Annotated in this window: 55 protein-coding genes and 2 tRNA genes (2 of these 57 running past the window's edge); 21 read left to right on the top strand and 36 right to left on the bottom strand. The window is 61.3% G+C overall.

What is annotated here, in order from left to right; genetic code table 11:
• The 3 genes from WDB88_RS07155 to purM all read right to left on the bottom strand — a co-directional run.
• Positions 1–443 carry the 5' portion of a hypothetical protein gene (locus tag WDB88_RS07155; protein WP_339106994.1) on the bottom strand. 76 nt of this gene lie to the left of the window's left edge, so the window shows 443 of its 519 coding nt (coding positions 1–443); the start codon lies at positions 441–443; its stop codon lies off the left edge, out of view.
• A gap of 151 nt (positions 444–594) precedes the next feature.
• A complete protein-coding gene (gene purN / locus WDB88_RS07160; protein WP_339106995.1) occupies positions 595–1,182 on the bottom strand; it encodes a phosphoribosylglycinamide formyltransferase in 588 nt (195 codons plus the stop codon).
• Entirely contained in the window at positions 1,179–2,225 is a 1,047-nt protein-coding gene (gene purM, locus WDB88_RS07165; RefSeq protein WP_339106996.1) for a phosphoribosylformylglycinamidine cyclo-ligase, read from the bottom strand. The genes purN and purM overlap by 4 nt, the downstream gene beginning before the upstream one ends.
• Before the next feature lie 136 nt (positions 2,226–2,361).
• On the opposite strand from purM, the gene WDB88_RS07170 reads away from it, so the two are divergent.
• Both WDB88_RS07170 and WDB88_RS07175 read left to right on the top strand, forming a co-directional pair.
• Positions 2,362–2,437: transfer RNA gene (locus tag WDB88_RS07170), tRNA-Ile, on the top strand.
• A 736-nt stretch (positions 2,438–3,173) separates the two neighbouring features.
• Positions 3,174–3,521 carry a RidA family protein gene (locus WDB88_RS07175; protein WP_339106997.1) on the top strand — a complete coding sequence of 116 codons (348 nt, stop codon included), beginning with the start codon at positions 3,174–3,176 and terminating at the stop codon, positions 3,519–3,521.
• 70 nt (positions 3,522–3,591) lie between these two features.
• On the opposite strand, the gene WDB88_RS07180 is transcribed toward WDB88_RS07175, so the two are convergent.
• On the bottom strand, positions 3,592–4,020 hold the full coding sequence (locus tag WDB88_RS07180; protein ID WP_339106998.1) for a SufE family protein: 429 nt from the start codon (positions 4,018–4,020) through the stop codon (positions 3,592–3,594).
• A gap of 123 nt (positions 4,021–4,143) precedes the next feature.
• On the opposite strand from WDB88_RS07180, the gene WDB88_RS07185 reads away from it, so the two are divergent.
• Together WDB88_RS07185 and WDB88_RS07190 are read left to right on the top strand one after the other, a co-directional pair.
• On the top strand, positions 4,144–4,638 hold the full coding sequence (locus WDB88_RS07185; RefSeq protein ID WP_339106999.1) for a hypothetical protein: 495 nt from the start codon (positions 4,144–4,146) through the stop codon (positions 4,636–4,638).
• Positions 4,639–4,715: 77 nt separating this feature from the next.
• On the top strand, positions 4,716–5,321 hold the full coding sequence (locus WDB88_RS07190; protein WP_339107000.1) for a LysE family translocator: 606 nt from the start codon (positions 4,716–4,718) through the stop codon (positions 5,319–5,321).
• Between the two features lie 171 nt (positions 5,322–5,492).
• Here WDB88_RS07190 and rnd read toward each other — a convergent pair whose 3' ends face one another.
• The 3 genes from rnd to dksA form a co-directional block, all read right to left on the bottom strand.
• Entirely contained in the window at positions 5,493–6,656 is a 1,164-nt protein-coding gene (gene rnd, locus WDB88_RS07195) for a ribonuclease D (RefSeq protein ID WP_339107001.1), read from the bottom strand.
• A 145-nt stretch (positions 6,657–6,801) separates the two neighbouring features.
• Positions 6,802–7,980 carry an FAD-dependent monooxygenase gene (locus WDB88_RS07200; RefSeq protein WP_339107002.1) on the bottom strand — a complete coding sequence of 393 codons (1,179 nt, stop codon included), beginning with the start codon at positions 7,978–7,980 and terminating at the stop codon, positions 6,802–6,804.
• A gap of 159 nt (positions 7,981–8,139) precedes the next feature.
• Entirely contained in the window at positions 8,140–8,562 is a 423-nt protein-coding gene (gene dksA / locus WDB88_RS07205; protein WP_339107003.1) for an RNA polymerase-binding protein DksA, read from the bottom strand.
• Positions 8,563–8,791: 229 nt separating this feature from the next.
• On the opposite strand from dksA, the gene WDB88_RS07210 reads away from it, so the two are divergent.
• Positions 8,792–9,631 carry a MoxR family ATPase gene (locus tag WDB88_RS07210; protein ID WP_339107004.1) on the top strand — a complete coding sequence of 280 codons (840 nt, stop codon included), beginning with the start codon at positions 8,792–8,794 and terminating at the stop codon, positions 9,629–9,631.
• 68 nt (positions 9,632–9,699) lie between these two features.
• Here WDB88_RS07210 and WDB88_RS07215 read toward each other — a convergent pair whose 3' ends face one another.
• From WDB88_RS07215 to gltX, 6 genes are all read right to left on the bottom strand, one after another.
• Positions 9,700–10,866 carry a peptidoglycan DD-metalloendopeptidase family protein gene (locus WDB88_RS07215; protein WP_339109494.1) on the bottom strand — a complete coding sequence of 389 codons (1,167 nt, stop codon included), beginning with the start codon at positions 10,864–10,866 and terminating at the stop codon, positions 9,700–9,702.
• A gap of 118 nt (positions 10,867–10,984) precedes the next feature.
• Entirely contained in the window at positions 10,985–11,635 is a 651-nt protein-coding gene (locus WDB88_RS07220) for a protein-L-isoaspartate(D-aspartate) O-methyltransferase (protein WP_339107005.1), read from the bottom strand.
• On the bottom strand, positions 11,632–12,417 hold the full coding sequence (gene surE / locus WDB88_RS07225) for a 5'/3'-nucleotidase SurE (RefSeq protein WP_339107006.1): 786 nt from the start codon (positions 12,415–12,417) through the stop codon (positions 11,632–11,634). Before surE ends, WDB88_RS07220 begins: the two co-directional genes overlap by 4 nt.
• A gap of 193 nt (positions 12,418–12,610) precedes the next feature.
• Positions 12,611–13,291, bottom strand: coding sequence for an SDR family oxidoreductase (locus tag WDB88_RS07230; protein ID WP_339107007.1), 681 nt, complete (start codon positions 13,289–13,291; stop codon positions 12,611–12,613).
• A 234-nt stretch (positions 13,292–13,525) separates the two neighbouring features.
• Positions 13,526–14,815, bottom strand: coding sequence for a citrate synthase (locus WDB88_RS07235; RefSeq protein ID WP_339107008.1), 1,290 nt, complete (start codon positions 14,813–14,815; stop codon positions 13,526–13,528).
• A 74-nt stretch (positions 14,816–14,889) separates the two neighbouring features.
• Positions 14,890–16,290 carry a glutamate--tRNA ligase gene (gene gltX, locus WDB88_RS07240; RefSeq protein WP_339107009.1) on the bottom strand — a complete coding sequence of 467 codons (1,401 nt, stop codon included), beginning with the start codon at positions 16,288–16,290 and terminating at the stop codon, positions 14,890–14,892.
• A gap of 221 nt (positions 16,291–16,511) precedes the next feature.
• Here gltX and WDB88_RS07245 point away from each other — a divergent pair, with 221 nt between their 5' ends.
• Entirely contained in the window at positions 16,512–18,614 is a 2,103-nt protein-coding gene (locus WDB88_RS07245; RefSeq protein WP_339107010.1) for a ComEC/Rec2 family competence protein, read from the top strand.
• On the opposite strand, the gene lexA is transcribed toward WDB88_RS07245, so the two are convergent.
• The 6 genes from lexA to WDB88_RS07275 form a co-directional block, all read right to left on the bottom strand.
• A complete protein-coding gene (gene lexA / locus WDB88_RS07250; RefSeq protein WP_339107011.1) occupies positions 18,608–19,309 on the bottom strand; it encodes a transcriptional repressor LexA in 702 nt (233 codons plus the stop codon). The two genes, WDB88_RS07245 and lexA, sit on opposite strands and share 7 nt — an antisense overlap.
• Positions 19,310–19,408: 99 nt before the next feature.
• The gene (gene glp, locus WDB88_RS07255; protein ID WP_339107012.1) at positions 19,409–20,599 is read right to left on the bottom strand and encodes a gephyrin-like molybdotransferase Glp; all 1,191 of its coding nucleotides are present in this window, start codon (positions 20,597–20,599) and stop codon (positions 19,409–19,411) included.
• A complete protein-coding gene (gene moaC, locus WDB88_RS07260; RefSeq protein ID WP_339107013.1) occupies positions 20,596–21,072 on the bottom strand; it encodes a cyclic pyranopterin monophosphate synthase MoaC in 477 nt (158 codons plus the stop codon). The genes glp and moaC overlap by 4 nt, the downstream gene beginning before the upstream one ends.
• Positions 21,069–21,863 carry an indole-3-glycerol phosphate synthase TrpC gene (gene trpC / locus WDB88_RS07265; protein ID WP_339107014.1) on the bottom strand — a complete coding sequence of 265 codons (795 nt, stop codon included), beginning with the start codon at positions 21,861–21,863 and terminating at the stop codon, positions 21,069–21,071. The genes moaC and trpC overlap by 4 nt, the downstream gene beginning before the upstream one ends.
• Complete coding sequence (gene trpD / locus WDB88_RS07270) at positions 21,860–22,882, bottom strand: anthranilate phosphoribosyltransferase (RefSeq protein WP_339107015.1); 1,023 nt, start codon at positions 22,880–22,882, stop codon at positions 21,860–21,862. Before trpD ends, trpC begins: the two co-directional genes overlap by 4 nt.
• Positions 22,879–23,484, bottom strand: a complete 606-nt coding sequence (locus WDB88_RS07275; protein WP_339107016.1) for an aminodeoxychorismate/anthranilate synthase component II — start codon at positions 23,482–23,484, stop codon at positions 22,879–22,881. The genes trpD and WDB88_RS07275 overlap by 4 nt, the downstream gene beginning before the upstream one ends.
• Before the next feature lie 101 nt (positions 23,485–23,585).
• Between WDB88_RS07275 and WDB88_RS07280 the strand changes: the two genes are divergently transcribed.
• The gene (locus WDB88_RS07280; RefSeq protein WP_339107017.1) at positions 23,586–25,235 is read left to right on the top strand and encodes a divergent polysaccharide deacetylase family protein; all 1,650 of its coding nucleotides are present in this window, start codon (positions 23,586–23,588) and stop codon (positions 25,233–25,235) included.
• 6 nt (positions 25,236–25,241) lie between these two features.
• On the opposite strand, the gene WDB88_RS07285 is transcribed toward WDB88_RS07280, so the two are convergent.
• The 4 genes from WDB88_RS07285 to WDB88_RS07300 form a co-directional block, all read right to left on the bottom strand.
• A complete protein-coding gene (locus WDB88_RS07285; RefSeq protein WP_339107018.1) occupies positions 25,242–25,724 on the bottom strand; it encodes a hypothetical protein in 483 nt (160 codons plus the stop codon).
• Positions 25,725–25,884: 160 nt separating this feature from the next.
• The gene (gene trpE, locus WDB88_RS07290) at positions 25,885–27,390 is read right to left on the bottom strand and encodes an anthranilate synthase component I (protein ID WP_339107019.1); all 1,506 of its coding nucleotides are present in this window, start codon (positions 27,388–27,390) and stop codon (positions 25,885–25,887) included.
• 39 nt (positions 27,391–27,429) lie between these two features.
• Entirely contained in the window at positions 27,430–29,286 is a 1,857-nt protein-coding gene (locus tag WDB88_RS07295) for a SurA N-terminal domain-containing protein (RefSeq protein WP_339107020.1), read from the bottom strand.
• A gap of 111 nt (positions 29,287–29,397) precedes the next feature.
• Positions 29,398–30,579: an aminotransferase gene (locus WDB88_RS07300; RefSeq protein WP_339107021.1), complete on the bottom strand. Its 1,182-nt coding sequence runs from the start codon at positions 30,577–30,579 to the stop codon at positions 29,398–29,400.
• 236 nt (positions 30,580–30,815) lie between these two features.
• Here WDB88_RS07300 and WDB88_RS07305 point away from each other — a divergent pair, with 236 nt between their 5' ends.
• Entirely contained in the window at positions 30,816–31,265 is a 450-nt protein-coding gene (locus tag WDB88_RS07305; RefSeq protein ID WP_339107022.1) for a hypothetical protein, read from the top strand.
• A gap of 23 nt (positions 31,266–31,288) precedes the next feature.
• Here the strand turns inward: WDB88_RS07305 and gpt are convergent, their stop codons facing one another.
• The 3 genes from gpt to fabI are packed head-to-tail and all read right to left on the bottom strand — an operon-like array spanning position 31,289 to position 33,254.
• Positions 31,289–31,798, bottom strand: coding sequence for a xanthine phosphoribosyltransferase (gene gpt / locus WDB88_RS07310; protein WP_339107023.1), 510 nt, complete (start codon positions 31,796–31,798; stop codon positions 31,289–31,291).
• A 15-nt stretch (positions 31,799–31,813) separates the two neighbouring features.
• Entirely contained in the window at positions 31,814–32,428 is a 615-nt protein-coding gene (locus tag WDB88_RS07315; protein WP_339107024.1) for a LysE family translocator, read from the bottom strand.
• 4 nt (positions 32,429–32,432) lie between these two features.
• Complete coding sequence (fabI, locus tag WDB88_RS07320) at positions 32,433–33,254, bottom strand: enoyl-ACP reductase FabI (protein ID WP_339107025.1); 822 nt, start codon at positions 33,252–33,254, stop codon at positions 32,433–32,435.
• Positions 33,255–33,431: 177 nt separating this feature from the next.
• Between fabI and pdxH the strand changes: the two genes are divergently transcribed.
• The 4 genes from pdxH (at position 33,432) to WDB88_RS07340 (ending at position 35,429) form a co-directional block, all read left to right on the top strand.
• The gene (gene pdxH, locus WDB88_RS07325; RefSeq protein ID WP_339107026.1) at positions 33,432–34,055 is read left to right on the top strand and encodes a pyridoxamine 5'-phosphate oxidase; all 624 of its coding nucleotides are present in this window, start codon (positions 33,432–33,434) and stop codon (positions 34,053–34,055) included.
• A gap of 142 nt (positions 34,056–34,197) precedes the next feature.
• On the top strand, positions 34,198–34,728 hold the full coding sequence (locus WDB88_RS07330) for a cold shock domain-containing protein (RefSeq protein ID WP_339107027.1): 531 nt from the start codon (positions 34,198–34,200) through the stop codon (positions 34,726–34,728).
• Positions 34,704–35,240 carry a DUF192 domain-containing protein gene (locus tag WDB88_RS07335; protein WP_339107028.1) on the top strand — a complete coding sequence of 179 codons (537 nt, stop codon included), beginning with the start codon at positions 34,704–34,706 and terminating at the stop codon, positions 35,238–35,240. Before WDB88_RS07330 ends, WDB88_RS07335 begins: the two co-directional genes overlap by 25 nt.
• 112 nt (positions 35,241–35,352) lie before the next feature.
• A tRNA-Pro gene (locus WDB88_RS07340) sits at positions 35,353–35,429 on the top strand.
• 221 nt (positions 35,430–35,650) lie between these two features.
• Here the strand turns inward: WDB88_RS07340 and WDB88_RS07345 are convergent.
• A complete protein-coding gene (locus tag WDB88_RS07345) occupies positions 35,651–36,046 on the bottom strand; it encodes an XRE family transcriptional regulator (protein ID WP_339107029.1) in 396 nt (131 codons plus the stop codon).
• Between the two features lie 234 nt (positions 36,047–36,280).
• On the opposite strand from WDB88_RS07345, the gene WDB88_RS07350 reads away from it, so the two are divergent.
• Both WDB88_RS07350 and WDB88_RS07355 read left to right on the top strand, forming a co-directional pair.
• Positions 36,281–37,009, top strand: a complete 729-nt coding sequence (locus tag WDB88_RS07350; protein WP_339107030.1) for a hypothetical protein — start codon at positions 36,281–36,283, stop codon at positions 37,007–37,009.
• Between the two features lie 2 nt (positions 37,010–37,011).
• The gene (locus WDB88_RS07355; RefSeq protein WP_339107031.1) at positions 37,012–37,629 is read left to right on the top strand and encodes a hypothetical protein; all 618 of its coding nucleotides are present in this window, start codon (positions 37,012–37,014) and stop codon (positions 37,627–37,629) included.
• Between the two features lie 87 nt (positions 37,630–37,716).
• Here the strand turns inward: WDB88_RS07355 and WDB88_RS07360 are convergent, their stop codons facing one another.
• Positions 37,717–37,851 carry a hypothetical protein gene (locus WDB88_RS07360; protein WP_339107032.1) on the bottom strand — a complete coding sequence of 45 codons (135 nt, stop codon included), beginning with the start codon at positions 37,849–37,851 and terminating at the stop codon, positions 37,717–37,719.
• Positions 37,852–38,232: 381 nt separating this feature from the next.
• On the opposite strand from WDB88_RS07360, the gene WDB88_RS07365 reads away from it, so the two are divergent.
• From WDB88_RS07365 to WDB88_RS07380, 4 genes are all read left to right on the top strand, one after another.
• The gene (locus WDB88_RS07365) at positions 38,233–38,649 is read left to right on the top strand and encodes a hypothetical protein (RefSeq protein WP_339107033.1); all 417 of its coding nucleotides are present in this window, start codon (positions 38,233–38,235) and stop codon (positions 38,647–38,649) included.
• A gap of 460 nt (positions 38,650–39,109) precedes the next feature.
• Positions 39,110–39,526, top strand: coding sequence for a T6SS immunity protein Tdi1 domain-containing protein (locus WDB88_RS07370; protein WP_339107034.1), 417 nt, complete (start codon positions 39,110–39,112; stop codon positions 39,524–39,526).
• Between the two features lie 818 nt (positions 39,527–40,344).
• Positions 40,345–43,974: a vitamin B12-dependent ribonucleotide reductase gene (locus WDB88_RS07375; protein ID WP_339107035.1), complete on the top strand. Its 3,630-nt coding sequence runs from the start codon at positions 40,345–40,347 to the stop codon at positions 43,972–43,974.
• 63 nt (positions 43,975–44,037) lie between these two features.
• Positions 44,038–44,289, top strand: a complete 252-nt coding sequence (locus tag WDB88_RS07380; RefSeq protein WP_339107036.1) for a hypothetical protein — start codon at positions 44,038–44,040, stop codon at positions 44,287–44,289.
• 204 nt (positions 44,290–44,493) lie between these two features.
• Here the strand turns inward: WDB88_RS07380 and WDB88_RS07385 are convergent, their stop codons facing one another.
• The 3 genes from WDB88_RS07385 to WDB88_RS07395 form a co-directional block, all read right to left on the bottom strand.
• Complete coding sequence (locus tag WDB88_RS07385; protein ID WP_339107037.1) at positions 44,494–45,771, bottom strand: histidine kinase dimerization/phospho-acceptor domain-containing protein; 1,278 nt, start codon at positions 45,769–45,771, stop codon at positions 44,494–44,496.
• Positions 45,768–46,436, bottom strand: coding sequence for a response regulator transcription factor (locus WDB88_RS07390; protein WP_339107038.1), 669 nt, complete (start codon positions 46,434–46,436; stop codon positions 45,768–45,770). Before WDB88_RS07390 ends, WDB88_RS07385 begins: the two co-directional genes overlap by 4 nt.
• A gap of 100 nt (positions 46,437–46,536) precedes the next feature.
• A complete protein-coding gene (locus tag WDB88_RS07395; RefSeq protein WP_339107039.1) occupies positions 46,537–47,520 on the bottom strand; it encodes an aldo/keto reductase in 984 nt (327 codons plus the stop codon).
• A 106-nt stretch (positions 47,521–47,626) separates the two neighbouring features.
• Between WDB88_RS07395 and WDB88_RS07400 the strand changes: the two genes are divergently transcribed.
• On the top strand, positions 47,627–48,529 hold the full coding sequence (locus tag WDB88_RS07400) for a LysR family transcriptional regulator (protein ID WP_339107040.1): 903 nt from the start codon (positions 47,627–47,629) through the stop codon (positions 48,527–48,529).
• A 141-nt stretch (positions 48,530–48,670) separates the two neighbouring features.
• Positions 48,671–49,639, top strand: coding sequence for an aldo/keto reductase (locus WDB88_RS07405; RefSeq protein WP_339107041.1), 969 nt, complete (start codon positions 48,671–48,673; stop codon positions 49,637–49,639).
• A 37-nt stretch (positions 49,640–49,676) separates the two neighbouring features.
• Here the strand turns inward: WDB88_RS07405 and WDB88_RS07410 are convergent, their stop codons facing one another.
• Both WDB88_RS07410 and WDB88_RS07415 read right to left on the bottom strand, forming a co-directional pair.
• A complete protein-coding gene (locus tag WDB88_RS07410; RefSeq protein ID WP_339107042.1) occupies positions 49,677–50,573 on the bottom strand; it encodes a LysR family transcriptional regulator in 897 nt (298 codons plus the stop codon).
• A gap of 75 nt (positions 50,574–50,648) precedes the next feature.
• Positions 50,649–51,623, bottom strand: coding sequence for a class 1 fructose-bisphosphatase (locus WDB88_RS07415; RefSeq protein ID WP_339107043.1), 975 nt, complete (start codon positions 51,621–51,623; stop codon positions 50,649–50,651).
• A 178-nt stretch (positions 51,624–51,801) separates the two neighbouring features.
• Here WDB88_RS07415 and WDB88_RS07420 point away from each other — a divergent pair, with 178 nt between their 5' ends.
• Positions 51,802–52,770: a bile acid:sodium symporter family protein gene (locus WDB88_RS07420; protein WP_339107044.1), complete on the top strand. Its 969-nt coding sequence runs from the start codon at positions 51,802–51,804 to the stop codon at positions 52,768–52,770.
• Positions 52,771–52,822: 52 nt separating this feature from the next.
• On the opposite strand, the gene rocF is transcribed toward WDB88_RS07420, so the two are convergent.
• The 3 genes from rocF to WDB88_RS07435 form a co-directional block, all read right to left on the bottom strand.
• Positions 52,823–53,761: an arginase gene (gene rocF, locus WDB88_RS07425; RefSeq protein WP_339107045.1), complete on the bottom strand. Its 939-nt coding sequence runs from the start codon at positions 53,759–53,761 to the stop codon at positions 52,823–52,825.
• A gap of 211 nt (positions 53,762–53,972) precedes the next feature.
• Positions 53,973–54,656 carry a hypothetical protein gene (locus WDB88_RS07430; protein ID WP_339107046.1) on the bottom strand — a complete coding sequence of 228 codons (684 nt, stop codon included), beginning with the start codon at positions 54,654–54,656 and terminating at the stop codon, positions 53,973–53,975.
• Positions 54,657–54,801: 145 nt separating this feature from the next.
• Positions 54,802–55,756 carry the 3' end of a chemotaxis protein CheB gene (locus WDB88_RS07435; protein WP_339107047.1) on the bottom strand. 2,252 nt of this gene lie beyond the right edge of the window, so 955 of the gene's 3,207 nt are visible here — the last part of the coding sequence; its start codon lies beyond the right edge, outside the window — the gene reads right to left on this strand; the stop codon is at positions 54,802–54,804.

Consider the following 55,756-nt stretch of genomic DNA (forward strand, 5'->3'; position numbering starts at 1 on the left):
CCGCGCCACACACCAAACCTGAGGAAATAGAGCGATAGCAGGACAGAGCTGAACAGGATCGCGACATCCGCCACAAGCAGACAGACGCCAAAGCCGGTTACCGGAGGGGCCCAGAATGGACCAAGCTCTTTAGCCCCCACGATGATCGGAATCCCAAGACCATTGAGGACCGTCCCAGCACTCAAACCACCAAAGTGAAGCCAACGGTTTCGCCTATGCGATACCGGCATCGCACGGCCACGCCAAGCTGCCGACCGCGCCATGATCGTGGCCGAGGTCAGAAACACCGCAGACATAACCGCAAGGGCTGCCATTACGCTGAAACGCGGGATTTCTGGATCATCAACGGTGAGAAACGCAAGCATGAGCAGGGCCGAAATTACCCCGAGCCCCATCATCACCGTTGTCAGCAGCGAGCGAAGCGCCCGCCAGATGCCGGACACGGGGCCTGAAATGGGGCCTGATGCGGGCTGCGTCCTATGTCGTTGTACGCCCCGTCTGATATCGAAGGGAATGGCACGCTTTCTGGGAAAATCTGTCTTAAATGTCATAGCAAGATCTTATAAAGAAACCCGACCAGAGGCCGGGTTTCGATTAAAGTTCCAGAAGGCTGCGGTCACCTGCGACATAACGCTTGAGCACCGCAGGATATAGCTTGTGCTCCTGCACCAGCACCCGCGCGGCCAGTGTCTCGGCGGTATCGCCTGCGATCACCGGCACACGGGCCTGTCCCAAAATCGGGCCGTCATCTAGAACTGGCGTTACCTCGTGCACGGTGCAACCGGCTTCGGTATCGCCCGCCTCGATCGCGCGCTGATGGGTATGCAGCCCCGGATATTTCGGCAAAAGCGAGGGGTGGATATTCAGCATCCGCCCCGCAAAATGCTCGACAAACTCGGGCGTCAGCACGCGCATGAAGCCTGCAAGACACAGGATATCGGGCTTGGACGCCAGAATAGGCTTGAGAAGCTCGGCCTCAAAGGCAGCCCTGTCCCGCCCGAAGGGACGGTGATCAATGGCCGCTGTCGGCACGCCCATAGCCGCCGCCTTCAGCAGACCGCCCGCTTGCGCATCATTGGATGCCACAAGCACCGGCTCGGCAAAGCCTTCGGCCTGCATGGCCTCGACAAGGCGGACCATATTGGACCCGCCCCCCGAAATCAGGATCGCGACGCGTTTCACAGAAGCTTGCCCTTATAGGCAACCCCCTTGCCAGAGGTGATCGTGCCGATCTGCGTCACGGTCTCGCCCTCGGCGCACAGCAGTTCGGTCAGCGCCTCTGCGCGGTCTTTGGCCACCACGACGATCATGCCGATGCCCGAGTTGAAGGTCTTCAGCAGCTCGGGTTCGTCCATCTTGGCGGTCTCGGCCAGCCAGCGGAACACGCCCGGAAGCTTCCAAGCGTCCAGATCGATCTCGGCCCCCAGCCCCTCGGGCAGAACGCGCGGCAGGTTTTCGGTCAGGCCACCGCCGGTGATATGGGCCAGCGCATGCACGCCACCTGCGCGGAAGGCCTTGAGACATTGCGTCACATAAAGGCGAGTCGGCGCCAGCAGAGCCGCGCCCAGCGAGCCCTCACCCCAAGGACAATCGGCATCCCAGCCAAGGCCGGACATCTCGACGACCTTCCGCACGAAGGAATAGCCGTTGGAATGCACCCCATTCGAGCCAAGACCCAGCAGGATATCGCCTTCCTCAACGCCCTCGGGCAGCAGGGTGCCACGCTCCATCGCGCCCACGGCAAAGCCCGCAAGGTCGAAATCACCCTTGTGATACATGCCCGGCATCTCGGCGGTCTCACCGCCGATCAGCGCACAACCCGATTGCGCGCAGCCCTCGGCAATGCCGTTGATGATGCGGGTCGCAGGGTCCAGCTCAAGTTTGCCGGTTGCGAAATAATCCAAGAAGAACAAAGGCTCGGCGCCTTGGCACACGAGGTCGTTCACGCACATGGCCACAAGGTCGATGCCGATCGTATCGACATTGCCGGTGTCAATCGCGATGCGCAGCTTGGTGCCCACGCCATCGGTCGCGGCCACCAGCACCGGATCGTTATAGCCTGCAGCCTTCAGGTCGAACAAAGCGCCAAAGCCGCCCAAGCCCGAGACGGTGCCCGAACGCGCGGTCCGCTTTGCCGCCGGTTTGATGCGTTCGACCAGTTCGTTGCCCGCATCGATATCGACGCCAGCATCGGCATAGGTCAGACCGTTCGTTTTTTCGCTCATGGGCCCCCGCGCTCCTTGGGAAATTTCTTTGCCCTGCCATTAGCGCATGCAAGCCCGCGCGGCAATCACAGCCTGCATGATCGGACCAAGATTTCTTGACCCCGCCCGCGACTGTGATAATGAATGCCGCAATGGTGGGCCTGTAGCTCAACGGTTAGAGCAGGGCGCTCATAACGCCTTGGTTGGGGGTTCAAATCCCTCCGGGCCTACCAGCTTGACTATCTTTGGATCATAAGAATGCGGATTTGGAGCGATAAGCGACCAAACTGTAGACACTATGGGCAACCCAACCGCGTGAAGTGTCGCGATCGACGCAATGTCTCAAGATATCGATACTTGGTCCCTGTCCCGAACGCAAATGAGCGCGGAGAGTGACCCTTGCTGGCCGCAACGCGTCTCACAGGGCGCTAGATGAACAGCTTCGGCTGAAGCTGCGCCGCTATACGACTGATGCTGTGCTGTCTCGGAGGTTTGCGTTTTGCCGGCGTTCAGGGCGGATGCCTTGGGTGAGAGGGGGGCAAAGCGCCGGTTACCAACCCGCGCTTGTCTCTTGATACGTGCGATGCGCTTTCGAGGGGGAGAGATGCCGGAAGGCACAGCCGGATTGACCGGATCTGGGATCGAGGTGCTCCGCTGTGCCAGCATTGACAGGGCCAGATGCTATCGGTTGCGGTTCTTCCGGATATGGAAGGGCTTCACAGCGTCTGGCAAAAGAGCCGCTTTGGTCCGTCTGTGCCGCCTCTGGCGCGGGTCTCGGGGTTTGTCCATAGGCTGTGCGCAAGGCGGCTGATCTATGGAAACGGCCGTACCGCTGCGGATTGGCGGCTTGGACAGGGTGTCCTCTTCTTACAGCGACAGGGCGCGGGGCGCTGGCGTTATTGCCGCTGGAAATGGCGGGGGGAACAGGCTATCGGCCTGTCTTGTCACAACAGTGGAAGGGACAGATCAATGACGATCAAACGTATCGAATGTGGTGCGCGTATGAGCGCCGCCGTCGTCCATAATGGCACCGTCTATCTGGCCGGTCAGGTGGGGACGCCCGGTAAATCGGTTGCGGATCAGACCCGCGACGCGCTGGCCGAGGTCGACCGTCTGCTGGCCGAAGCCGGTTCGGACAAGGAGCATATCCTGAGCGCGCAGATCTGGCTGGCCGATATGGCCGATTTTGCCGAAATGAATGCCGTATGGGATGCATGGGTCGCGGCAGGCCACGCCCCCGCTCGGGCGACTGGCGAATCGAAACTGGCCGCGCCGGACTATCTGGTCGAGGTGATCGTGGTGGCTGCCGTAAAATAAGCGCGGCATCCAAGACCCAGGGCCCGGATCCTTGGTCCGGGCCAGGGCGGGGATGGTTGGAGGTGGTGTTTCAGGCGGTCGCGGCCTCTGCTGCCAGAAGCCGGATCCGCTCGACCATCGCGCGCAGCCCGTTCGAGCGCTGGGCGGAGAGGTGGTCATTCAGCCCCAGACGGGCCAGTTCGGCCTCGGCATTGGTGGCGGTGACCTCGGACACGGTCAGGCCGGAATAGAGCGCGTGCAGAATGGCGATCAGCCCCTGAACGATCATCGCATCCGACTCACCTTGGAAATTGAAACGGGCCTCGGGGCCGGTGCCCTCGATCCGCGGCAGCAGCCAGACCTGACTGGCGCAGCCCTCGACCTTGGTTGCAGGCACTTTCACGGCATCGTCAAGATGGGGCATCTCCTTGCCCAACTCGATCACATGGCGATAGCGGTCTTCCCAATCGTCCAGAAATTCGAATGTATCGGCGATTTCTTCAAAAGCTTCGCTGGCCATCTTCCCACTCCGCAGCCTGTTTCTTGGCTTCTACCTAGACCCAGTCCGCGCAAGGGTCCAGTGTCGCCTTTTCAAAGCCCGCGCGATAGGCTAGGGAAAAGAAGATCAAGTGCCGGAGAGACCATGAGAAAACCGTTCCTTGCTTCGCTTGCCATCGTGCTGGCCCTTTCCGCCTGTGGCAGCATCCGCGAAAGCCGTATGAATCCGTGGAACTGGTTCGGTTCTTCGACCGAAAAGACGTCCACGCCGAGCCTTGCGCCGAAAGGCGGATATGCGGCGGCGCTGGCCGATAACCGCAGCGTTATCGCGCAGATCACATCGCTGGAAATCCGCAAGACCTCGGCAGGGGCAATCGTCGAGGTGACGGGCCTGCCGCCGACACAAGGCTGGTGGGATGTCGCGCTGATTGCGGAAAATGACGGGCGTCCGGTCAATGGCGAGATCCATTATACGATGGTCGGCTATCCGCCTTCCGCCGAGAGCGCCGAGGCCCACCGTGCCGGCACGGTCGGGTCGCGCCAGATCACCGCTGCGGCCTATATCGACAATTTCAAACTGGCCGATGTGCGTCGGGTGACCGTCACCGGTGCCTCGAATTCGCGCAGCGCAAGCCGCTAGGGTCCGGAGGCGGGCCGTTAAGGCTTGCCAGTTCCTGACGGATGGATAGCCTCCTGTGGATCGCAGGAGGTTTTTTCATGTCGCATCTTCTCTTGGCCTATATCGCCTATTTTCTGGCGGTCGCCAGCCCCGGCCCGAGCACATTGGCGATCATGGGGGCCGCGATGGGGTCGGGGCGGCGGACGGCGCTGGCCCTTGCTGCGGGGGTGGTCAGCGGCAGTCTGGTCTGGGCCGGTCTTACGGCGCTCGGGGTGGGGGCGCTGTTGATGGGGGCTGCCCGGCTTCTTTGGGGGCTGAAGATTCTGGGCGGGCTGTATCTGCTGTATCTGGCATGGAAAACCCTGCGGGCGGCGGCCGGGCAGGGCGCGGTTGCCAGTCTCCGCCCGCAGAGCTCTGGGCAGGCCTACCGGCGCGGGCTTCTCCTGCATCTGACCAATCCAAAGGCGATCCTCGGCTGGGCTGCAATCTTTACGCTTGGAGTGCCGGAAGGGGCGGGGGCAGGCGATATGGCCTTGCTGTTTGCGGGCTGCGCGGGGCTGGGGGTCTGCGTGAATTTCGGTTATGCGCTGGGGTTTTCCGCAAGCCTCGTGGTCGCGCGCTATCAACGGGCCAGGCGTTGGATCGAAGGCGCGATGGCGGCCGTGTTCGCCGCTGCGGGGCTACGGCTGCTGTTCTTGCGTTAAGCTGGCGCACAAGTCCCCGTCGTCGTGTGTCCGGATGGGGGAACGCTTGCTGCCGCAAGATCAGAGGGGCAGCCTTTGTCACTATTGCACAAAGCTGCGCCAAATGGAAACGGGGCGCCGCCGGACAGCGCGCCCCGTATGTGGTCCTGTAATGGTGCCCTGAGGCCGGTCTTACAGCGTGACCAGCTTCACATCGCCATTTTCAGCCGAAAGCGCGATTTTGCCTTGGGCAAGACGCAAGGCATCTTCGCCGAAAACCTCGCGCCGCCATCCCGAAAGCGCGGGCACATCGCGCTTGCCTGCGGCGATATGGTCCAGATCGGAGGACGAGGCGATCAGCTTCGGCGCCACCCCCGTCTGGTTCGATTTCGCCTTCAACAGCACCCGCAAGAGATCGGCCAGAGCGGAATCCACTTGCAGATGGTCGTTGTCGCTCTGCACCTTGGGCATCTTGTCGGCAGGAACGGCAAGTCCTTCTTTGACCGCGGTGATGATCCCTTCGGCAATCTCGCCCTTGCGGGCCTCGCGCAACAGGAGCCGCGATTTTCCCAGATCATCAAGGCTCACGGGCTTGGTCGAGGCCAGTTCCAGCAGCGCGTCATCCTTGAAGATCCGCGAGCGCGGGATATTGCGGTTTTGCGCAAACCCTTCGCGGAAACGCGCCAGCTCGCGCACGACCGACAGGAACTTGCCCGAATGGGTGCGGGTCTTCACGCGCAGCCACGCATCCTCGGGCCGGGTGATATAGGTTTCGGGGTTGAGCAGAATGCCCACCTCTTCTTCAACCCAAGGCGCACGACCGGATTTCTTGAGCTGCTTGGCCAGAAACTCGTAGATCACCCGCAGATGGGTCACATCGGCGATGGCGTAATTCTGCTGTGCCGCACTCAGCGGACGGCGCGACCAGTCGGTGAAGCGCGAAGTCTTGTCGAGAGACTGCTTGGCGATCTTGCGCACCAGCGTCTCGTAGCCCACCTGTTCGCCAAAGCCGCAGACCATCGCGGCCACCTGCGTGTCAAAGAGCGGGTCGGGGAAGACCTTGGCATCGGTAAAGAAGATTTCCAGATCCTGCCGCGCGGCATGGAACACCTTCACCGTCGCCTTGTGGCGGAAAAGGTCGTAAAGCGGCTCGAGCGAGATACCCTTGGCCAGCGGGTCGATCAGCGCCGCGCGCCCCTCGACCCCGTCATGGTTGGGCAGCGCCATCTGGACAAGGCAGAGCTTCGACCAATAGGTGCGTTCGCGCAGAAACTCGGTATCCAGCGTGACATAGGGTTCCGCCTTTGCGGCTTCGCAGATCTCTGCAAGCGCTTCGGTGGTCGTGATGATATCCATAGCAGGCCTTGTCTGATTGTGCGGGCTCATCCCGCTGGGTCTGGTTGCACGGGACGTTTCCCGCAGTCACAGTGTCTTTAGACCCGCCTAGGGGCTTTGGGAAGAGCTGGCAGGACCAAGCCGTGCTGTTCGCGGCATGCGGGGCTCAGTTTGCCCGCAAAACCTGCGTTGGATCGTATTCATAGATCCAGTCATATTTGCCAATCAGAAGATCCGGCGCGAATTTCGAGACCGCGCGAATCCCCAGATGGCCGATCACGCGGCTGATCCCCGACAGGTGGTAATTGCGCGCATTCTTGTTGGCGGCCTCGACAATGGCGCGGCAACGCTCGATCCGTGCGGTCTGATAGGCGGCAAAAGCCACCTCGTCCTCGTTATGCAGGGCAAGGGCCTGTGCCAGAATCCATGCATCCTCCAGCCCCATATTCGCGCCCTGTGCAAGAAAGGGGAGGGTGGGATGCGCCGCGTCACCCAGTATCGCACAGCCCGGACCAAACCAGCGCGCGGCGACAGGGTGGCGGAACAGGCCCCAAAGATAAGGCTCTTCGACCTGTTCAAGCCAGCCCCGCACCTCGGGGCAGAAGTCCTCGAAGGCCACCCGTAATGTCATGGCGTCATCGCGGATATGCCAGCTTTCCTCGGCCCAGCGTCTACGTTCTTCCACGGCAACGATATTGCGCATGCCGTTTGACAGCGGATAGCTGACCAGATGTTTTTTCGCCCCCATGAAGACGCGGGCGATGGGCGTGGTGTCGCCCGTCATCGGCACCATCGCTCGCCAGGCCACCTGATTGGTGAAAAAGGGTTTCGCCTCGCCATTCAGGGCCATGCGCAGTTTCGAGTGCAGCCCGTCCGCACCAAGAACGGTGCCGGGGCGGGCCATATGCCCGTCGGCGAAATGCAGCGTCGGCCCGTCGGGGGAAATCTCGACGCGTTCGATTTTCTCGCCCAGCCGGATCTCGACCCCTGCATCAATGGCGCCTTGGGCCAGTACATCGACCAGATCGGGGCGGCGGAGGAAATGGTAGGGGGCTTCGGGGCGGCGGGCAGCCATATCAAGCCGTGTCACGCGCTGGCCGGTTTCGCCGTTGAACAGCTCGACCGCCTGCAGGCGGGGGCTTGTCCTGCACAGGCCTGCGCCTAGCCCCAGTGCCTCGATCACCCGCATGCCATTGGGCGAGATCTGCAAGCCCGCGCCGACCTCTGCCAGTTCGGGGGCCTGTTCAAGCACCGTGACCCGCGCGCCATGCATCGCCAAGGCGCGTGCAAGCGCCAAACCCGAGATGCCCGCCCCAAGGATGGTGAACTCTCTGCCGACCAGCATGTGAACCTCGCCCTCATATAAGCAACCACCGGCACGGATGATCCATGCCGGGGTGCGGATACTCAGACAACATTAACCAGATACCCGCAATGCAGAAAAGCCATTGGCAGATGCAAGCAGGCCGAAAAGACAAAAAAACGCAGGCAAAGCCCACGCCCGTCAGTCGTCGCGATGAACCCGCTCACGGCGCTCATGGCGCTCTTGGGCTTCCAGCGTCATCGTTGCGATGGGGCGGGCATCAAGACGTTTCAGCGAGATCGGCTCGCCGGTCTTTTCACAATAGCCGAACTCGCCTTCATCAATGCGGCGCAGTGCGGCATCAATCTTGACAACCAGTTTGCGCTGGCGGTCACGGGTGCGCAGTTCCAGTGCGCGATCGGTTTCTTCCGACGCACGGTCTGCCACATCGGGCACGGATCTTGCGGAATCTGCCAGACCTTCGAGGGTCTCTGCGGATTGTGCGAGAAGCTCGTGTTTCCAATTCATCAGCTTGCGACGGAAATATTCCAGTTGACGATCGTTCATGAACGGCTCGTCTTCAGCCGGGCGATAATCATCCGGAAGAAAGATCTCGGGTTTCATGACTGGCCTTTCTATGGTGCCTGACCCTTTGTTAGTTCGGGAAACATGCCCCTGAGCGTGGCACGATTCCTTGCCGCCCGAATACCTGACCAAAGACTGTTTGTCACGTCTCTGCGTATCTGCCTGCTTATTTTAAAAGCGATGCTTATTTTTTGTGCAAAAAGTCTTTTTCTTGCGGCCAAAACGGCGGCAGAATAGGGTGGTCAAGGCCGCCATCAGGGAAATAATCATGCAATTCCAATCCACCGAAAGCTATATCGCGCCTGCGGATCTGACCGTGGCCGTCAATGCGGCCGTGGCGCTGGAGCGCCCGCTGCTGGTCAAGGGCGAACCCGGCACCGGCAAAACGGAGCTTGCGCGTCAGGTGGCACAGGCGCTGGGGATGGATATGATCGAATGGGGGATCAAATCCAGCACGCGCGCGCAGCAGGGGCTTTACGAATATGATGCCGTGTCGCGGCTGCGCGATAGCCAGCTTGGCGATCCGAAAGTCAGCGAGATCGGCCATTACATCCGTCATGGCAAGATCTGGCAGGCCTTTGCGGCCCCCGAGCGGGTGGTGCTGCTGATTGACGAGATCGACAAGGCCGATATCGAGTTCCCCAATGATCTGTTGCAGGAACTCGACCGGATGGAATTCCATGTCTACGAGACGGGCGAGACCATTCGCGCACGCCATCGCCCCGTGGTCATCATCACCTCGAATAACGAGAAAGAGCTGCCCGACGCCTTCCTGCGGCGCTGTTTCTTCCATTATATCCGCTTCCCCGACCCCGAGACGCTGGCCAAGATTGTCGAGGTGCATTTCCCGCAGATCAAACCCAAGCTGCTGGCCGAGGCGCTGACGCGGTTTTACGAGATCCGCGAGACGCCGGGTTTGAAGAAGAAACCCTCGACCTCGGAAGTGCTGGACTGGATCAAGCTTCTGTTGATCGAGGATCTTGCCCCCGAATATCTGAAAGCGGACGGGGGCAGCCTGTTGCCGAAGCTGCATGGCGCGCTTTTGAAAAACGAACAGGACGTGCATCTGTTCGAGCGGCTGGCCTTTGCGGCGCGCGGCAGGCGCTGAGCGGGCAAAGAAAAGGGGCCGCGACGGCCCCTTTTTGCTGTGTGGATATTTCTGGGCGGAGCGCGCCGTTATTGCAGATAGGGCATCGGGTCGACGCTCTCGTAGCCTTGGCGCACCTCGAAATGCACAAAGCCCGGATCGTTCTGACGCACTTTGGCAATGGTCTGGCCGCGCTTGACGGTGGCATCTTTCGACACCGCGATATTGTCGATATTGGCATAGACCGTCAGCAGGCCATCGGCATGGCGCAGAACAAGGATCGGCACCTGCTCGGTATCTTTGGTGATGGCGGCAACCGTGCCATCGGCTGCTGCCTTGACGGGCGTGCCGGGCGCGGCAGAGATATCCACCCCGTCGTTTTTCTTTTTTACATAGGGACGGATGATCGACCCGTTGACCGGCATCAGCAGGCGCGACGAACTGGAGGCGCTGACCTGCTTGCTGAGATTGGGCACAGCAGAGGTATCCACAGGGGCCGAGCCGGGGGTGGTTTTTTGCTGCGGCAGCGGTTCGGCGGCCGAGGGCGGGGTGGGCGTCGCGCTGCCCTGACCGGGCTTGCTGGTGGTGGCTTGCCCCGATTGGCTGGGCAAAGCGGTCGGGATCAGCAGATACTGGCCCTCATGCACGCTCATATCCGACGGCAGCCCGTTCCAGTCGGCCAGCGAGCGGACCGAGACGTTGTAATAACGTGCGATGGAATAGGCGGTCTCGCCACGGGCCACGCGATGGCGTACCGGCTCGGGCCCTGCGGGCTTGCCGGCAACCGGCGCGCTGGCTTTGGGGGGCGCGCTGGCGGTCTGGCCCGATTGCGAGCGGTCGATGGCATTGGAGGCCAGCGAGGTGATGTCAATGGTGTCCGCCCCGCCGCTTGCGGTTGCGCCCGCGCCGGTATAGCTGCCCGAACCGGCAGGCTCTTGCACGCGGCTGGGCAGGACAAGCACGGCCCCCTGATTGAGCACGGTATCGGTGCCGATGGCATTGTAACGCGCCAGATCATTGGCATTGACGCCCACGCGCGCGGCCACGCTGGCCACCGTATCGCCACGGCTGGCGACCGCGACCTGATAATTGGGATAGGAGATGATGCCGCGCGTGTCCGATTGCGGACGCGGCGCGGTGGCACGTTGGGCCGCATCGCTGGTATCGAAGCCGATCTGGGAGTATTTGCGCAGATCCGGATCGAAATTGCCGGACGGCATACAGGCGGCCAGCGCAACTGCGGAACCGCCCAGCATCAGAAAGGTTGCAAGACGGGGGCGTCTGTAAGATGTCATCGGCGCTTCTTCCTCATTGGTTCCTATTCCCTCTCGGGTCGTTTTAGCCTTTGGGTCGGGAACCGCAACCCGGCGGGCCTTATTCGTTTGCAAGCCCCTCGACCAAGGGCACGAACCGCACGGAACGCAGTTCTTCGTAGTCGAAGCCGGTTTCAAGCCGCCGGACGCGGATCAGGCTTTGGACCGTGTCGGACTGGCCAACGGGCAGCACCATGATACCGCCCGGCTTGAGTTGCGACAAGAGGGGCCCCGGCGGGTCTTCGGCGGCGGCTGTCACGATGATACGATCAAAGGGGGCCTGATCGGGCAGGCCAAAGCTGCCATCGCCGGTAATGGCGACGATATTTGACAGATCCATCTCGCGGAACAGGTCTTCGGCATCGCGCACAAGCTGCTTGTAGCGGTCGACGGTATACACGCGGCGTGCCAGCCCCGACAGGATTGCGGCCTGATAGCCCGAGCCTGTGCCGACCTCCAGCACCGTATCGCGCGGGCCGATCTCTAGCGCCTGTGTCATCAGCCCCACGATCGAGGGCTGGCTGATGGTCTGGCCGCAACTGATCGGCAGCGGCATATCCTCATAGGCGCGCTCGGCAAAGATCCCCCGCACGAAGCGCCCGCGGTCGATCCGTTCCATCACCTTCAGCACGGCCGCATCCGTCACCCCGCGCGAGCGGATCTGGAACAGAAAGCGCATCTTGCGCTCGGCCTCTTCCTCGGACGGGGTCATTCGATGGCCGTCTTCAGGCTGTCGAGCACGTCATGTGCGGTCAGATCGGCGCGCATGGGGGTGACCGAGATATACCCTTCGAGATTGAGCGCGGCATCGGTGCCGGGGGCGGTGGCGGTATGCTGCGGGCCGCCCTTGACCCAAAGGAACTTTTTCCCCGAGGGCGAATGCGTGGCCTCGGTGGTGAAGAAACTGTCGGTGCGATAGCCCATAGGCGCGACCCTGGTCCCTGCCACATCGGCCCCCGCGACCGGCGGGAAGTTGATGCTGTAGAACACACGATAGGGGCCGTCATCCCAGATGCCCTTTTCCCACAGCTTGCGCACAAGGGCGGGGCCATGCTGGCGGGCGGCGTCAAAGGGGTCGTCGAGGCAGCTGGTGCGCGGCCCCATGAACTGGCTCAGGCCAATGGCGGGAATGCCTTGCAGCGCGCCCTCCATCGCCCCGCCCAGCGTGCCGGAATAAAGCGCGTTTTCAGCGGAGTTATTGCCACGATTGACCCCCGAGAGGATCAGGTCGGGACGGCCATCGGTGAGCACATCATAGAGGCCGGCCAGCACGCAGTCGGCGGGGCTGCCTTCGACCGCAACGCGGCGGGGGCCCAGCTCGGCCGTGAGCATGGGGCGCGAATAGCTGATGCAATGGCCGACCCCCGATTGTTCGAAGGCAGGAGCGACGGTCCAGACCTCGCCGGTGGGACCGGCAAGGCTTTCCGCGATTTCCTGCAAGACAGCAAGACCTGCCGCATTTATCCCGTCATCATTGGTAATGAGAATGCGCATCGCCTCTGTCCCCCGGTTCTATCTGTGCCTTCGGTGATAACGCGGGCATCTCAGGCGGTAAAGCGCCCACCCCCTAGGGGGCGGGCGGAAAGCTTGCGGGGCGTTGCAACATCGCCGCAATGCGGTTTGTGCCGCCCTGACGGGGGGGCGTTCCGGGCCTGTTGTGCGGGGCAGGCGCATGGGACGGCCTGTCTCAGGCGGTCGCGGTTTCGGGCAGCAGCAGATCCAGCAGGCGGGCGGCCTCGTCGCGCGGACGGGCGAGGGGGGCGCGGTCCTCGCCGGGGAAGAAGCGGGCGCGCAGTCCGGTGGGCATCGGCTTCGGCGCCAGAATGGTGACCTTGGGGCCGATGCTGTCATTCTCGGCGGCCCAAGAGCGCACAAGCGCCATTTGAGCGGCTTTGGTTGCCCCGTAGGTGCCGAAGAATTTCTCGCCGGCATGGCAATCGTCGAAGAAGACGGCCTGTCCGTTGCGGGCGCGCAGCAGCGGCTCCAGCATCGGGATCAGCATTGCCGTGGTGGTCAGATTGACCGCGATGGCGGCTTCCATGTCTTTTTGTGCGATATGGCCTGCGGGGCTGAGCGGTGTGCCGTGGATCGCGGTATGGCACCACAGGTCGATCCCGCCCCAGCGGTCAGCCACCGACTGGCCCAGATGTTGGGCCTGTGCCGGATCTTTCAGGTCGAGGGGGGCAAGCGTGGCCTGACCGCCCTGCGCCTGAATGCGGTCGTCGAGATCTTCCAGCCCGCCAACGGTGCGTGCCACGGCCATGATGTGATAGCCGCGTGCGGCAAGACCTTCGGCAAGGCCTGCCCCCAATCCGCGTGAGGCACCGGTGATCAGGGCGAGTTTCTTGCCCGTGCTGTGGTCTGTCATGGGGCGGTCCTTCTTTTGGGCCCCGTGGCAGTACGGGGGCAGTACGGGGGGCGGTCTTGGGTGGTGTCGGAGGCGCTGTGCCGGAGGGGGGCGGTTTCCTGCGCGCCATCGAGGCCCGCAGGAAACCGGTCGGGGTCTTCGCCCCCTCCGGCGCAGCTTCCGAAAGATATGCATGCGAAAAGGCCGGGAAATTCCCGGCCTTTCCATGATCTGTATCAAATGCAGCTTTGAAGCTTAGCGGGTTGCGACATCGGTATAGTCGCGCGCGGTCGCACCGGTATAGAGCTGGCGCGGACGGCCGATCTTGCCGGTCGGATCCTCGATCATCTCTTTCCATTGCGAAATCCAGCCGATGGTCCGCGACAGCGCGAAGATCGGGGTGAACATCGCGGTCGGGAAGCCCATCGCCTCGAGGATGATCCCCGAGTAGAAATCGACGTTGGGGTAGAGTTTTTTCTCGATGAAATACTCGTCTTCCAGCGCGATTTTCTCAAGCTCTTTGGCCACTTGCAGCAGCGGATTGTTTTCCACGCCCAGAAGGCCCAGAACCTCGTCCGCCGATTCTTTCATGACCTTCGCCCGCGGGTCGAAATTCTTGTAGACGCGGTGACCGAAGCCCATCAGCTTGAAGGGATCGTTCTTGTCTTTCGCACGGGCGATGAATTCCGGAATACGATCCACGGTGCCGATTTCGCGCAGCATTTCCAGGCAAGCCTGGTTTGCGCCACCATGCGCCGGACCCCAGAGGCAGGCGATGCCGGCTGCGATACAGGCGAAGGGGTTCGCCCCCGAAGAGCCCGCCAGACGCACGGTCGAGGTCGATGCGTTCTGCTCGTGATCGGCATGGAGCATCATGATGCGGTCCATCGCCTTCGCCAGCGCCGGTTCCACGTGATAGGGCTCTGCCGGAACGGCGAAGCACATATGCAGGAAGTTCGACGCGTAATCGAGATCGTTGCGCGGATAGACGATCGGCTGACCGATCGAATATTTATAGGCCATCGCCGCGATGGTCGGCAGTTTGGCGATCATGCGGATCGCGGCCACTTCACGTTGCCACGGATCGGTGATGTCGAGGCTGTCGTGATAGAAAGCCGACAGGCCGCCCACAACGCCGACCATCGTCGCCATCGGGTGGGCATCGCGGCGGAAGCCACGGAAGAAGTTGTTGATCTGCTCGTGCAGCATCGTGTGACGGGTCACGCGATATTCGAAATCTTCCATCTGTGCCTTGTTCGGCAGTTCCCCGTAGAGAAGCAGGTAGCAGGTTTCGAGATAATGCGATTTCTGTGCAAGCTGTTCGATGGGATAGCCGCGATACAGAAGCTCGCCCTTATTCCCATCGATATAGGTGATTGCGGATTCACAAGACGCGGTCGAGGTGAAGCCCGGGTCATAGGTAAAGACGTCAGCCTGCGCATAGAGCTTGCGGATATCAATAACATCCGGGCCTGCTGCTGGGGAGAGTACGGGGAGGTCGTAAGACTTCCCGTCCAGGGTGAGCGTCGCCGTTCTATCAGCCATTGGGTTCCCTTTCGTAATGCCGGCTGGGCCGCGCCGGTCGTTGTTATCCGGTCGAGCCGGAAGGTGGCCCGGCCTCAGGCCACCTGATCCTCAAGCCTCGCCACGGTCTCGTCTCGACCGAGGGTCAGCATCATATCGAATACACTAGGGCTCACTGAACGCCCTGCCAGAGCCGCGCGCAAGGGGGAAGCGAGCTTGCCAAGCCCCATTTCATGCGCCTCTGCAACAGATTGTACGATGGCCTCCAATTCCTCTCGCGTCCAGCTAGCATTTTGCAACTGCGGCGTCAATTCTTTCAGAATACCACGGTATACCGGATCAAGCGCCTTTTGCGATTTCTCATCCAGCTCCAATGGCCGTTGATTGAGGATAAAAGACGCTTTTTCAATGAGTTCCGGGAATGTCTTCGCACGATCTTTCAGGCAGTACATTGCGCGGGTCAGATCGTTTTTCTGTGCGTCGCTGAGCAGAGGTTGTTTTGCCGCCTCCAAATAGCCGTCAATTTGAGCAACAATATCGGCATCATCCATCACGGCGATATGCTGGCCGCAGATATTGGCCAGCTTCTTGAAATCGAGGCGGGCCGGCGATTTGCCGATTCCGCCCAGATCGAACCATTCACGCGCTTGCGCATCCGTGAAAAACTCATCGTCGCCGTGGCTCCAGCCAAGCCGCGTCAGATAGTTGCGCATCCCTGCCGCCGGATACCCCATCGCCTGATACTCTTCCAGACCGACCGCGCCGTGGCGCTTGGACAGTTTCTTGCCATCGGGGCCGTGGATCAGCGGAATATGCGCGAAAGTCGGAACCGCCCATTCCATCGCGTTATAGACCAGCATCTGGCGGGCGGTATTCGTCAGGTGGTCATCGCCACGGATGACATGCGTCACGCCCATATCATGATCATCCACCACAACCGCCAGCATATAGGTGGGCGTACCATCCGAACGTAAACAGATCATGTCATCGAGCTGGTCGTTACGGATCGTCACATCGCCCTGAACGGCATCATGGATCACCGTTTTGCCTTCCAGTGGCGCTTTCACGCGGATCACGAAGGGCGCGTCGGGATGGGTCGCAGGGTCGGCATCGCGCCACGGGCTGCGGAACAGGGTCGATTTGCCCTCGGCTTTGGCGGCATCGCGGAAGGCCTGGATCTCGTCCTGGCTGGAGAAGCACTTATAGGCGACACCGCGGGCCAGCATCTCGTTGGCGACCTCGGCATGACGGGGGGCGCGTTCGAACTGGCTGATCGGGTCGCTGTCGAAATCGAGCCCCAGCCAGTCCAGCCCCTTCATGATGGCAGCGGTCGCCGCATCGGTCGAGCGCTCCCTGTCGGTATCCTCGATCCGCAAAAGCACCTTGCCGCCCATATGGCGCGCATAAAGCCAGTTGAAAAGCGCCGTGCGCGCGCCCCCGATATGCAGATAGCCGGTCGGCGAGGGGGCAAAACGGGTGACGATCTGGTCGGACATCTTGAGGGCCTTTCGAGGCGCCAGAGGCGCGCATTAAGCATTTGGAAACCATGTTCGCAGAGCCTGTGCGCCATAGCTTCCCGGGTTTCTTTGCGTCGATGAATAAGAGGCATGGCCCGGAAGGACAAGGGGCACGGACAAGAGGCACGGACAATGGTCATGGCGGGCGCTTCCGCAATCCGCAGAGATGCGCCGTGGTTTTTCGGGGGAGGACGGTCGCGATGAGTGAGGTTTTGCCGCAAGATCATATGGCTGCCGCCCGTGTCTCATGGCTTGGCATATGGGCTGCGGGACGGGTTGTGCGCCTGATGCAGGCCTATGCCGAGATCCTCCTTTGGGCACCGTTGGCGCTGGCGTCGGGAATCGGGGCGTGGTTTGCGCTGCTGTCGGAGCCGGGGCCATCTGCCTATATATTGGCGGCGGGGCTTATGGTCTGCGCGCTGGCCGCCAGAAGGCGGTTGCCGATGGTGGCATGGTTTCCGGCGGCCTTTCTGGGGCTGATGGCGCTTGGGTTTTGTATGGCGGGGCTGCGGGCGCATCTGGTGCAAGCGCCGGTGCTGTCCTTCCGGTATTACGGTACGGTGGAGGGGCGGGTGCTCGGGCTGGATCGCAGCGCGGCGGACCAGCCCCGATTGTTGCTCGATCAGGTGCGGCTGGACCGTGTCGCTCCCGAGGCCCTGCCCGGACGGGTGCGGGTGTCGCTACATGCCGCGCAGGGTCATCTGGATCTTCGGCCGGGGCAGCGTGTCATGCTGACGGCCCATCTGATGCCGCCCCCGCCACCCGCTGCGCCGGAGGCGTTCGATTTCCGCCGTATCGCCTTTTTTCAGGGGCTTGGTGCCGTGGGCTACAGCCGCGTTCCGGTGATGCTGATTGCTCCGCCACAGGCGGCGGACCTGCTGGCCAACCGTTTGCGCGACCGGCTGTCACAGCTGATCCGGGCCCGCGTTCCGGGGCAGGCCGGTGCCATTGCCAGCGCCATTCTGACGGGGGATCGCTCTGCGCTGTCGCAAGAGACCAACGAGGTGATGCGCAACGCCAATATCTACCATGTGGTGGCGATCTCGGGGCTGCATGTCGGTCTGGTGACGGGGTTGGTCTTTGGCTTCGTGCGGTTCTGTCTGGCGGCACTGGGCCGGCCTGCGCTTTTATGGCCCGCGCGCAAGATTGCCGCCGTGGTGGCGCTTCTGGCCGCTACTTTCTATCTGTGGCTTTCGGGGGGGCAGGTCTCGACCCAGCGGGCATGGGTGATGGCAGCGGTGATGCTGGGGGCGGTGCTTTGTGACCGCCGCGCCCTGAGCCTGCGCAATGTCGCTTTGGCGGCGATCGTTATCTTGCTTGTCACCCCCGAGGCCCTGCTCAATCCCGGCTTCCAGCTGTCCTTCGCGGCCACGACCGCGCTGATTGTCGGGTTGGGGGCATGGACGCGCCACACGAAACGCCTGCCGAAGCTGATCCGTGCGCCGCTGGGGTTTGCGGCCAGCTCGTTGATTGCAGGGCTGGCGACCGCGCCCCTGACCGCAGCCACGTTCCATCGGGTGGCCGATTACGGGCTGGTGGCCAATCTGCTGGCCGTGCCCGCGATGGGGCTGATCATCATGCCGGCGGGGCTGATTGCATTGGCGCTGGCCCCTTTCAGGCTGGCGGCGCCCGCGTTCTGGGTGCTTGGCCTTGGCACGGGCTGGCTGTTGGGAGTGGCGGATATGGTGGCCGGATGGCCCGGATCGGTGACCGCCGTCAAAGCCCCGCCCGAGCAGGTGGTGGCGCTGATGGGGGGCGGGGCGATGCTGTTTGTGCTGTCGCGTCGAACGGGCAGGGTGCTGGCGCTGGCGCTGCTATGTCTGGCGGCGCTGCGCTGGTCTGCCAGTCCGCGTCCGGCGCTGATCGTGGCCCCCGAGGCCGAGCAGGTCGGGCTGATGACACCGCAGGGGCGCGCCCTTTCGCGCGATGGGGCCGGATTTGTGGCGGGTGTTTGGCTGGATGCCGACGGGGATGTCGCGCCGGTTTCCGAGGCTGCGGCACGTCCGGCCTGGGCTGGTGAGGGGGGCGTGCGTGTGGCGCATTGGCAGGGGCGCGATCTGGTGCATCTGACAGGCAAGGCCGCGCCGGACCATCTTGCCTCCTATTGTCATGCCGGTGCGTTGATCGTGATTGCGGCAGCTTTGCCACAAACGCGGCAGGCAGCGCCCGAGGCATGCACGATCTGGGACAGAACGCGTCTGGCACAGACCGGCGCGGTCTCATGGGATCAGGCAGGATCGCTGACCACGGTCAGCGACAAGGTCGGGCGCAGGCTCTGGACCGCGCCCGAGGCGTTTCAGTAGCTGCGGATCAGACCGACCAGACGGCCCTGCACGCGCACCTGATCGCCGCGTAGCATGCGGGTTTCATAGGCGGGATTGGCGGCCTCCAGCGCAATCATGCCGCTGCGGCGGTAGAATTTCTTCAGCGTCGCCTCGGTTTCATCCACCAGCGCCACGACAATCTCGCCATTCTCGGCGGTGGATTGTTCGCGGATCACGACGATATCGCCGTCATTGATGCCCGCCTCGATCATGGAATCCCCGCGCACTTCCAGCGCGTAATGGCGTCCCGCCCCCGCCAGCATCGTGCCCGGAACGGCCACGTGATGCGAGACTTCCGAGATCGCCTCGATCGGCACACCCGCCGCGATCCGGCCCATAACGGGCAGTTCCAATGCGTGGATCGCCTCGATTTCCATCGCCTGTGAGGGGCGTTCGGGCCGCCCGCCTTCAATCACCGAGGGCGAGAAGCCGGATTTGGAAGCCTCGTTCTTTTCCAGGGTTTCCGGCAGTTTCAAAATCTCGATGGCCCGTGCGCGATGCGCCAGACGCCGGATGAAGCCGCGTTCTTCCAATGCGGTGATCAGCCGGTGGATGCCCGACTTCGACCGCAACTCCAGCGCATCTTTCATTTCGTCAAACGAGGGCGGCACCCCATCCTGCTGCAAACGATGGTTAATGAAATTAAGCAATTCCAACTGTTTGCGGGTCAGCATCCGAGTCTCCGGCCAAAAAAATCGCGCATGTCAAGGCATGTTCGTTTAAAGTTCTATCTGTGTTCCTGTTCCGTGTCAATTGCGGAACAGGATTTTCATTTACATCAAAGGCAGATAGCACATCTCCGTTCCCTGTTTGTGCGGCCCGCTGTCGCGTTCGCAAATCAACAGGGCATCGGCTTGGGCAAGGATCGACAGGATCGCACTGTCCTGATTGTCGAAGGGCATGATCACCGGCAGCCCGTCGGGCGCGCTCAGACAGGCGCGCATGTAATGGGTGCGCGGTCCTGTCGGCCCGAGATCACGCCCCAGCACCGCGCGGCGCGGGGTGATCTGCGGATCGCGCCCCTGCATCTTGGCCAGCATCGGCTTCAGGAACAGCTCGGCGCAGACCGTGGCCGAGACCGGATTGCCCGGCAGCCCCAGCAGAACCGCCTCCCCCATCCGTCCCGCCATCAGCGGCTTGCCCGGACGCATGGCGATTTTCCAGAAGCTGCGCTCAAGCCCCAGCTCTGCCGCGACCTCGCCCACCAGATCATGATCGCCCACCGAGGCGCCGCCCGAGGTCACGATCAGATCCGCCCCTTTGGCCAGATCAAAGACCATGCGCAGGCTCTCGCGGTCGTCGCGGGCAATCGGCAGCATCCGCGCGATGCCGCCCATCGCCTCGACCTGAGCGGCCACGATAAAACTATTGGACGAGATGATCTGATCGGGGCCGGGGGTCTCGCCGGGCATGACCAGCTCGTCGCCGGTGGCAATGATTGCCACCACCGGTTTGCGATGCACCTCAAGCTGCGCGACATTCATCGCCGCCAACAGCCCCAGATCGCGCGCATTGAGCGGACGGTCAGGGTGGAAGGGCGCGCCTTTGGCAAAATCCTGCCCCTTGGGGCGGATGTTGCCATTGCCCGACAGGCTGTCCGCCAGCGTGACCCAATCGCCCTCGCGGGTGGTGTTTTCCTGCAAGACCACCACGCCGCCCTCGCGGGGCACGGGGGCACCTGTGAAGATGCGGATCGCCTGACCTTGAGTGATCTCACCCTGATAGCTGCGGCCCGCAGCGGACTCGCCCACCACCTGCAGCTTGGCCGAGGGCAGATGGTCCGCCGCATCGAGCCAATAGCCATCCATCGCCGAGCCCGAGAACGGCGGCTGCGTCAGTCCCGCCGTGACGGGCATGGTCATCACGCGGCCAGCCCCTTCGCGCAGGGGCACGGTTTCAGCCGGTAGGGGCGCAACCAGTGCCAGAACCCGCTCCAGCGCGTCTTCGACAGGTAGCAGGCTCATGCACCCACCTCGTAGCGGCCCGATTTGCCGCCATCCTTCAGCACGACCTCGATCCCCTCGATCCGCATGGATTTCTCGACCGCCTTGAGCATGTCATAGACGGTCAGGCAGGCGACCGACACAGCGGTCAGAGCCTCCATTTCAACGCCGGTCTGGCCGGTGGTCTTCACCGTGGCTTCGACCCGCACACCGGGCAGGGTCTCATCGGGGGTCAGATCCACCGAGACCTTGGTGATCGGCAGCGGGTGGCACAGCGGGATCAGATCGGCGGTGCGTTTGGTGGCCTGAATGCCCGCAATCCGCGCAATCCCCAGCACATCGCCCTTCTTGGTGGTGCCCTGTGTCACATAGGCCAGCGTCTCGGGCGTCATCACCACATGGCCGCGCGCCACGGCCACGCGGGCGGTCACGGGTTTGTCCGAGACATCGACCATATGGGCCTGACCCGCAGCGTCGAAATGCGAGAGGCTCATGGCAGGGTCAGCAGGGCTTTGGTGGCTGCCGCCACATCATCCTGACGCATCAGGCTTTCCCCGATCAGGAAGCGCCGCGCGCCCACACCCGCCATATCGGCCATGTCTTCGGTGGTGAAGATGCCGCTTTCACAGACCAGATCGCGGCCTTCCTCAAGGATCACGGGCGCCAATTCGCGGGTGACATCCAGCGTGACCTCGAAGGTCTTGAGGTTGCGGTTGTTCACCCCCATCAGGGCCGATTTCAGCGCCAATGCACGATCCAGCTCTTCGCGGTTATGCACCTCAAGCAGCACATCCATCCCATAGTCAAAGGCCGCAGCTTCAAGCTCGGCGGCCTGCCCATCCTCGACCGAGGCCAGAATGATCAGGATACAATCGGCGCCCCAAGCACGGGCTTCGGTCACCTGATAGGTGTCATACATGAAGTCCTTGCGCAAAGCGGGCAGGGAACAGGCCGCGCGCGCCTGCCTCAGGAACTCGGGCGCGCCTTGGAAGGACGGCGTATCGGTCAGCACCGAAAGACAGGCCGCGCCGCCTTCCTCATAGGCTTTCGCAAGGCTCGGCGGGTCGAAATCGGGGCGGATGAGGCCCTTGGAGGGCGAGGCTTTCTTGATCTCGGCAATCAGCCCGTACCCCTCGGCGGCTTTTGCAGAGAGCGCCTTGGCAAAGCCACGTGTGGGTGCCTGCGCGCGGGCCTCGGCCTCTAGACCTGCCAGCGGGCGGGCCTGTTTGGCGGCGGCCACTTCTTCCAGCTTATAGGCCTTGATCTTGTCCAGAATGGTGCTCATGCCGTGGCCTCCTGCGTGATCTTGGCAAGCGTCTCGAGGGCGCGCAGCGCGGCCCCGCTGTCGATGGAGTGGGCGGCAATTTCAGCGCCCTCTTTCAGGTTGGCGGCCCGATCGGCCACAACCAAGGCTGCGGCTGCATTCAGCAGCACCGCATCGCGATAGGCGCATGTCTCACCGCCGAAGATCGCGCGGAGCGCGGTGGCATTTTCGGCCGCCGTTCCCCCCACGATATCGCGGAAGGGATGCACGGGAAGGCCTGCATCCTCGGGGTGGATCTCGAATTCGCGGATCTGGTTATTCTCGAGTGCCGCCACGGTGGTCGAACCGGTGATGGTAATCTCGTCGGTGCCATCCGAGCCATAGACGAGCCACGCCTTTTCACTGCCCAGAAGCTGCAAGGTCTCGGCCATCGGCCAGATCAGATCGGGGGCAAAGACACCCGTCAGCTGGCGCTTGACGCCTGCGGGGTTGGTCAGTGGCCCGAGGATGTTGAAAATGGTCTTGCAGCCCAATTCGGCCCGCACAGGCCCCACATGGCGCATGGCGGGGTGATGGACCTGCGCCATCAGAAAGCCGATACCGGCTTCCGCCAGCGATTTCTGCGCAGCTTCCACGCCCGCCATCACATTGATGCCCAGCTCGCCCTGCACGTCCGCCGTCCCCGACTTGGACGAGGCCGCGCGGTTGCCATGTTTGGCCACAGGCACGCCGGCCCCCGCCACCACAAAGGCCGTCGCGGTCGAGATATTCAGCGTGTGCTTGCCATCGCCACCGGTGCCCACGATATCCATCGCCCCCTCGGGCGCGTTAATCGGCACGCAGGCGGCGCGCATGGCAGCCGCCGCTGCGGCATATTCGCTGACGCTTTCGCCGCGCGCGCGCATCGCCATCAGAAGCCCTGCGATCTGGGCAGGCGTTGCCTCGCCCTGAAACAGCAGGGTGAAGGCATGTTCGGCCTGCGCACGGCTGAGCGGTCCCTCGGAGGCCGCAAAGATCAGCGGTTTCATTGCATCGCTCATGCCTCTTGGCCCTTCATGTCTTTCAGCGTCACGCCCGCATCCTCAAGGAAGTTGCGGATCATCTGGTGACCATGTTCCGAGGCAATGGACTCGGGGTGGAATTGCACCCCCTCGATCAGCTTCTCTTTGTGGCGCAGCCCCATGATGGTGCCATCTTCCAGCCAAGCGGTGACCTCTAGGCAATCGGGCAGGGTCTCGCGATCCACCACCAGCGAATGGTAGCGCGTGGCCTGAAGCGGCGAGGGCAGCCCGCGGAACACGCCTTTGCCATTGTGATGGATGGTGCCCATCTTGCCATGCACGATTTCCGTGTGGCGCACGACATCGCCGCCAAAGGCCTCGCCAATCGTTTGCTGGCCCAAGCACACGCCGAATAGCGGCACCCCCGCCTCGAAGGCGGCAAGAGTCAGCGGTACACAGATCCCCGATTGCGCGGGCGTGCCCGGACCGGGCGAGAGCACAAGGGCCTCGGCGCCCATGCCCATCGCCTCTTGGGTGTTCAGCGCGTCATTGCGGACAACTTTTACATCGGCACCGACTTCTCCGAAATAATGCACCAGATTATAGGTGAAGCTGTCATAGTTATCGATAAGAAGTAGCATGTGGTCGCCTATCGCCTTCGGGCCGGTACCGGGGAAGTGTTTTGGCCACGCGGATGCAGGCTTTGCGCTGCGTGGCTGTTTTCCGGGGTGATCCGGGATGGATGTCGCGCTATAGATGCCCGCAGCGTGGCGCGATGGTCAAGGGCGGGACCCATGAATTCGTGTCTCTATGCGGTGAGAATGGCAAGAACGAGGGAGTTTGCCTGATGGTGCGAGGCCTGTTATCCGGAGTTGCAGCCGGAGCCATCGTTTCCGTGCTCGGATTGGGTGCGGTTTCGTTGATGGCCCCCGTGGGCAGGCAGGATGCAGCGCAGCTTCCACAGAGCCTGCCTGCCGGTAACCAGAGCAGCGCAGGACTGACGGGCGAAACGGAGCGTATTGCCGATGGCGCTCGGGCAGGTGGCGCGCCTCAGGCGGCAGGGTCGGGCCAGAGTGCCGGTCATGGCCTCTCTGCCCCATCGGTGCTGTCGCCCGAGCCGTTACCCGTGCCGGACCAGAGCCCGAGTCTGCCGCAGGCGCTTCCGGCCCCCGATGATTCGACCAATGCACCTCCTGCCTTCGGCGAAACGCTGTCTGACCCCGCCGGCGACCGGCATGATGCGCGCATGCCTGCTCCGGTGCAAAACGGGAGCGGAGATGCGGCATTTGCCCGTTTGTCCGATCCGGCCCCGCGTCCGGCGGCAGGGCAGGCCGCGCCGGACCCCAAGGCCGCACAGACCGCCGAGGATGCGCAGGCCACGGCGCCCTCTGCCATCGAACAGATCCCCGTACCGCCTCCGGGCGAGGTGGTGGTGCCCGATCTTCCTGGGGCCGAAGCGGTCGAAGAGCCAAAGGTCGTGCCCCCTGCCGCTTTGGGCCAAACCGAGCCCCGGCCCGCTGCCTCTACCGCGCAGGAGATCGTGCTTCTGCCGGACGGATCGCAGGTCTTGCCGGATGGCCGCGTGCAGAAACCACGGGTCTTTGCCGCTGGTGAACAGCCGCGCCCAAGCGCGGACCCCGCCATTCCCACGGACCGGCTTGCGCATATCGAGGCCCCCTTGGCAGGCGGTCCGGACGCGGGCGGAGCAGGTGACACGCCTGCCTGGCAACGGTTCAGGGCCGGTTTCAGCGCCCCCGCCGACACATCGCTGTTTTCGGTGATGCTGATCGACCGCGGGATCGCGAAAGGCGGGCTGGACGAGACGACCCTGCGTACTCTCGGCTTTCCGGTGACGATCGTGCTGGACCCGTCGCGGGCGGATGCCCGCATGGCGGCGCAGGCCTATCATGCCGCAGGGGTCGAGGTGGCTATCCTGATGACGGGGCTGCCCGAGGCCCCGACCGCACAGGATCTGGATGTCGCAATGGAGGCATGGCGGCAGGCCGTTCCGCAAGCCGTGGCGCTTGTCGAGCCTGTGCAGCCTGTGGTGCAGAACAACCGCCAGCTTGCGCAGCATCTGATGGAGCTGGCGCAGCGCGACGGGCTGGCGCTTGTCACGCAGGACAAGGGCAGCAATGCAACCGACCAGCTTGCGCAAAGCCAGAACTGGCCGGAGGCCAGAATCTGGCGCGTGCTGGATGACGGGCGCGAACGGGCCAGCCGGATCGCGCGCGAACTGGTGCGCGCGGAGTTCGAGGCCAAGCGTGACGGCAAGGCGGTTGTGATGCTGACGGCTTGGCCGGAATCGATTGCCGGTCTGCGTGACTGGGCGGATGGCCAGCATGATGGTGTGGTGCTTTCGCCGGTGACGGCACAGTTTGCAGAGCCGTAGCGCGGCCTACATCGCCGAGAGCGTGGCGAAAATCACGATCATCACCGCCAGAAGCCCCAAGGCCCATAGCGCCCAGACCGGCAGGAACAGGCGGCGCTTATGGCTTTCATGCGGTCTGGCCAGCAGGGGCAGACCAAGCACGATGGTAACGCCCGCTAGAAGGCTGCCAAAGACTTCGAGGGCCTTGAGGACCATCGACATGGGCTCTGTCGCGACGGGAAAGATCTTTGCCAGATCCGCGACATAGACGGCCAGAAACCCCAAGGAGAGCAGGATCGGCGCCCAGAGGGCCTCGGTCCGGCGCATGAACCGGATCCCCATGGCAAGGCTGACCAGCCCGAGCAGGGTCAGAAAAACGTTGAACGCGGCAAGGGTGGTCACGCTATAATCGGGGAAGTGGCGGGTTTCGACAAAACCGCCGGGCACCATAGCGGCCAGATTGAGGGCCGAAAGTACCAGCAAAAAACCGAGGATTTGACTGCGTCGCATGGGAGGCTCCTAGAAATGCTTATGAAAAGAACTGAAAAATATCATAACGCTTAAAACATGGGCATCATTGCGCCGCGCTCTGCCGGACACAAGGGGGCCAGCGGCATTTCGGACATAAAAAAGGCCCGCATAGCGGGCCTTGACGTTCTAGAAGAGCGGCTTAGTTGCGGCCATGCGCAAACAGCCCCGCATCCTCGGCTGCTTTTCGTAACGCTTTGGATTTGTTGACCGTTTCCTCGTATTCCGCCGCCGGATCGCTGTCATAGACCACGCCACCACCGGCTTGGATATACAGCGTCTGGTCCTTGACGACCGCTGTGCGCAGCGCGATGCACATATCCATCTCGCCATTGGCCGCGAAATAGCCCACCCCGCCGCCATAGATGCAGCGTTTCTCGGGTTCCAGCTCGTCGATGATCTGCATCGCGCGCACCTTGGGCGCACCGGAAACGGTGCCCGCCGGCAGACCGGCCAGAAGCGCGGAAAGCGCGTCATGGTCGTCCGAGATCTCGCCGACCACGTTGGAGACGATGTGCATCACGTGGCTGTAACGCTCGATGATGAATTTCTCGGTCGGATGTACCGTGCCGATCTTCGAGACGCGGCCCACATCGTTGCGCCCCAGATCCAGAAGCATCAGATGTTCCGCCAGCTCTTTCTTGTCCGAAAGCAGATCGGCCTCCAAGGCGCGATCCTCCTCGGGGGTGGCTCCGCGTGGACGGGTGCCTGCGATGGGACGGATCGTGACCTCGCTATCGCGCACGCGCACCAGAATTTCCGGCGAGGCACCGACAATCTGGAAGCCACCGAAATTGAGGTAGAACATGAAAGGCGAGGGGTTGGTGCGGCGCAGGGACCGATAGAGCGAGAAGGGCGGCAGTGGGAAATCTGCCGACCAACGCTGGGCGGGCACACATTGGAAGATATCGCCTGCGCGGATATAGTCCTTGGCCTTTTCGACCGCCGCCATATAGCTTTCGCGGGTGAAATTGGACCGCAGCTCGCCCACGGTGAAATTCTCGCCCATCTCGCGCGGCTGGTTGGGGGTGCGATCAAGGTCGCGCAGCGCATCCATCACCCGTTCTGCGGCCTGCGCATAGGCGGCGCGCGCCGACAGCCCCGAGCCGGTCCAGGCTGGCGCACAAAGAATGACCTCGCCCTTCACCCCGTCCAGAACGGCAATCACCGAAGGCCGCATCAGCACCGCATCGGGCACGCCCAGCGGATCGGGGTTCACATCGGGCAGATGCTCGACAAGACGGATCATGTCATAGCCCAGATAGCCGAACAGACCCGCAGCCCCTGGAGGCAGATCCTCGGGCATGTCGATGCGGCTTTCGGCAATCAGCGCCCGCAGGCTGTCCAGCGGATGGCCGTCAAGCGCCTCGAAGGTGTCTTCGAACCGTGCCGAGCGGTTGATGCGGGCCGTCTCGCCACGGCATTCCCAGATGACATCGGGCTTCATCCCGACGAAGGAATAGCGCCCGCGCACCTCGCCACCGGTCACCGATTCCAGCATGAAGCTGTTTTTCGAGGCGTCGGTCAGTTTGAGCATCAGCGAAACGGGCGTATCCAGATCGGCGGCGAGCCGTGCATAGACCAGTTGGTTCTTTCCGTCTTGCCAGCCGGAGTCGAACGCCTCGAAAGACGGGGATAGAGCAACCATGTCGAACCTCCTGAGCTGATGGATTGGCTGGGTTAAGGGTTAGCGCATCTGCGCATTCACGCCACTGATGGCGTTCGAATTGATCTGCATGCCGGCTTCGGACTGCACGGTGCGCGCATAGAGGTCGAGCATGTCATTGGCCAGAGATTGCGAGACCTGATCGCGCAGGCTGTCGACCATCTTGGCATTCTTGTCGCTGGACAGGTCGGGCTGCGAGATCAGCACCGGACGCACCACATAGACCTTGCTGCCATCGGTGACCTTCGCGGCCTCGTTCAGCTTGAGCGTGAAGGCCTTTGCAAGCGCAACCTGCGAGAGGTCCTCCAGATAGCTGCCGCGGCTCAGATTGGGGCTGTCGGTCGTTAGAAGGCCGGTCGCGCTGAGCTGGGTATCGGCCTTGCCGGTGACGGCTTTCACAGCCTCGTCGGCGCGGGCCTGTTTGGCCTCAAGCAGCTTGGCGGCTTCCCAATCGGCTTTGACCTGATCTTTCGATGTATCGAAGGGGATCACGGCGGCGGGCGTCGTGCCATCAAGACGCAGCGCGAAGAGGCCACCGTCTTCCAGTTCGACAATCTCGGGGAAGTCGTCGATTTGGACCGCCTCTGCGGCCTGACGGAAGGCGGCATAGCCTGCCAGACCACCTTCGCTCTGGGGGCCGTAATCCAGCGTGCCCAGTTGCATATCGGTGTCTTTGGCCATGTCTTCCAAGGTCGCGCCGCCTGCCAGATCATCTTCCAGCTTGCTGCGCTCGGCGGCGATCTGGCGGCGTGCCGTTTCGTGGCTGGCCTCGTCCCCGAGCTCCGAGCGGACTTCGTCGAAGCTACGGTTCGTGGCGGCCAGAATGCCGTTCACGCGGAACAGGGCAGGGCCGAGATCGGTCTCGACGGGGCCCACAACGCTGTTTTCGGCGGCGGCAAACACGTCTTTGCCTGCCTTGCCCAGATCGCTTTCGGTCACATCGCCCATATCGGCGTCCTGCAAGGTGAGGCCACGATCCTGTGCCAGCGCGGCGAAATCCTTATCGCCTGCATCCAGTGCCGCGCGCGCGGCCTTGGCGCTCTCCATATCGGGATAGACCAGACGCTCGACAAGGCGGCGCTCGGGTTGCTGGAATTCGTCGATACGCGACTCGTATTCCTTTTTCAGCGCGTCTTCATTGACCTGCACCTTATCCGCAATCATGTCGGGCGAGATCCAGACATAGGTGATCTGTTTCGTCTCGGGCGACATGAATTTGTCGGAATGCTGGTCATGCCATGCTTTCAGCTCGTCCTCGCTGGGCGTGGGCAGCGCGGCGGCCAGATCCTGACGGGTCACTTCGGCCCAGGAGACGGTGCGGGTCTGCGCCATGTAATTCGCATAGGCATTGACCTCGGCATCGGGCGCATGAACCCCCGACGCGATGGCGCTTTGCACGATAGAGCGGGCCATTTCTGCGCGCAGCTTCTGTTCGAACTCGCGTTGCTTCATGCCCTGATTGCGCAGGGCCATCTCGTAGGCGGTGCGGTCGAAATCGCCTGCAGCATTCTGGAAAGCCTGAATCTGTGTGATCCGGTCTGCCAGTTCCTGATCGCTGACCGAAATACCCAGCGTGGCGGCGGCATTTTCAAAAGCGGCCTCACCGAAAAGCTGTCCCTGCACGCGGCGGTCCAGACCCATCATCTGGAATTGCTGGAAGCTCAGCGGTTTGCCCGCCTGCGCCTGCATGGCATTCTGTTCCTGCTGCAAGGCGCGCGCATAGTCATTGGTGCTGATCTTGGTGCCGCCGACAGAGCCGATGCTGGCGGTGCTGCTTCCGAAATTATGCGCCGAAAAGCCGATCAGGCCAATGACGATGAGTCCGAGCAGAACCCAGACAATGGTGTTCTTGCCATGCGTACGCAGCTTATTTGCCATCAGTTCCTCCGCTCGGGGGTATGCCTGTCAGTTTTCTAGGGGGTGTTTAGGCGCAACTCTGCCAGCCCGCAAGCGTTGCAGCGCCGCTCGCGGGGATGTCAGGGCATTGTTTCACAGGGAAACGGCAGAAAGGCGGTCCATCAGCATCGAAATCCCGCCGCGATCGATATTGGCGAAGGCGATGCGGAACTGGCGCTGGCCTGCGGGATCGGTCTCGGGCATGAACATCGTGCCGGGCAGAAGCAGAACGCCCGCCTGCCGCACCAGCTCTTTCGCCGCCTCGGGGGAGGAGAGCGCAAATGGATGCTCGACATAGGCGAAATAGGCCCCGCATCCCATCAGGCGCCAATCGCCCAGCCGCGCGAAGCCTTCGATCATCGCCGCACGGCGCGACAGGATTTCGGCGCGTTCGCCTGCCACCCAGTCGCCCAGATTGCGCATACCCCAGAGCGCGCCGATCTGGCCCAGCTGTCCGGCGCAGATGGCGACCGTATCAAGGAATTTCTCGACTTGGGCCAGACGCGCCTCAGACGCGACCATCGCGCCCACGCGGTGGCCCGTCAGCCGGTAGGCCTTGGAGAAGGAATAGAGATGGATCAGCGTGTCGCCCCAGTCGGGATCGGTAAACAGCTCGTGCGGGCGCGTATCGCGGCTGTCGAAATCGCGATAGGTTTCATCGAGGATCAGCGCGATTTTATGCGCGCGCGCCAGATCCATGAAGGCTTGCACAAGGGCTGGCGGATATTCCACGCCCCCCGGATTATTGGGGGTGATCAGGATGATGGCACGGGTGCGCGGGGTGATTAGCGCGCGCGCCTTTTCGGGGTCGGGCAGCAGATCGGGCCCCGTGGCCAGCGGCACGGCTTTGACCGAGGCCATGTCGCACCACATCTTGTGGTTGAAGTACCACGGCGTCGGCAGGATCACCTCGTCTCCGGGGGCGGCAAGGGTTGCCATCGCGGCGGCAAACGCCTGATTGCAGCCTTGCGTAATGGCGACATGCTCCGCGCGTAACGCACCGCCATAGGCAGCCGACCACTGGCTGGCCAGTTCGGCACGTAACTCGGGCAGCCCCAGAACAGGGCCGTAAAGATGCGCCTCGACCTGTGTCAGCGCCGCCTCGGCAATCGCGCGGCGCAGCCCTTCGGGCGGAGCGGCCACGGGGGCGGCCTGGCTGACATTGATCAGCGGGCGTTCCGGCGGGAAGTCCACCCCTTCAAGCCAGCGCCGCGCCTCCATCACCGGCGGAGCAAAGGTGGCAGCCATAGGCGGGGCAAGGGGCGTGAGCGTCATTTTATCCTCATAAACTTGGCGCCAATGGATCAGCTTGGCCGCATAAGGGCAAGGCCATTCGCCCGATTTCTACGCAAGCCCCGCGATATTCTCGCCCGCAGCCGCGGATCACGGATTTGTACTGAACAAAATACGGGGTCGCGACGTTGAAAGAGCATGGTCCATACGGTGACGGCTCTGCGGCGATTTCGACGCCGGCCTGTGTGGAGGAAGGTCATAACGGAAAGGAGTTGCCCATGCCGTATCTGTCGGGGGTCTTGCGCTGCGTCGCCTATGCGGGAGCTGTTGCCGTGTCGACATGGGCGATCATCGATGTGGTGGGGCATGCCGAAGCACAGCCGACGGGGGTGTTTTTGCCGCTAGGCGATGCACGGGCGGCGCTGGAGGCTGGTCCGACGACATTCCGGCCCGTGATCGTGCTGGCCGATACACCCGACGATCCGGCCTATCAGGTCCAGATGGCCAATCTTCGCTCTGCCAGCAAGGATCTTTCGGCGCGTGATATCGTGGTGCTGTCCGATACCGCCGCGTCAGACAGCGGGGACGGGGGGGCAAACGGGGGGCTGGACCGCACGGGCGGGTTCCGCATCATCGTGATGGGGCGGAACGGGGCGATCCGGTTGAACCAGACCAGCCCGCTTGGCGCAGACCAGCTTATTGCCAGCTTTGACGGGCAATCGGCATAGACCGGAGGAATGACTGACTTTGGTCAGGCATCCGTGCCGCGATAGGGCTGCACATATTGCAGCGCCATATCCCAAGGGAAGAAGATCCATGTGTCCTGGGAAACCTCGGTCACATAGCTGTCAACCATCGGCACCCCCATCGGTTTTGCGTAGATGGTGGCGAAATGCGCCTTGGGGTAGAGCGAGCGCACAAGCTCCAGCGTCCGGCCCGTATCGACCAGATCATCCACGATCAGCACCCCTTCGCCATCCGCCCCCATGATATCGGCCTGCGGCGGCTTGATGACATGCGGTTCGGTGCGCGACTGGTGGTTGTAGCTTTTCACCGAAATCGTATCGACGGTGCGGATATCGAGTTCGCGCGCCATGATCATCGCTGGCACAAGGCCACCGCGCGTAATGCCGACCACCGCCGACCAGTTGCCCTCGATCGGGCCTTTCCCGTCCAGACGCCACGCCAGCGCGCGGGCATCGCGGTGAATCTGGTCCCAGCTGATATGAAAGCCTTTTTCATGGGGCAGACGGGTGGTCATGGCGTGTTCCTTAGATCAACTGATCGCGAGTTTCAGGCCCAGAAGGCCCAACAGACCGCCAAAGACACGGTCTATCGTGGATTTGAGGTTCAGATAGGCGCGGCGGGTCCGTTCCAACGAGAAAATACGCGAAACGATAACATTCCAGCCCGCATCGTTGAAAAAGACAATGCCGAGAATCGCGGCATAGAGCCATGCGGGGGCATGTGGCGGCACGAATGTCAGGAAAATCGTGCCGAAAAACACCGCAGGTTTCGGATTGGCCAGCTGTGTCGCGATACCAAGCCAGATAAGCCCGAGCGGGCTGCGGGGAGCTTTGGTTTCGGGCAGGGCCTCGTCCAGCGGGTCGGGCGCGTGACGCCACATCTTGATCGCCAGATACAGAAGATAGGCCGCACCGGCGAATTTGAGGGTGGTCAGCAGGGCAGGGGCAATCTGGAACAGCAGCGCCAGCCCGAAAAGCGCCGCCATCGCCCAGATGCAGGCCCCAAGACCGATGCCCACGGCAAGCCAGCTGCCGCGGGCAAATCCTTCACGCAGGCTGGTCCGGGCGCATAACAGGACCGCCGGACCGGGCGAGATCGCCGCAGCCAGATGGACCAGATAGATTGCGCCCAGAACGCCCAGCACAGGATCAGTCCTTGCGTTTGGTGGTGACGTCGATATCCGGCGCGTCCACGGCCTTCATGCCGACGACATGGTAGCCTGCATCCACATGCAGCGTCTCGCCGGTGGTGGCGGTGCCCAGATCCGACAGCAGGAACAGTGCGGCCTTGCCGACCTCGTCCTGCGTCACATTGCGGCGCAGCGGCGAGTTCAGTTCGTTCCACTTCAGGATATAGCGGAAATCGCCGATCCCCGAGGCTGCCAGCGTCTTGATCGGACCGGCCGAAATCGCGTTGCAGCGGATGCCGTCCTTGCCCACATCTTCCGCGATATATTTGACCGAAGCCTCAAGCGCCGCTTTGGCGACGCCCATCACGTTGTAATGCGGCATCACCTGCTCGGCACCGTAATAGGTCAGCGTCAGCAGCGACCCGCCTTCGGGCATGATCTCGACGGCGCGACGGCACACGGCGGTGAAGGAATACACCGACACATCCATCGTCAGGCGGAAGTTTTCCGGCGAGGTGTCGACATAACGGCCACGCAGCTCGTTCTTGTCGGAGAAGCCGATGGCGTGAACGAGAAAGTCGATCTTGCCCCATTTCTCTTTCAACGCTGCGAAGAGCGCGTCGATGGACTCGCCATTCGAGGCATCGCATTCGATGACGGTGTCGCATCCCAGCTCGACCGCCAGCGGGTCAACGCGTTTTTTCAGCGCCTCGCCATGATAGGACAGGGCCAGTTCCGCCCCCGCATCCCGAAGTTGTCTCGCAATGCCATAGGCGATGGATTTGTCGTTCGCCAGGCCCATGATCAGGCCGCGTTTGCCTGCCATAAGATTATTGGTCATGTCAGGTTTCCCCCGCTTCCCTCTGCTATGATGGATTGCCTTAAGAGAAACGCAGCGAAAGAACAAGGTGCAGCGCTTGCATTCTGCTGCTGCAAGCGCAAGGTGTGGCGCGAGGCGCATCTGATTTGCAACGCGGATCGTGCGGAAAATTGAATATGTAGGACGGAGACAGAGCCGATGAGTGATCGCGAGGGGATATTTGCGGGGCGCGACCCGTTTGCCATTGCGCAGACGTGGCTGGAAGAGGCCGAAAAGACCGAACTCAATGACCCGAACGCGATCGCGCTGTCGACGGTGGATGCGCAGGGCCTGCCGAATGTCCGCATGGTGCTGCTGAAAGAGATCGAGGGGGGCGAGGCCGCCTCGGGGGGGGCGTTCGTCTTTTACACCAATTACGAATCGCGCAAGGCACAAGAGCTTGATGGAGCGGGCAAGGCCGCCTTCGTGCTGCACTGGAAGTCCCTGCGCCGTCAGATCCGCGTGCGCGGGCTTGTCAGCCGTGAGGACGGGCCGCAAGCCGATGACTATTACGCCTCCCGTTCGCTCAAGTCGCGGCTCGGGGCATGGGCCAGCCACCAGAGCCAGCCGCTCGAAAGCCGGGCCCATCTTATGGCCGAAGTGGCAAAGATCACGGCGCTCAAGGGGCCGAACCCGAAGCGCCCCCCGTTCTGGGGCGGGTTCCGTATCGTTCCTGTAGAGATTGAATTTTGGGCTGATGGCGCATTCCGTTTGCATGACCGGTTCCGTTGGGAACGAGCTGACGTAACGTCAAATTGGTCGGTTTCGCGCTTAAACCCTTGAATTTCACGCTTCGTGAACTGCAATAGAGGTAAAATAATCGTTTTTTTTCCAAATCAGTTACGTTACCTCTTTGATATGAGGAGACGTGCTGCATTGGGCCATGTGGCACAACGTGTCTAGTTATTCGACGGATCTATTACACATGATTGACGGTGTGAACGAATTGAGCGAACTCCGAGGGAAGGTCAAATGGTTTGACCCTGCCAAGGGGTTCGGTTTTATCCTTGATGGGGAGGGCGGTCCCGATATCCTTCTCCATGCCAATGTTCTGCGGAACTTTGGTCAGGGATCTGTGGCGGATAACGCCCTGATTTCTGTTCGGGTACAGAAGACCCCGCGTGGGCGGCAGGCCGTTGAGGTCCTGCAGATCGACCCGCCCGAGAACAGCGATGATATTCCGCCGATCGAGGATCTCGACGGAACGGAAGCGAGCGATCTTGAAAATCTGCCGCTCGAGCCTGTGCGTGTGAAGTGGTTTGATAAGGTGAAGGGCTTCGGATTTGCCAATGTGTTCGGCCGCTCCGAGGATGTCTTTATCCATATCGAAGTGCTGCGCCGTTCCGGTTTTGCCGATCTGGCGCCGGGGGAGGCTGTATGCCTGAAGGTGATCGAGGGACGTCGGGGCCGCATGGCCGCGCAGGTTCTGTCTTGGGAAAGCGGGCTGCGGTCCTGAATATGGGGCGCAGGCCGGGTGTTTCGGGTTTTTTGGGGGCGGCGCTTTGCGCGCTCCTTCTTGCCATTGGTGCTCCGGTGCTGGCGGCACCGGTGTCCTGTGCGATGGATGCCGCCGTCCTGACGGGGGCCACGAAGGCCGCGGTCACGCGGTTCCGGATCGAATTGGCCACAACCGCGCAGCAACGCGCCCGTGGCCTGATGTATCGCGAGACCCTGCCGCAGGATGCGGGCATGCTTTTTGTCTATCCCGATGAGGCCCCGCGCGCTTTCTGGATGCGCAACACGCTGATTCCGCTTGATATGCTGTTTATCGATGCGGCGGGGCAGATCGTCTCGGTGCATGAAAATGCCATTCCGGGCGACGACACGCCGATCGCTTCCGGAGGGAAGGCCCGTTTTGTGCTGGAATTGAACGGGGGACAGGCCCGCGCACACCAGATCGCGGCAGGCAGCATTCTGTCCCATCCCCTGATCGAAAGCGGCAAGGCCCGCATTCCCTGCGCCCCATAGGCCGCGCGGGGCCGGTTTGGCGCGCGAAACGCGTATTTCTCCGATAGGTTCGGGCGGGAGTGGCAACTTGCCTCTTTCCCTTTCTGTCGCGAGACGTTATCAGACCTTCAGTCGGGGCGTAGCGCAGCCTGGTAGCGCGTCTGTTTTGGGTACAGAAGGCCGTGAGTTCGAATCTCGCCGCCCCGACCATTTTTAGAAGTTGTTCCTTTTCAGCAGGTTACGGCTTCAGGCTTTCTCCGTGTGTTACAGAGCAGTGTATGTCACATATGTTGCATGATCCTATCGGAGTTCTTTGATAGAGACACATGCAGAGCGTAATGTCACGCGGTTCAATATGTCTCCGATAGATTGATCGATGATTCAAGAATCAGATGTGGCGGATTGCGCTGTTCAAGACTCTATCGTCGCAGTCACTTTCCGAAAATTGCCCGAAGTGCCGAGCGGGACCGAGCGGTGATGCGTGGATCGCTATCCTCCGATGCCTCACGCAATTCCAACAGCCAGCGACGCTCGTTCTCTGTGACAGGGCTTCCGTAGATCTCTTCGATGGCTTGAGCGGAGGTCTTGCCCACGGCTTGCTCCAGCGCGCGCCGCAGGAACCAAGCGGGGTCCGTCTCCAGCGCCTTGGCCAAGGATGGTATTCGGTCGAGGGGGATCTTCGATTTTCCAGCTTTCAGGATCGAGATCATATTGGCATTGGTGAAGCCTGCCTCAGAGGCGATCTCGCTCTGCGTTTTCCGGTGCGCCAGCGCCTCGATCCGTTCGCGAAGGAAGCGTGCGCCGGGGCTGTCTTTGAATGGGGTCATGGTGTCAGCTCTCATCTTGTTGTCGATAGGCTGAGATTACCGGCTGTTGTAATGCGTGTCGGGTGGGGAGCGATGATCGCGTCGTGATCCCATTTAAAACGTGGTTCGCGTTATGTCGGCGTGAAAACGTCTTGTGCGATTGATTGCCAAGGCTAATATGATGCTTAAGACATTTTTTTGGCCTGTGTATTTAATCGCTGTGTTCTATCGGCATTATAAGAAGTTGGATTGATCATGTTTGATGCGGTCGTCGCGAAGAAAGCAAAGATGGCTGCCATTATTGATGGCGCTGGTAAACAACCTCGGGAAGATCTGATTACGTCATCGTTATTCGGGACCCTGAGATTTCTTTCCAAATCGGCACAAACGAAAGCGATGCAAGCTCTTGTTGGCCCGATGATCCCCGAACATAGCTCTATCTTCCTTTGGCCATATCTGTCGGGCGCCAAGAATGCCGAACCTGATGTAGTGATCAGCTTGGAAGATGGGTCGTTCTGGATAGTTGAGGTCAAATGGGGGGCGTCGCTCGGTGACGATCAGATCAAGCGAGAAATCGACACTGTAGCTTTTGGTCGCTGTCGTCGTGGCGGACTTCCCGTGGGGCCGAGAAAAGTGGCAGGTTATACGCTTTTAGGTGCGTTAGATAAGCATGATGAGGCTTTGAATAACGCTAGAGAGGCGTATTCTGGCCGCATTGAGCTGTTCTCGCGCCGTTGGGTTGATGTCACCGAGACGCTGCGGCAGTTGGCGCAGCAAAGCGATGATAATCCCGGGCTGGCGGCTTGGTCAAAAGTGGCCGCGGACTTTCTGAGTGGCGAGCCCGAAGGGCGAGTTCTCGGCCATTGGCCGGACGCTTTCAAGATGCCGCCGAGCTGTAGCTATCATTTCGACTTCGGTCATCGATTTGGGCCTCGAGATCTCGTTGAAGTTTCGGCGTGTGGATTTGATTTTAAAGGAAAATAGTGATGACTACTGATGAATGCCTCTGGCAGTCAGCATCTAACATTCTGCGGGCTCAGGATAACCTGAATCTTCTTTTTGACGCGTTTGATGCGGTAGAGTGCGATTCAGAGCGCCTTAAGATTGAGTTGGAGGACGCAGACAAGAGCGATGGGGACTTTATTCAAGCCGAATGGAATGCTTATTATTCCGTTAAAACTAAAACGGCTCTCGCAAAGGGGTGGCAGTCGGGCTGGCTAACTCTAGCCATACAGCTGACGTGTAACGAGAGCCTTGAGGCGAGATGGGATCACGGTAAGCGAGCTAAAGTTCTTGTAGGTTATGTGCCCTTGAAAAAATCAGATGAAGCTTGGGGGTTTGATGCTGATGGTCCAAACTCTGCCGGCTATCGGGACAAGTGCGTAATGCGTGAGCTCTACTGGCAGCTCATCGAAGATAATGGTAGGCTTAGTTGGTTTTATGCTCTGCCGCTCGATCTTATGACGAGCACGCAAGCCGTGAAGAAGCTGATTGTTGATCCGGTTCATAGCGTGCTTCGCTCAGAGACCCCGCAAGATCCGTCCATCGTCTTGGCGAAAATTAAGGACAAGCTTTGCTGCCCGCCACCAATGGCGAGCAAATAAGAAAGGTCGAGGTTGCCACCTGCTTCAGGCAGGTGGTTGCTCTTCCGGTCTCGGTGAGGCTCGTTGCAGGCACCGCGCCTCCAGGCGTTAAGGCTGATCAGAGTTTCTCGCTATCCACATTTTCAGTGCCTCATATATCTTGTCTTTGATGGTCCCTGCTTCGCCTCTGGCTATTGCATTGCCCAAAGAAGCATCGAGACGTGGGTAGCCAAGTTCATCCATGACGTTCCCCATTTTGAGGCTACGTCGATCCATTATCTCTTTGATCAACGTAATGTCTGATTTCGTCAGCGAGCGTCGTCCGGTTGGGATGGCGCCTGCCGCTAAATGCGAAGTGGGGGGGATGCGTCGGAGGCGCTGCAGTTGTGAGAGTTGGTGCTGGAGCGGCCTTGGGCGTGCAACCGATCAGCGCACGGAATTGGTCTCTCTCCGAAGTGCTGGCCGCATCCCACGCCTCCTGAAGTCTTTTAAGGGCAGGTTTGGTTTTTATGAGCCCAGCAGCGCGACGTGCGTCCGTTATGCTCTTGTAGATGCCAGACTGCAGATCGGCATACACTTGAGGATGGGCTATGTGATCCTCCCTGTGGGTGTGCCTGCGGGTGTATGGCATCGGTCCAACGGGGATTAGAGGTTTACTCTTATGGCTATGTCGACTTTGATGATCCAAGCAAGGTCGAATGGGGTCTTAGCGTGGGGAATTTCAGCACTACCCCTTTGGAAAATTTCGAATTCATTCTTCTGGATCAAGATGGCCATATAGTCGGCTCGCCTCGACGCACGGCGCGACTTATCCAGCATTCCAACATTGACGCTCGCTTCTTGATAGATGTGCCGAGCGAACAGTTCTTGGTTGAAGGCTATCGGGCTTGGATTTGCGCGTCAGGGAATGTTGCTGGCTCCGAAACGCGTGCCTACTTTACAGTTGAGCTCGAAGGCCACCCGGACGCGAACGAGATGCAGATGTTTTCTGTCATCAAGAATGATGTCACTGCCGAGCCGGATGCTGTGTGCCGAAAATAATCTTGAACCCGATTTCCTTTAGCGATCGCTTGGCTTCGGGAGCTCACCTCTCGTTAAAGCGCTTATCAGGGCGCCGGACAGCCTCTAAAAACCGAACACAACCAGTGCTCAGATTGGGAGCCAGCCGAGGCGGATCAGGTTCGGCTGGCGATTCTTCAAAATCTGCATCTATGAGGCTAGTGATGTCCTATCTTTCACGTGGAACCGGCAAGGCCTTTAGGGGGTAAAATCGGATTTTATCAGATGCTCGATGTCCAAGCCTGGGTAAGCAATCGAGTTGATCAGCTCAACACGCTTTTCCAGCATGCCTTGTGGGAGCTGACCATATCTGCCCGTCATTGAGGCCTCGGTGTGCCCGAGTATGAAGCCGAACTCTTGATCGAGGTGCCCAGCGCGTCGAAGCGCATCCACAACGCCGTGCCGGAACGAATATTGTCTCTCGGGGTTTGGTGAGCTTCGGGTGTGGCGGCAGGGAGTAGCACGTGCTTTCAAGTATCTGCCGAATTTCCATGCACTGCTGCTGGATGAGCGTTTCGATTCAAAGGCGCGCCCAATGAAGAGCCAGTGCTTCGAGATCGAGGTTGAGCTGTTTTCTTGGATGCCCGACGGAGATAGTAAAAAAGTAAAGGATTTTGAAGCTGCTAAAGCAGTGCTTGGCGAGCTGTCGATCAACCAGATTTATGCGCCCAAGCTGGCTATTCCGCTTGGCGGAAATTTCGAGCTGGAGAGCCTGCAAGTGACTTCAGCCCCGGAGTATCTGCAAATGGTCACTGAACTCGAGCCGCCTCGTGTGATGACCACTGATGACCTTGCGCGGATTGCATTTGGCGCTGATGGGCCGCAGGCGTTGAAAACGGCAATGAAGGATGTGCGTTGAACCGCCATGGCGGAGAGGGCAAGGCCGCGGCATAGGCAGCTGTAAGAGGGGGCGCTGTCTGTTGAAGGACCGTTTTGGGGCTCAGCCTGCTGGGCTGGCGGTTCTGCGATAGCCAAAGTATCAGCGCCACATACATCGCACGGTCGATGGTCTCGGCTTCATCTGTGGAAAGCGCGTTGCATGATACAACATTGGGCCTGCCATACCGTCCGCGTCATGCCACGGGGTTCTTGTCGGGCGTCCACGGGGGCGGGGGGGCTTTTTGTAAGCAGGCTGCCTGTATCCTCCGGATAGTCGTTAATAAATAGAGGCTTGGGAGAATCGCTGAGCCGTTGGTGGCGGGCGTTTTCTCCTGCGGAGGGAAGAGCTTTCGGAATCCTTCCCCTTGGTGGCGCCGTTAAGTGTTATTTTTGCGAAAATGTGATTTTGCGTCCTTTTTGGGCGCGCGATTGTGGATAATTCCCGCCAATCGTCTTCGGGCGAAGCCAAGCCTCCGTGACTCAAGGAAAACTTCCGGACAGCTCGCCATCCTGACGGATGGGGCCTCTGTGGAGGAATCGGCCCGCCCTTTGCCGGACTCTGCCGTCAACATCAAAAACGCCCTTCCGGTGATTAAAGATCAGTTGACGCGTCACTAACCCTAGGCCAATTTGTGCAAAGTCCCAGATGAAGCCACCAGATGTAGTGGTGTTGGGGCTACGCAGGCAAAATATGCAGATTCAGTGTGGAATCGGTCTTGCATGGGGGTGCAGGGCTTTGACTGCGTGCGCCGACAATGTTGGTGGGTGAATGTTGCCATTGTTCAGGGAATTGAGCAGATGAAGATCGAGCGGAAATTCACAACCTCGGAAAGCGGCGCTTATGGCGCGATTGCCTTCACGACGACGGACTCAGAAATTCGCAATCCGGACGGGAAAATCGTCTTTCGCAACGATAGCGTTGAGATTCCCGAGGGCTGGAGCCAGGTCGCCTCTGACGTTCTGGCGCAGAAATATTTCCGTAAGGCGGGGGTTCCTGCGGCGCTGAAGCGCGTGCGCGAAAAGGATGTGCCGGAGTTCCTGTGGCGCTCGGTTCCCGATGAGGCCGCGCTGAACGATCTTCCTGAAGACAAGCGGTTCGGCGGCGAGACCTCGGCCAAGCAGGTGTTTGACCGCCTTGCAGGCGCTTGGGCCTATTGGGGCTGGAAGGGTGGCTATTTCACCAGCGAAGACGACGCCCGCGCCTATTATGACGAGATGCGCTATACGCTGGCCCGCCAGATGGGCGCGCCGAACAGCCCGCAATGGTTCAACACCGGTCTGCATTGGGCCTATGGCATCGATGGCCCGAGCCAGGGCCACCATTATGTCGACCCGAAAACCGGCAAGCTGGTGAAATCGGCCTCGGCCTATGAGCACCCGCAGCCCCATGCCTGCTTCATCCAGTCGGTTTCGGATGATCTGGTCAATGACGGCGGCATCATGGACCTCTGGGTGCGCGAGGCGCGCCTGTTCAAATACGGCTCGGGGACGGGCACCAATTTCTCCAGCCTGCGCGGCGCGGGGGAGGCCCTTTCGGGGGGCGGCAAGTCTTCGGGGCTGATGGGGTTTCTCAAGATCGGGGACCGCGCGGCAGGGGCGATCAAATCGGGCGGCACCACGCGGCGTGCGGCCAAGATGGTTATCATCGATATGGACCACCCCGATATCGAGGATTTCATCAACTGGAAGGTCATCGAGGAGCAGAAGGTTGCCTCTCTGGTCGCCGGTTCCAAGCTGCATGAGCGCGAGCTGAACAAGATCTTCGCCGCGATCCGCGCCTTTGACGGTTCGGATGAGGGGGCGGTCGACCCGGCCAAGAACCTCGCGCTGAAGGCGGCGATCAAATCCGCCAAGGGCGTGATGATCCCCGAGACCTATATCAACCGCGTGCTGCAATATGCACGTCAGGGTTATAGCAGTATCGAATTCCCGACCTATGACACGGATTGGGACAGCGACGCCTATGCCTCTGTTTCGGGCCAGAATTCCAACAATTCGGTGCGGGTGACCAACGCCTTCCTGAAGGCCGTGAAGCAGGATGCCGATTGGGAGCTTCTGCGCCGCACCGATGGCAAGGTCGCCAAGACCATCAAGGCACGTGACCTCTGGGAGCAGGTGGGCCATGCCGCATGGGCCTGCGCCGATCCGGGCATCCAGTTCCATGATACCGTCAACGAATGGCATACCTGCCCCGAGGACGGGCCGATCCGCGGCTCGAACCCGTGCTCGGAATATATGTTCCTTGACGATACGGCCTGTAACCTTGCGTCGATGAACCTGCTGACCTTCTATAAGGACGGTCGCTTTGACGCGGATGCCTATATCCATGCCTGCCGCATCTGGACCATCACGCTGGAAATCTCGGTGATGATGGCGCAGTTCCCAAGCCCGCAGATCGCGCAGCGTTCCTATGATTTCCGCACGTTGGGTCTTGGTTATGCCAATATCGGCGGTCTGCTGATGAATATGGGTCTGGGTTACGACTCGGATGAGGGCCGCGCGCTGACCGGTGCGCTGACGGCGATCATGACGGGCGTGTCCTATGCCACCTCGGCGCAGATGGCGTCTGAACTGGGTGCCTTCCCGGGCTATGCCAAGAACGCCGCCCATATGCTGCGGGTCATCCGCAACCATCGTGCGGCCGCGCATGGCACGGGCACCTATGAGGCGCTTGAGGTCCAACCCGTCGCGCTGGATCACGCGAATTGCCCCGACCCGAAGCTGGTCGAGCTGGCGACCGCCGCATGGGATCAGGCGCTGGCCTTGGGCGAGGCGCATGGGTTCCGCAATGCGCAGGTCTCGGTGATTGCGCCCACGGGCACCATCGGTCTGGTCATGGATTGCGACACCACCGGCATCGAGCCCGATTTCGCGCTGGTGAAATTCAAGAAGCTCGCAGGCGGCGGCTATTTCAAGATCATCAACCGCTCGGTGCCTGCGGCCTTGGCCAAGCTTGGCTATAGTTCCGCGCAGGCCGAAGAGATCGTGTCCTATGCGGTGGGCCATGCCAGCCTTGGGAATTGCCCGAGCATCAATACGACCTCGCTGATCGGTCATGGCTTTGGCGAGGCCGAGATCAAGAAGATCAACGCGGCTTTGCCTACGGCTTTCGACATCCGCTTTGTCTTCAACCAATGGACGCTGGGCGAGGAATTCTGCCGCGATACCCTTGGTATTCCGGCAGAAAAGCTGAACGATCCGAGCTTCGACATGCTGCGTCATCTGGGCTTTAGCAAAGCGCAGATCGAGGCCGCCAATGACCATGTCTGCGGCACGATGACCCTTGAGGGCGCGCCGCATCTTCGCCCCGAACACCTGAACGTCTTCGATTGCGCCAATGCCTGCGGCAAGAAGGGCAAGCGCTATCTGTCGGTCGAAAGCCATATCACCATGATGGCGGCGGCGCAGAGCTTTATCTCGGGCGCGATTTCCAAGACGATCAATATGCCCAATTCTGCCTCGATCGAGGATGTGAAAGCGGCCTATGAGCTGTCCTGGTCGCTGGGCATCAAGGCCAATGCGCTTTACCGCGACGGGTCCAAACTCAGCCAGCCCCTGGCCTCGGCGCTGATCGAGGATGACGAAGAGGCCGAAGAGATCCTTGCCACCGGCAGCCCGCAGGAGAAGGCGCAAGTGTTGGCCGAGAAGATCGTCGAGAAGGTGATCGTCAAGGAACTGGTACGTAGCAATCGTGAAAAGCTGCCGACGCGTCGCAAGGGCTATACCCAGAAAGCGATTGTCGGCGGGCATAAGGTGTATCTGCGCACTGGCGAATATGATGACGGCTCGCTTGGCGAGATCTTCATCGACATGCACAAGGAAGGCGCGGGCTTCCGTGCGATGATGAACAACTTCGCCATCGCCGTGTCGGTGGGGCTGCAATATGGCGTGCCGCTGGAAGAGTTTGTCGATGCCTTCACCTTCACCAAATTCGAGCCTGCGGGCATGGTGCAGGGCAATGACTCGGTCAAGAATGCGACCTCGATCCTTGATTACGTGTTCCGCGAACTGGCGATTTCCTATCTTGACCGCACCGATCTGGCGCATGTGAAGCCCAAAGGCCATACATTCGACGATATCGGGCATGGTTCGGAAAGCTCGCTGGAAGAGGACGAGCAGGCATCGAAATCGCTGGAAGTCCTGCGCCAGATTTCGTCTTCGGGCTATCTGCGCAAACGTTTGCCGCAAGAGCTGATGGTGTTTCAGGGCGGTCAGGCGGCGGTCGGGTTCTCGGAAACACAGACCGGCTTTACGGCCAAGACCTCTACGGCTGTGTCCTCGGGCACGGTGTCGATGGATGCCCGCACCAAAGCCAAGATGCAGGGCTATGAGGGCGAGGCCTGTGGCGAATGCGGCAATTACACGCTCGTGCGCAATGGGACCTGCATGAAATGCAATACCTGCGGCGGCACCTCGGGCTGTAGCTGATGTCGAGCGGTCCGGCCCGCAGCCGGACCTGACCACCTCTTGAACGTCTTCATGGAGAAAACGTTGGAACTGATTATCGGAAATACGCGCGTTCAGGCGGCAGAGCTTGAACTGATCGAGGGTGGCATGGTTGCCAAGCTTTCGGGGGATGCGCTGAAATCGGTGCTGAATGCGACATTCGGCGGACAGGCCTCGGTCGAGGTCTGGGGCGCGGGGCTTGGCGCCTGCCCGATGAGCGTGGCCGAGATCGAGATGCATGGTGCATCTTCGACCGTGACGCTCATGCAGTCGGGCTCGGCTTACGGCCTGCACTGAGCACAGGCGATGTATCCCCGGGGTGGGGACCCGTGATTTTGGGTGGTGGTTAACGAGTTCGGGGGCAGGTGCGCTTGCCCCAGACGTCGAGAGGGCCCAGGCAAAAAATGATCCGACGAGGGCAGTGAACGAGAACGAGCCCGACTGACGAAACTCCCCCTATGGCCGCTGGCCATAGGGGTTTTTCTTTTGCCGTAAAGCAGGTTACTGGTCTTTGGTGCAGACCGGCAGGTCAAGCGTGACCTGCGCCAGAGGTCCGGCCTCGCGCGGGAGGATCTCGAAGCGGGTCGGGATGCCCAGATCGCGCGCCAGCCGCATCACGATGTCCAGCCCCAGTCCCGATCCGGCAGAGCCGCCGGACTTGCCGAAACGTTCCAGATGGAAGCTGGCCTCGGGTGGGGCGGGGTTGGTGACCCGCAGACGCCCTTGCGGTGACAGTTGCAGCCGGACTGTGCCGGTGCCGTGATCGCGGGCATTGCCCAAGAGATTGCGCAAGATGATCGCCAGCGCATCGCGGTCACTGGAAATATCGAGCCGGTCCAGATCGCTGTCGTCAAACAGGATCGGGGGCTGCCCGTTGCTGTGCGGGCGCAGCTCGTGGCAAAGCAGCCGGATCAGCGCCACAATATCGATCCGTTCCCGCGCAAGGCCCAGCCCCGCCTCGGCGCGTTCAAGCTGTAGCAGGCGCTCGACGCGCAGCGACAGCCGGTCGATCGTGTCGATCAGATCCCTGCGCGCGTCGGCCTGCGCGGCTTGGGGCGTGGCGGCCATGACCTCGATCCGGCTGCGCAGCACCGCCAAGGGCGTGCGCAACTCATGTGCGGCATTGGCGATGAAATGGCGCTCGGCGGCGCGCAGATCCTTGATCCGGTCAAGGTAGATGTTGAAGGCATCGGTGACAGGGGCCATTTCCTGCGGCAGCATATCCGCCGAGAGGGGCGAGAGGTCCTCGGCGCTGCGGCGGCGCATCCTATGCGAGAAGGCGATGGTCGAGGACAGGCTCTTGCGCAGGGTCAGGATGACGGCGGCGGTGACAATCAGCAAAAGCGGGATGATCAGGAACAGGAAGGCGCGGGCGGCTTCCATCAATTCATGGCTGCGGCGCTTGAGGCTCTGGCCGATCTCGATCACGCCGTCGGGGGTTGTTTGCCGCACCACCTGCCAGTCTTCGGTCTGGCTGATCCCATCACGCCCGAGCGCAGGCCAGGGGGCAGCGGTGGTCGGCCCCTCCGGCAGCAGGATGCGCATCTGCCAATCCGTGTTTTGCGCATGGCTGTTGGCCCAAGTGGCAATGGCTTGGGTCTGGTCATGCGCCAGAAGCTGCGCCACCAACGCGGCGTCGTCCTTCAACGCGCCATCCAGAACTTCGCCCATTTCATGGTTCAGCGCATAAATGCCCACGCTCAGGGTCGCGATCCAGCCAAAGCCCACCGCCAGAAGCACATTGCGCAGCAGGCGCTTTTTCAGCGACCACGGCGTCACGGGATCAGATATCCCAAACCGCGCCGCGTCACGATGACCTCCGCGCCGAGCTTCCCCCGTAGCCGCGAGATATAGACCTCGACCGCATTGCTTTCCACGCTGTCATCATAGGCGAACAGGGTCTCTTCCAGTGCGGCCCGCGACAGAATGCGCCCGCGCGCCGCCAGAAGCGCCTCGAAAAGCGACCATTCCCGCGATGTCAGACGGATTTCTTTGCCTTCGCCAGTTGTGCCTTCGCGCCAGAGCCGTGCCGCGGCACGGTCGATCCGCAGATCGCCAAGGGCGGTCTGGGCGGTCGGGTTGCCTTCCGAACGCCGCGCATGGGCGCGCAGCCTCGCGGCCAGTTCGCCCAGATCGAAAGGTTTGGTCACATAGTCATCGGCACCGGCATCTAGCCCCGCGATCCGGTCCGAAATCTGGTCGAGCGCGGTGGCAATGATCACCGGCGTGCGGTCACCGGCGCGTCTGCGGGCGCGTAGAAGCGTCAGCCCCGACCCGTCGGGCAGCCCCAGATCGAGGATCACCCCTGCATAATCGGTCACATCCCAAGCGGCCTCGGCCTCATCGACCGAGGCGGCAATATCCACCGCATGGCCTTGCAGGCGCAGGAATTGCGCGACATTGCGGGCCAGATCGGGGGTGTCTTCAATCAGCAGCACTCTCATGCTTTCTGGATAGCGCGGGCCTGGCGCCGAGGCGAGGAAAAACCGCGCCTGTGGCAAACGGCCAGACCGATCTCAGGCCTCAATTCTCAGGCCTCAACTCTCAGGCATCAACCCCTTTCATGCCCTCTGCCGTGTAGCGCGCGCCCGCAACCGGCATCTGCGCCAATGCGTGGTCCAGTGCGGCCAGATCTTCGGGGGTCAGGACCACATCCAGCGCGCCAAGATTGTCCGCAAGATAGGCCGGACGCTTGGTGCCGGGGATGGGCACGATATCGTCCCCTTGTGCCAGCAGCCATGCCAGCGCCAGTTGCGCGGGGCTGCAGCCTTTGCGCAGGGCCCAGTCGCGCACCAGATCGGCGATGCGCAGATTGCTGGCCAGCGCCTGATCCTTGAACCGTGGCAGCATCGCGCGGAAATCGCCGCTGGCCAGCTTGCTCGGGTCGCTATAGGCGCCGGTCAGGAACCCGCGCCCCAAGGGCGAATAGGGCACGAAGCCGATGCCCAACTCGCGGCAGACAGGCAGGATCTCGGTCTCTACGCCACGGGTCCAGAGCGAATATTCGGTCTGTAGCGCGCTGACCGGATGCACGGCATGTGCGCGGCGCAGGGTCGCGGCGCTGACCTCGCAAAGACCGATATGGCCGATCTTGCCCTCGGCCACCAGTCGGGCCAGCGCCTGCATGGTCTCTTCGATCGGCTGGTCGGGAGCGACGCGGTGCACATAATACAGATCCACCCGTTCCACACCCAGCCGCCTGAGCGACCCTTCCAGTGCCTGCCGTGCATAGGCGGGGCTGGTATCGATGTCGCGTTCATAGGCTCCGGGCTTGCGCACAATCCCGAATTTCGTGGCGATTTTGACTTTCGCGCGGGTCTCTTTCAGAAAACGCCCGATCAGTTCCTCGTTGTGGAAGGGGCCATACATGTCGGCAGTATCCAGAAAATCCAGCCCCGCCTCTGTCGCCTGATGCAGCACCTCCAGCGATTGCGCATCATCGCGGGGGCCGTAGAATTCGCTCATGCCCATACAGCCCAGCCCCAAGGCCGAAACGTGGAGTTCTTTCGTCAGCGAACGTTTTTGCATGATCGGTCCTTTCCGCTTGTCTTGTGCTGCCGGTCTTGCCATTTTTCAGATACGGAGAGTATCCACCAAATCGGTATGCCGCTTTCCGGAAATGGAAGGTGGGGCCATGACAATCGTCTGGGATGATCTGAAAGTGTTTCTGGCGGTGGTGCGGATGGGCACGTTGTCGGGGGCGGCGGGGCAGTTGCGGCTGGGGCTGGCCACGGTGTCGCGCCGGATCGAGAGGCTGGAGGCCGCGATGGGCACGCCATTGTTCTTGCGCACCCAGACCGGCTATCGCGTGACCGAGGATGGTGCGGCGCTGGTGGAACGGGCCGAGGATATGGAGGCGGCGGCCAATAGCCTTGCGGGCCATGCGCAGCCCTCGCGCGAGGTGTCGGGCACGGTGCGGCTGGCCACGGCTGAAAATCTTGCCACCGATCTGATCCTGCCCGCTTTGCCGCGTTTGCAGGCCCGACATCCCAAGCTTTGCCTTGATCTGGTGACAGATGTGCGCACGGTCAATCTGCATCGTCGCGACGCCGATCTGGCGCTCAGGATGGTCAAACCGGAGCGCGGCCATGTCACGTTGCAGCGTCTGGGGCGGCTGGGCTTGGGGCTTTATGCCGCGCCGTCCTATCTGGCGCAGCGGACAACCGGTGGTGAGGGCGCGGCCTTCGATCATGACGCCTTCATCATGTGGGGCGAGGGGCAGTCGCATCTGGCTGCGGCCATCTGGGTCGAGCAGATGCTGCAAGGCCGTCCACCGGTTCTGTCGACCACTTCGCTTGCCACACAGGTGGCGGGCTGTCGGGCGGGGCTGGGGCTGGCGGTCCTGCCACATTTTCTGGCGCAACCGCGCGGGCTGGTCTGCCTGCGCCGCGATCTGGGGATTGATCAGCCGGTCTGGCTGGTGACCCAGACCGATCTTGTGCAATCGCCGCGGGTGCGGGCGGTGGCCGATTTCCTGCGCGATCTGGTCGAGACCCATCGCGCCCATCTGGCGGGCGACGCGCCTGCCACCTGCTGAAGCTCACGGTTCTTTCATCACCTTAGACGGCCTTGCGCATGTGCGGCAGGATCGGGCGCACTATCTTTGGGTGCAGATGCATTTCTATGAGGACCAAGGGCGGCTTCGACCCTTGAAACCGTTTGAGAAAGGAGGCCTTTCATGAAGACCAACACACTTGGCACGACCGGTCTGGAGATTTCCCCGATTGTGTTCGGCGGCAATGTTTTCGGCTGGACACTGGATGAGGCGGCGAGTTTTCGCATGCTGGATGCGCTGATCGATCACGGCTTTACCACGATTGACACGGCGGATGTCTATTCCGCATGGGGGGAAGGCAATAGCGGCGGCGAGTCCGAGACGATCCTTGGCAAGTGGTTCGCCGCGCGGCCCGGCCTGCGCGAGAAAGTGACGCTGTTTACCAAGGTCGGTTCCGATATGGGCGGTCCGGGTGAAAAAGGCCTGTCGCAAGCGTGGATTTCCAAGGCGATCGACCTGTCGCTGGAGCGGCTGAAAACCGACCATGTCGATCTTTATTTCTCGCATTGGCCCGATGACAGCGTGCGCCATGAAGAGACGCTGGGGGCCTATCGTGACCTGTTGGCAGCGGGGAAAATCCGTGCGATCGGGGCGTCAAACTATGATTACGCGTTGCTGTCCTCGGCGCAGCGCGTTGCGAAAGACCACGGGCTTCCGGCCTATCAGGTGCTCCAGCCCGAATATAACCTCTATGACCGTGACGGGTTCGAGGGCGATCTGCGCGCGTTCTGTATCGCGCAGAATATCGGTGTGGTCACCTATTTCAGTCTTGCCGCCGGGTTCCTGAGCGGGAAATACCGCAGGCCCGAAGACCTCGAAGGGTCCAAACGCGGGGATATGGTCCGGAAATATCTGAATGATCGGGGGCTGGCGGTGCTTCAGGCGCTGGACGAGGTGGCCCTGGCCCATAATGCCAAACCCGCCGAGGTGGCACTGGCATGGCTGATCGCGCGGGAAGGGGTCAGCGCCCCTATCGCCTCGGCCACCAGCGAAAGCCAGCTTGCAAGCTTTGTGAAGGCGGCAGAGCTGCATCTGGCCGAGGACGAGATGAACGCATTGACAGAGGCGGGCGCGGTGGAGGCCGCGCAATAGGGCCGGAAACGGGGCCGGTCCGGTTGCGGCCCCGCTTTCAACGCTCGCCCAGAATGCCTGACTGTTTCATATCCTCTTGGGCGAAATCGATGAGTGCGCGCAGCTTGCGGGGCAGGCGCTGCCCTTCGAGATAGACGATATTCACCGGATAGGTTTCCCCTGTCTCCTCCGGCAGAAGGGCAACCAGCCGTCCGCTTTCCAAGGCCGCGCGCAGGGCGAAATCGGGGCAATAGGTGATCCCCAGACCCATTTCGGCAAAGCGGCAGGCGGCGCGGGCCGAGTTGACATGAAACCGCCCCGTGACCGTGACATGCCTGTCCTTGTGGAACGACCAGCGGCGGGCATTTCGGCGGTTGGTGTCGATGATGCAGCTATGATGTTCCAGATCCGCAAGTTTTTGCGGCCTGCCATGTGCGGCCAGATAGGCGGGGCTGGCGGCCAGTTTTACCCGAAAAGCGCCGATCTTGCGGGATTTCAGCGCCATCATGTCAAGCTGACCGATGCGGAACGCCAGATCGATCCCGTCGCCGGCCAGATCGGTAAACCGGTCGCTCAGTCGCAGATCAATGGTCAGATCGGGATGGGTCTGCCCGAAACGTCCCAGCATCTCGGCCAGATAGGCTTCCCCGAAGGTGACGGGGGCCGAGATGCGGATCAGCCCCGCGAGCCCCCGCGATCCCTCGGCAATATCGCCGATCATCAGGTCCAGATCATCGAGCAGGGCGGGCGCACGCGCCATCAGCTCCTCGCCTGCAGGCGTCAGCCCGACCTTGCGCGTAGTGCGCTGGAACAGCCGCGTCCCGAGACGGGCTTCCAGCGCCGCCACATATTTCGAGGTCAGGCGGTTCGACAACCCGAGCTGATCTGCTGCCGCCGTGAAAGAGCGTGTCTGTGCGGTGGCAACAAAGGCGCGCAATTCATCGATCAGATCCATATGATCCCCCATAATATATGGGAGATCATGCGGCGATTATCCTCGGATCGCAAGAAATGCGTTACCTGACAAAAGTCAGCTATTTCGGGCGATATAGTCTTCGATCACCCCGACCTCTTCCGCCGCTCCGAAGATCAGCGGGACAAATTCATGCAGCTCTGTCGGAACGAGATCCAGAATGCGCTGCTGGCCCGTGCTGGCCCGACCTCCGGCCTGTTCGATCAAAAAGGCGATTGGCACGGCCTCGTAGGTCAGGCGCAAGCGGCCATTCTCATAGCCCTTGCGCGCATCCTGCGGATAAAGAAAAGCACCGCCTTTCAAGAGGATGCGATGGAGCTCGCCCACAGCCGCCGCCAGCCAGCGCATGTTGAAATCCCGCGCGCGCGGGCCGGTCTTCCCCAAGCGCAGATCGTGGATATAGGCCTGCAACCCCGCCGACCAGTGACGTTCGTTGGAGGCGTTATAGGCGATGATCTTGGCCTGTTCGGGCAGCATCACCTTGGCGAGTGTCACATGGAAGGCCTGCGATTGCGCATCATAGGTGGCGATATGTACGCCATCGCCCAAGGAGTAGCCGAAATCCAGCGAATGGCCGAAAGACGCATAGCCCGCCGCGACAGCTTCATTGCCTGCCCGCAGAAAATCGCCCGTGCCTGCGGGATAAAGCGCAAACAGCATCCCCAAAGGTGCCCCGATACCGATGGAGCCGGAACCGTCAATCGGGTCAATCACCAGATCCCAATCGCCCTCGGGGTCCAGACAGACGGGGGCTGCGGCCTCTTCTGACAGGACATGGCGGATATTGCTGCCCTCGAGCGCCGCCAGCACATGCTCATGCGCCCCGACATCCAGTGCTTTTTGCGCATCCCCGCTGTCATTCTGGCCGACCAGCGCCGCAGGATCACCGGGCAGCTTGCCTGCCGCCAAGCGCCCCGCCAGCGGCACCATTGCACGGGCAAGTCGGAGCACGATCTGGCCCAGATCATCATCTTCAACCAGCGTCTCCAGAAGCGGGTAATCATGCGTGCTGTCATCGGGGAGGATGAGCATGGAAATCTCCTTTATGTATGTCTCTGTTTTGCCCGTCTTGCGCGAGAATGTCATCGGAGTTTTCCCGAGGATATTCGGCAAATTGTGTTTTTCGGGGAGAATGTCTTGTGTTTCATAAGCGGGGTGAGTATCCGCGCGATCATGCAGAAGAAATCATGTTACGATTTTGAGGGAAAAAATGAAATCAATCGCCGCATTTTCGCAATTTGTCGGGCGGACATTCGCGTTCTGGACCGTGCTTTTTGCAGGTCTTGGCTTTGCCTTTCCCGATATTTTCGTACAGCTCAAAGGGCTGATCGTCCCGCTGCTGGGGCTTATCATGTTCGGAATGGGGCTGACCATCTCGGCACAGGATTTTGCCGAGGTCGCCAAACGCCCCGTGCAGGTGGCCATCGGGGTGGTCTCGCAATTCGTTATCATGCCGCTGATCGCCGTGGCACTGACGATGATCGTACCGATGGCCCCCGAAGTGGCGGCGGGGGTCATTCTGGTCGGGTGCTGCCCGGGCGGCACCTCCTCGAATGTGATGACTTATCTTGCCAAAGGTGATCTGGCGCTTTCTGTGGCCTGTACCTCGGTCACGACCCTGCTGGCGCCGGTGGTGACGCCGTTCCTCGTATGGACCTTCGCATCGACCCATCTGCCGGTGGACGGGATGGCGATGTTTGTCTCGATCCTGAAAATGGTGATCTTGCCGCTGGTGCTGGGGATTATCGCGCAGAAATTCCTGCCCAAGCTGGTCAAGGCCGCCATTCCCGCGCTGCCGCTGGTTTCGGTCATGGGGATCGTGCTGATTGTGGCGGCCGTGGTTGCGGCCTCGAAAGGGGCCATCGTCCAGTCGGGTGTGATGATTTTCGGCGTGGTTGTCGTGCATAACCTGCTGGGCTATCTGATCGGCTATCTGGCGGGCCGTCTGACAGGGCTCAGCCTTGCCCGCCGCAAAGCGATTGCCATCGAGGTCGGTATGCAGAATTCGGGGCTCGGGGCCGCATTGGCCACCGCCTATTTCTCGCCGCTGGCGGCGGTGCCTTCGGCGATGTTTTCGGTCTGGCACAATATCTCGGGGGCGCTGGTGGCCAATATCATGGCACGGTTCACCGAGACCCCTGCCGTATCGGAGGTCATGACGGACGCAAACGGGCGCTGACCCTTGCGCGCCTCAGGGACAGGGCCCCGGTCGTCAGGCCGGGGCTTTTGCATTAGAACCGGCGCGCGTGGTTGAGCGTGGGCCGGTCAAAGACCGAACGCCCGAAGAGCGAGGCGGTCAGATCCACCATGAGCTGCGCCGTCTTGCCGCGTTCGTCCATGAACGGGTTCAGCTCGACCAGATCGAGCGAGGTGACCAGCCCGCTGTCATGCAGCATTTCCATCACCAGATGCGCCTCGCGGAATGTCGCGCCCCCCGGCACGGTGGTGCCCACAGCGGGAGCGATCGAGGGGTCGAGAAAATCGACATCCAGCGAGACATGCAGCATGCCGTTCGCCGCCTCCACCTCGGCCAGAAAATCGCCCAGCGGTCGGGCGATGCCGGTTTCGTCGATGGCACGCATGTCATAGCGGCGCACGGGGCTTTTCTTCAGCGCGACCCGTTCTGCCGGATCGACAGAGCGCAGACCGATCATGCAGGTATGCGACGGTTCGAGATAGTGGTCGAGCGTGGGAAACCCCGCGAACCCGTCGCGCCCCGTCAGATAGGCGACCGGCGTGCCATGCAGATTGCCCGATCCCGAACTCTGCGGCGTATGGAAATCGGAATGGGCATCGAGCCAGAGCAGATAGAAGGGCCGCCCCAGATCGGCCGCATGCTGGATCATCCCTGCGACAGAGCCCATAGCCAGCGCGTGATCGCCGCCCATGAAAATCGGAAAGCCCAGCTTGGCCGCATCGCGTCCGGCCTGCATCAGGGTGCGGGTCCATGCGACGGTTTCCGCCATAGCATGGATGCGGTCATTATCGGGGGTGACCTCGGGCAGGGGGCCGGGGGCGAGATTGCCCAGATCGCGTATGTCGCGCCCCAGTTCGGTCAGGATCTCCTTGATCCCTGCCACGCGATAGGCGTCGGGCCCCATCAGGCAGCCCTTGCCGCGTTTGCCGCAATCGACGGGCGCGCCGATCAGGATAGTCGTGGTACCGCTCATGATGTCCCTCCGCCTTGTTGGTCTCTTACTGTCGCGCCGAACGGGCGGGAAGGGAAGCCCCCACAGGCGGCCGGCGGGGATATGCCGTGCTGTGCCGGATGCATTTAAGGTTAATGCCTTGCATCGAAACACAAAAAGCCCTGCGATCAACGATCACGGGCCGGATACTGGAAACAGGGATACTGGAAAACGTGGCCCGGATCGGGGGGACTTAGCTATTGGCGACAAGCTTGATGGCGGGGTCTTCCTGATGGGCGGGAAGCTGCGAGAGATAATCCACCGCCAGCATCTGCGGAGTATTTTCCACATAGCGCCGCAGCATATGGGTAAAAAAGGCCAGATCCTCTTTTTTCTGCGTCAGGGTCTGCAACCGCAGCGCCACTTTGAACGGCAGGTCAGCATCGGCGAATGTGTCAAGCTCGACATGCGCAAGATCAAGGCAGGGGATCAGCAGCGACAACAACGCATCGGTCGCGCCTTTTTCCAGCGTGGTCAGTGTCTGGCCTTCGCTGCGATACTTGATCGACAAGACCGCCTGAAACTCGCCAATGACATTGCGGAACCGCACCGCCACGCGCTGCAAACCGTTGACATTGCGCTGCGCGATAATCCGCATCCCGCCCAACACAAGACCGGGGATCTCGATCAGGTTGTGGGAATTGGTCGAGACAGAGAAATCACCATTCTGGGGAAGATAATGGATCAAAGCCTCTGCAAAAGGGGAGGTAAACGCACCCGCCAGCGGTTCAGGCTGGCGGAACGTGATCTGGTTGCGCATGTTGTCCAGATTCATTTCGATCCGCTCGGCAAACCATGCGCCGGTGGCATCGTCACGGAGGAGGTGGAGTGTAACTATTCCATACTCATGATGGCTGTGCTGCCCGTCCGCACCCATTTTCGGGTATCCTTTCGGTCAATGGAGTATTTGTTCTTGGAAACATCATCTGGTTGTAATCGTTAATAAGGTCTTAATTATGAGCGGGCTTTTGGTCACGTTGGTTTCAATTTCCTGAAAACCGCCAGCCCGCGCAAAAAACCGCCTAGTCGATGACCCTGATCGACCCGTAAAGATGCGTGACCTGATTGCTGGCATTGCACTCGACATTGCCGCGGATCTGGCATTTGCGGGATGCACCATGCCGCAGGATCAGTGTCTCGTCGACGCAGAAGGGCCGGCGCTGCTGGATCGCGTCCTGAAGCGTCTTGCGCAGCAGGGTCTGGCGGTCCGACGGCAGATGCGAAATCAGCCGGTCCAGAGACTGGTCGCCCTCGGAGGCGACATCCATCATCTCGATCAGCACCGGATTCCAGTAATGCAGGTTGTTGATGATATCGATCGAGAAGAAGCCCATATGCTGTTCGGTGGTGATCTCGTCATAATGGCGCACCAGAAGGTTCTCGTTCTGGATGCGCGAGAAATCACGGCAGACCCCGATCAGCGCGATGGGTTCGCCCACCTCGTTCCGCACCGCCGAGCCAGAGCTTTCCACCACAACCGTCGCGCCGTCCCTGCGTTTGAGGCGGGCGAAGAAGTGGAAGGGTTCATTGCGGTTGAGTGCGCTCTCGATGGCGGATTTGACGATATCGCGGTCGTCGGGATGGTAGTAATTGACCGCCTCATCCATTTTCCGCTTGGCCTTATCGGGCATCATGCCGTGGATGGCATAGGTCTCTTCCGACCAGCTGACCTCTTCGGTTGCCAGATTGACGCGCCATGTCCCGATATTCGAGAATTTGCGCAAGGTCTGGTTCAGCAGGGAATCCACCGTCATATCGACCGAGGTGATCAGCACGATCAGCCCGATCAATCCGTCATTTTCGGTGACCAGCGGCGAAACGGTCAGCGAATGGCAGTAATCGTCAATCTCGAACTGCCGGTAATGCGGGCGGCGGTCCAGAAGCGCCTGCGAACAGATATCGACAAGCGGCGGGTAGCCGTTGGGGATGTAGCATTGCGACAGATGGCCCAGCGAATGGCCACGCTCGCGGATCTCG

Source organism: Thioclava sp. GXIMD4216, assembly GCF_037949285.1.
Taxonomy (GTDB): domain Bacteria; phylum Pseudomonadota; class Alphaproteobacteria; order Rhodobacterales; family Rhodobacteraceae; genus Thioclava; species Thioclava litoralis.

Excerpts from the sequence above, each read along its gene's own strand:
- pdxH (WP_339107026.1), top strand. The coding sequence starts at position 33,432 with ATGAGTGATCGCGAGGGGATATTTGCGGGGCGCGACCCGTTTGCCATT.
- WDB88_RS07295 (WP_339107020.1), bottom strand. The coding sequence starts at position 29,286 with ATGGCAAATAAGCTGCGTACGCATGGCAAGAACACCATTGTCTGGGTT.
- WDB88_RS07245 (WP_339107010.1), top strand. The coding sequence starts at position 16,512 with ATGAGTGAGGTTTTGCCGCAAGATCATATGGCTGCCGCCCGTGTCTCA.
- glp (WP_339107012.1), bottom strand. The coding sequence starts at position 20,599 with ATGAGCCTGCTACCTGTCGAAGACGCGCTGGAGCGGGTTCTGGCACTG.
- surE (WP_339107006.1), bottom strand. The coding sequence starts at position 12,417 with ATGCGCATTCTCATTACCAATGATGACGGGATAAATGCGGCAGGTCTT.
- WDB88_RS07430 (WP_339107046.1), bottom strand. The coding sequence starts at position 54,656 with ATGGGTGCGGACGGGCAGCACAGCCATCATGAGTATGGAATAGTTACA.
- gpt (WP_339107023.1), bottom strand. The coding sequence starts at position 31,798 with ATGACCACCCGTCTGCCCCATGAAAAAGGCTTTCATATCAGCTGGGAC.
- WDB88_RS07355 (WP_339107031.1), top strand. The coding sequence starts at position 37,012 with ATGACTACTGATGAATGCCTCTGGCAGTCAGCATCTAACATTCTGCGG.
- rocF (WP_339107045.1), bottom strand. The coding sequence starts at position 53,761 with ATGAGCGGTACCACGACTATCCTGATCGGCGCGCCCGTCGATTGCGGC.
- dksA (WP_339107003.1), bottom strand. The coding sequence starts at position 8,562 with ATGAAACCCGAGATCTTTCTTCCGGATGATTATCGCCCGGCTGAAGAC.
- WDB88_RS07220 (WP_339107005.1), bottom strand. The coding sequence starts at position 11,635 with ATGACCCCGTCCGAGGAAGAGGCCGAGCGCAAGATGCGCTTTCTGTTC.
- WDB88_RS07180 (WP_339106998.1), bottom strand. The coding sequence starts at position 4,020 with ATGGCCAGCGAAGCTTTTGAAGAAATCGCCGATACATTCGAATTTCTG.
- WDB88_RS07175 (WP_339106997.1), top strand. The coding sequence starts at position 3,174 with ATGACGATCAAACGTATCGAATGTGGTGCGCGTATGAGCGCCGCCGTC.
- trpE (WP_339107019.1), bottom strand. The coding sequence starts at position 27,390 with ATGGTTGCTCTATCCCCGTCTTTCGAGGCGTTCGACTCCGGCTGGCAA.
- WDB88_RS07280 (WP_339107017.1), top strand. The coding sequence starts at position 23,586 with ATGTCGCGCTATAGATGCCCGCAGCGTGGCGCGATGGTCAAGGGCGGG.
- WDB88_RS07190 (WP_339107000.1), top strand. The coding sequence starts at position 4,716 with ATGTCGCATCTTCTCTTGGCCTATATCGCCTATTTTCTGGCGGTCGCC.
- WDB88_RS07345 (WP_339107029.1), bottom strand. The coding sequence starts at position 36,046 with ATGACCCCATTCAAAGACAGCCCCGGCGCACGCTTCCTTCGCGAACGG.
- WDB88_RS07410 (WP_339107042.1), bottom strand. The coding sequence starts at position 50,573 with ATGGATCTGATCGATGAATTGCGCGCCTTTGTTGCCACCGCACAGACA.
- WDB88_RS07235 (WP_339107008.1), bottom strand. The coding sequence starts at position 14,815 with ATGGCTGATAGAACGGCGACGCTCACCCTGGACGGGAAGTCTTACGAC.
- fabI (WP_339107025.1), bottom strand. The coding sequence starts at position 33,254 with ATGACCAATAATCTTATGGCAGGCAAACGCGGCCTGATCATGGGCCTG.
- WDB88_RS07405 (WP_339107041.1), top strand. The coding sequence starts at position 48,671 with ATGAAGACCAACACACTTGGCACGACCGGTCTGGAGATTTCCCCGATT.
- WDB88_RS07305 (WP_339107022.1), top strand. The coding sequence starts at position 30,816 with ATGCCGTATCTGTCGGGGGTCTTGCGCTGCGTCGCCTATGCGGGAGCT.
- WDB88_RS07415 (WP_339107043.1), bottom strand. The coding sequence starts at position 51,623 with ATGCTCATCCTCCCCGATGACAGCACGCATGATTACCCGCTTCTGGAG.
- WDB88_RS07230 (WP_339107007.1), bottom strand. The coding sequence starts at position 13,291 with ATGACAGACCACAGCACGGGCAAGAAACTCGCCCTGATCACCGGTGCC.
- WDB88_RS07420 (WP_339107044.1), top strand. The coding sequence starts at position 51,802 with ATGAAATCAATCGCCGCATTTTCGCAATTTGTCGGGCGGACATTCGCG.
- WDB88_RS07390 (WP_339107038.1), bottom strand. The coding sequence starts at position 46,436 with ATGAGAGTGCTGCTGATTGAAGACACCCCCGATCTGGCCCGCAATGTC.
- trpC (WP_339107014.1), bottom strand. The coding sequence starts at position 21,863 with ATGAGCACCATTCTGGACAAGATCAAGGCCTATAAGCTGGAAGAAGTG.
- rnd (WP_339107001.1), bottom strand. The coding sequence starts at position 6,656 with ATGGATATCATCACGACCACCGAAGCGCTTGCAGAGATCTGCGAAGCC.
- WDB88_RS07285 (WP_339107018.1), bottom strand. The coding sequence starts at position 25,724 with ATGCGACGCAGTCAAATCCTCGGTTTTTTGCTGGTACTTTCGGCCCTC.
- WDB88_RS07200 (WP_339107002.1), bottom strand. The coding sequence starts at position 7,980 with ATGCTGGTCGGCAGAGAGTTCACCATCCTTGGGGCGGGCATCTCGGGT.
- WDB88_RS07375 (WP_339107035.1), top strand. The coding sequence starts at position 40,345 with ATGAAGATCGAGCGGAAATTCACAACCTCGGAAAGCGGCGCTTATGGC.
- WDB88_RS07275 (WP_339107016.1), bottom strand. The coding sequence starts at position 23,484 with ATGCTACTTCTTATCGATAACTATGACAGCTTCACCTATAATCTGGTG.
- trpD (WP_339107015.1), bottom strand. The coding sequence starts at position 22,882 with ATGAGCGATGCAATGAAACCGCTGATCTTTGCGGCCTCCGAGGGACCG.
- WDB88_RS07350 (WP_339107030.1), top strand. The coding sequence starts at position 36,281 with ATGTTTGATGCGGTCGTCGCGAAGAAAGCAAAGATGGCTGCCATTATT.
- WDB88_RS07210 (WP_339107004.1), top strand. The coding sequence starts at position 8,792 with ATGCAATTCCAATCCACCGAAAGCTATATCGCGCCTGCGGATCTGACC.
- gltX (WP_339107009.1), bottom strand. The coding sequence starts at position 16,290 with ATGTCCGACCAGATCGTCACCCGTTTTGCCCCCTCGCCGACCGGCTAT.
- WDB88_RS07400 (WP_339107040.1), top strand. The coding sequence starts at position 47,627 with ATGACAATCGTCTGGGATGATCTGAAAGTGTTTCTGGCGGTGGTGCGG.
- moaC (WP_339107013.1), bottom strand. The coding sequence starts at position 21,072 with ATGAGCCTCTCGCATTTCGACGCTGCGGGTCAGGCCCATATGGTCGAT.
- WDB88_RS07365 (WP_339107033.1), top strand. The coding sequence starts at position 38,233 with ATGGCATCGGTCCAACGGGGATTAGAGGTTTACTCTTATGGCTATGTC.
- WDB88_RS07300 (WP_339107021.1), bottom strand. The coding sequence starts at position 30,579 with ATGACGCTCACGCCCCTTGCCCCGCCTATGGCTGCCACCTTTGCTCCG.
- WDB88_RS07360 (WP_339107032.1), bottom strand. The coding sequence starts at position 37,851 with ATGGATGAACTTGGCTACCCACGTCTCGATGCTTCTTTGGGCAATGCA.
- lexA (WP_339107011.1), bottom strand. The coding sequence starts at position 19,309 with ATGCTGACCCGCAAACAGTTGGAATTGCTTAATTTCATTAACCATCGT.
- WDB88_RS07185 (WP_339106999.1), top strand. The coding sequence starts at position 4,144 with ATGAGAAAACCGTTCCTTGCTTCGCTTGCCATCGTGCTGGCCCTTTCC.
- WDB88_RS07330 (WP_339107027.1), top strand. The coding sequence starts at position 34,198 with ATGATTGACGGTGTGAACGAATTGAGCGAACTCCGAGGGAAGGTCAAA.
- WDB88_RS07215 (WP_339109494.1), bottom strand. The coding sequence starts at position 10,866 with ATGCTGGGCGGTTCCGCAGTTGCGCTGGCCGCCTGTATGCCGTCCGGC.
- purM (WP_339106996.1), bottom strand. The coding sequence starts at position 2,225 with ATGAGCGAAAAAACGAACGGTCTGACCTATGCCGATGCTGGCGTCGAT.
- WDB88_RS07395 (WP_339107039.1), bottom strand. The coding sequence starts at position 47,520 with ATGCAAAAACGTTCGCTGACGAAAGAACTCCACGTTTCGGCCTTGGGG.